Origin of the sequence: Haemophilus sp. HN_Hi10, from assembly GCF_049821985.1 — a bacterium.
GTDB lineage: Bacteria > Pseudomonadota > Gammaproteobacteria > Enterobacterales > Pasteurellaceae > Haemophilus > Haemophilus influenzae_D.
In genome coordinates, this window is record NZ_CP187495.1 from 1,265,930 (window position 1) to 1,323,600 (window position 57,671).

Genomic DNA, 57,671 nt, shown 5'->3' on the forward strand with positions numbered 1-57,671 from the left:
TCTATAATATTCTTGTTATTTTTTAATTTTATTAGTGGTAAATAAAGTTTATTTTAAAGTTTTTAATAAACGTTATTATAGAAAATATTAAATTAATTTCTATTTAAATTATAAATAATATACTAAAGTAGTGGGAATATGATGGTAAATGATGATTTTCAAGAATATGTGAAGCAACTGGTAACAAAACATCGAGATGAACGAATTTATCCTTTTCAATATGAAGGAAAAAAATATTGGTTGAAGCAACCTGAAAAATTGAAAGGTATTTGGCTATTATTAAAACCCCATCCTAAAAAATCTTTTAAAAATGAATTATATACTTTATTGAAGCTTGCTGAACAAAATGCGCCAGTGCCAAAAGTCTCTTATTATAGTGATCATTTTTTTGTTTTAGAGAATGTGGGACTTACCGTATCACAATGGCTATGTAATAAAAATATAGATGAACAACAGAAATTTTTAATTATTTATGATGCTTGTCTCGCTTTGATTGATTTGCATGCTAAAAATTTGGTGCATGGTCGTCCTGCTATTCGAGATATTACTTGGGATAAAGGGAAAGTTACTTTTCTTGATTTTGAATCTCGTTCAAATAGCCGAAATCAAAATTGGGTAGTTATTCGGGATATGTTATTTTTCTTTGATAGTTTATGTCGAGAAGAAGATATTTCGGACACTTTTATTCAAAAAGTAGCGTTGTATTATCAAACACATTGTGAAGCGAAAAATTGGCAAAATATGATCGTATTTTTGCAACGTTTTAGCTGGGTTTATTATCTTTTATTGCCTTTTAAACCTATTGCAAAGACAGATTTAATTTCGATTTATCGCTTATTTGAAATTTTCTTGATAAAGAAAAAATGATGAAGAAAATATTTTTTATTTTTGCATTATCAGGCATATTAGCTGCTTGTACTGTGGGTGGTGGTGTTAGTGCTGGTGGTGGAAGTAATGGTGTAGGATTAGGTGTGGGGATTGGATCTGGTATTCGCTTCTAATAATGAAAAGTGTGGTAACTTTAATCTTTATCTTGCATTTGAACTTATTCATCGTTAGAATGCGATTTCCTTGTCATCGCTGAGTTAGAGATCGGCGAATGATGTATTAACAACACTACCTTTTAGGAGTAAAAAATGTCTCTAAGTACTGAAAAAAAAGCAGCAATCGTTGCTGAATTTGGTCGTGATGCGAAAGATACCGGTTCTTCTGAAGTTCAAATCGCATTATTAACTGCACAAATCAACCACTTACAAACTCACTTTGCAGAGCACAAAAAAGACCACCATGGTCGTCGTGGTTTATTACGTATGGTTTCTCGTCGTCGTAAACTTTTAGACTACTTAAAACGTACTGATCTTGCTTTATACCAAAGCACTATCGCTCGTTTAGGTTTACGTCGCTAATTTTTATTACGATAGTAAAAAATCAAGCCCTCGAATATCGAGGGCTTTTTTATGGGGCTGTACTAGATCACTAGACCAAACTCCCCTTAACTAATTGTTTTAAAATGGAAATTTGAGATTTTATTTCACTGTTGTTAAAACGCCATTCACATTCTTTTAAATACAGCTCAAAATGCTCTTTGGGAATGCCATTAAACTTCTGTAAATGGCGTTTTGCGTGATTCCAAAAATTCCCAATTCCGTTTATGTAGTTGTGATTTTCAGCAAAATGCGTGCTGTGATTGATGCGAAAATGGCTAAATTCACTGACATCAAGCACATCATAACCACGAAAGGTATCCGTATACACAATGCTATCAGGCTTAACTTTCTCTCGGATAATTGGCAATAATGTCTCTGATTGCGCATTAGGGACAACGACGGTATAAACCTTGCCATTTCATTTGAGAAGCCCGAATACCGCGACTTTCCCTGCAACACTGCGCCCACGTTTGCCTTTTCGAGTACTACCGAAATAGCTTTCATCGGCTTCAATTTCGCCTTCAAACATTTCCAAATGTGGGCTTGTTTGATAAATGAGTAAGCGTAATCGATGAAAGTAATAAGTGGCTGTATTTTTGTTTACATTAACCAATTTACTGGCTGTTCTTGCTGTGACACCTACGGCAAACAGTTCAATGAGTTTATTTTATTTATGCTGGCTTAAGTGACTTTTTCTCATTGGTTTATTCTAACCTAAATAGGATTTTTAGTTGTTATCTACTACAGCACCTTAATATTTATAGAGTTCGTTATATAAATTACGCTCGAATTGTACTAATGGGGCACGTTTTGTTTTGCTTTCCAAATCGCCAGTTGAGTAGCCATTAATAAATTGTACAAATGCCACTTTTTCCCCTCGCGCATTTGTCATAAAGCCAGCTAGGTTATAAACGCCTTTCAAAGAACCAGTTTTAGCAATCACGTTTTTCACTAATGGCGGGCTAATTAATCCACCTCGCCCACTGATCGTGCCATCTACACCTGCGATGGGGAAAGTTTCCATTAAATGTAGTTTATCTTCGTTTTTGGCGATGTATTCTAAAACGGATAGCATCGTTTTAGGTGCCACAAGATTATGGCGAGATAGACCCGAACCATCGGCTAAAATGCTATTACCAAAACGAATTCCTTGTTTTTGCAATATGGATTTAACCGCTAATGTGCCTAATTGAAAGGAGGCGGGGCGTTTATAGTAATTGAATGCCACCGCTCGGAATAATGAATCGGCAATTTGGTTATCGGATTTTTTCATCATTTTTTTCAATAAATCTGGTAATGGTTTTGATAAATGTTTCGCTAATAGCTGACCTTGTTGTGGTTTTTGGGGTAACAAGACTTTGCCATTGAACTCAATACCTAATTGTCTTAATTGACGTTGAATAATCGCGGCAGCATAAGCATCCGTATTTTGCACGGCAAAACTTAAGCCAAAAGGTTTATATTGACGGGCTAAACATCCTTTTACTTGATAGCGATTATTGTCGTGTACAACAACATCGAGCTGACAATAAGGTGCTTCATTGCTATCCGCTACATAAACTTGTCCGAACACTTGAATTGGAAATTGTGCAGGCACATTAATTTTTACTATTTCACCTGGATTTTTATTCGCATCTAGTTCCGCATAAAAACAGTTGTTATCAATATTTGCAGCTGCTGGTGGAGAGTTGAAACACATTGTGAGATCGTTCCAAATCCAACCTAATCCTCGGTCGTGACTAGAAAAAACAGAGGTATCTAATACTAAATCGCCATTAATTTTTTTGATGCCTTGTTTTTTTAATTCGGCAAGTAAGCTATAAAGCTGACCTCTTGTGAGATCAGGATCGCCTGTGAAACGCACGATTAAGTGACCATCTAAATTCCCACTTTGAATTTTCCCATTACTCAAAAGTGCGGTCTCAAATTGGAATTGATCGCCTAATGCAAGTTTAGCGGCAACGGCTGTAAAAACTTTTTGTGTGCTTGCAGAAAGCATAAAGGTTGAGCCATTATAATCAGCAATAATTTGGTTTTGATTTATATTTTTGGCGATGAAACCTACGTTAGAGCCTTCAGGCAGTTTTTGTGTTAAATCTGAAACATTAATATTGGCGAAGGTTGGAAGGCTAAAACTCACTGAAAGTAAAAAGGAACCAAGTGCGGTAGAAATTGAAGATAATTTTTTCATATTAGGTTTGTTATGGTTGCTATTTTTTTTTAGACGAACAATAATAAGCCCCGAATGAAATTGAGTAAATCATTTTCTCATTTCAAGTTTATTTTTGATAATACTGCAGTAAGATTTTAGAATTTTACTGTGGTTTTTGTTTTATTTAGTAAAAGGAAAAACAATGCAACAAATTCCAATGACTGTGCGTGGCGCAGAACAATTACGAGAAGAATTGGATTTCTTAAAAAATGTACGTCGTCCAGAAATTATTAAAGCCATAGCAGAAGCCCGCGAGCACGGAGATTTAAAAGAAAATGCAGAATATCACGCAGCGCGTGAGCAACAAGGTTTTTGTGAGGGTCGTATTCAAGAGATTGAAGGTAAACTTGGTAATGCTCAAATTATTGATGTCACAAAAATGCCAAATAATGGTAAAGTGATTTTTGGTGCAACAGTTGTACTTGTAAATACAAATACAGACGAAGAAGTCACTTATCGCATTGTAGGCGATGATGAGGCTGATATTAAATCTGGTTTAATTTCGGTTAATTCACCAATTGCGCGAGGTTTAATTGGTAAAGAATTAGATGATACCGTTAATATTACAACGCCTGGCGGTGTCGTTGAATTTGATATTATTGAAGTGAATTATATTTAAATAAAAAAGTGCGGTTGAAAATGACCGCACTTTTGTTGTTATTTGCGTGGAAGCTGAATTTTTGCTTCTTCGCTTGGGCGATAAAGCACCAAAATATGCCCGATAGTTTGTACTTGTGCTGCTTTAGTTTCACGCACAATCGCATTGATAATAAGTTGTTTTGTTTCACGATCTGCACCAGCAACTTTTACTTTAATGAGTTCGTGATGATTAAGTGCATTTTCAATTTCAGCAAGTACACCTTCGGTTAAGCCATTTCCACCAAGCATAACGACTGGGTTAAGATGGTGCGCAAGACCTTTTAAAAATTGTTTTTGTTTGGTTGATAAGGTTGTCATAAGGATTCCTAATAAAAAAGAGCGGTTGATTTTCTCAATGTTTTTTACTGATTTCAATCAGCTTCGGCTTGAATTTGACAGATTGTACCCAAATATAGGCGAAACGACTACAAAAAATAGAAGATTATGGGAAAGAAAAAACGTTCAGCGAGTTCTTCTCGTTGGCTGAATGAACATTTTAGTGATCAATTTGTGCAAAAAGCACATAAGCAAAAGTTGCGATCACGCGCTTATTTTAAGATTGATGAAATTCAGCAAACGGATAAATTATTTAAACAGGGAATGACAGTGGTCGATCTCGGCGCCGCACCAGGCGGTTGGTCACAATACGTAGTAAGCCAAATTGGTGGCAAAGGTCGTGTGATTGCTTGTGATATTTTGGAAATGGATCCCATTGTAGGCGTTGATTTTCTACAAGGTGATTTCCGTGATGAAAATGTTTTGAATGCTTTATTAGCATGCGTAGGTGAAGATAAAGTTGATGTTGTGATGTCTGATATGGCACCAAATTTTAGTGGAATGCCATCAGTGGATATTCCACGTGCAATGTATTTGGTCGAGCTTGCTTTAGATATGTGTAAACAAGTCTTGGCAAGCAAAGGAAGTTTTGTTGTTAAAGTTTTCCAAGGGGAAGGCTTTGATGAATATTTAAGAGAAATTCGTTCTTTATTTAATGTGGTGAAAGTGCGTAAGCCTGAAGCATCACGTGGACGATCTCGTGAAGTATATATTGTGGCAACAGGCTATAAAGGTTAATTGCTTTGATAGCTTTTCATTGCTAATGATGTGTAGTATCTTGTGACGAAATTTTTTAACTTAGGAAAGGTAGGTTAGACTTTGAACGATATGGTCAAAAATCTAGTGCTTTGGGTGGTAGTGGCAGTCATTATGATGACAGCATACCAAAGTTTCAATTCATCTTCGGTAGAAAATTCTACTGATTATACAACCTTTGTTTACGATGTAAGCAACGGACAAGTGACAGCGGCACGTTTTGATGCCAATGAAATTACGGTAACGAAAACCGATGGTTCTAAATATTCAACCGTAATGCCACCACTTGAAGATAAAAAATTGCTTGATGATTTATTAAGCAAAAAAGTGAAAGTGGAAGGCACGCCATTTGAAAGACGTGGTTTCTTATCCCAAATTTTAATTTCTTGGTTCCCAATGTTATTCCTTGTTGGTGTATGGGTATTCTTTATGCGTCAGATGCAAGGCGGTGGCGGCAAAGCGATGAGCTTTGGTAAAAGCCGAGCCAAAATGTTGAATCAAGATCAGATTAAGGTGACTTTTGCGGATGTGGCTGGTTGCGATGAAGCAAAAGAAGAAGTGGGCGAAATCGTTGATTTCTTGCGTGATCCGAATAAATTCCAAAATTTGGGCGGTAAAATTCCAAAAGGTATTTTGATGGTAGGGCCTCCAGGTACTGGTAAAACTTTACTTGCTCGTGCGATTGCGGGAGAGGCAAAAGTTCCATTCTTCACTATTTCTGGCTCTGATTTCGTAGAAATGTTTGTAGGTGTTGGCGCATCACGTGTACGTGATATGTTTGAACAGGCTAAGAAAAATGCACCTTGCTTAATCTTCATTGATGAAATCGATGCAGTGGGTCGCCAACGTGGTGCGGGCTTAGGCGGCGGACACGATGAGCGTGAACAAACCTTAAACCAAATGCTAGTTGAAATGGATGGCTTTAGCGGTAATGACGGTGTAATTGTTATTGCCGCAACTAACCGTCCAGATGTGCTTGATCCAGCTTTAACTCGTCCAGGCCGTTTTGACCGGCAAGTAGTTGTTGGCTTACCTGATGTGAAAGGTCGTGAGCAAATCTTAAAAGTGCATATGCGTAAAGTGTCTGTTGCGCAAGATGTTGATGCAATGACGTTAGCGCGTGGTACGCCGGGCTATTCTGGTGCAGATTTAGCAAATTTAGTCAATGAGGCGGCTTTGTTTGCTGCTCGAGTGAATAAACGTACGGTAACCATGCTTGAGTTTGAAAAAGCGAAAGATAAAATCAATATGGGGCCAGAGCGTCGCACTATGATTATGACGGATAAGCAAAAAGAATCCACTGCTTATCATGAAGCTGGTCACGCCATTGTGGGTTATTTAGTGCCTGAACACGATCCTGTTCACAAAGTGACCATTATTCCTCGAGGACGTGCCTTGGGTGTGACATTCTTCTTGCCTGAAGGTGATCAAATTAGTATTAGCCAAAAACAATTAGAAAGTAAGCTTTCTACCTTGTATGCGGGTCGTTTGGCAGAAGATTTGATTTACGGTGAAGAAAATATTTCTACCGGTGCGTCTAACGATATTAAAGTCGCTACTAATATTGCGCGCAATATGGTGACGCAATGGGGATTCTCTGACAAATTAGGTCCGATTCTTTATACGGAAGATGAGGGCGAGGTTTTCTTAGGTCGTTCAATGGCGAAAGCAAAACATATGTCAGATGAAACCGCTCATGCAATTGATGAAGAAGTTCGTGCAATTGTAAATCGTAACTATGCGAGAGCAAGACAGATTTTGATCGACAATATGGATATTCTTCATGCGATGAAAGATGCATTAGTCAAATATGAAACCATTGAAGAAGAACAAATCAAACAATTGATGAATCGTGAACCTGTCACTCCACCGTCTGGATGGGAAGAGCACACAGGGCAAGCTGCCTATGCAAATAGCAATAATGCTCAAAGTGCGGGTGAAAATTCGGTAGATTCTAATTCCTAATCAACTCTTTAATCAACAAAGCCTTTCTTTAGAAAGGCTTTATTTTTTCCTAATGATTTTTTTCTTCAGCGTATTCCGTTATAATCGTTCGACTAAAATTAATCTAAAAATCTACCGCACTTTATGAAACTATACGCGAACAATAAATGTCTTGATTTAAGCGTTCCTAAGATTATGGGAATCCTTAATTTTACGCCTGATTCTTTTTCTGATAGCGGACAGTTTTTTAGTTTGGATAAAGCGCTTTTTCAAGTTGAAAAAATGTTGGAAGAAGGGGCGACAATTATTGATATTGGTGGTGAATCTACGCGTCCTAATGATGCGGATGAAGTCTCTGAACAAGAAGAATTGCATCGTGTTGTGCCAGTAGTGGAGGCGGTGCGAAGCCGTTTTGATTGCTGGATTTCTGTCGATTCTTCAAAAGCAGTTGTGATGCGTGAAGCAGCAAGTGTTGGAATGGATTTGATTAATGATATTCGTGCTTTGCAAGAGCCAAATGCGTTAGAAACCGCAGTAAAACTAGCTTTACCTGTTTGTATCATGCATATGCAAGGGCAACCTAGAACGATGCAGGCAAATCCTCATTATGAGAATGTCGTACAAGATGTATTCGCTTTTTTACAGAAACGTACTAATGAATGTCTTTCTGCTGGTGTTAAAAAAGAAAACTTAATTTGGGACATGGGATTTTGTTTTGGTAAGTCTGTACAGCATAATTATCAATTATTACAAAATCTGAATGAATTTTGTCATAGTGGATATCCTGTGTTAGCGGGATTATCTCGCAAATCAATGATTGGCGCTGTGCTTAATAAAGCCGTCGATCAGCGAGTGATAGGTAGTGCGGCAGGTGCGCTTATTGCTGCGCAAAAAGGTGCAAAAATTTTACGCGTACATGATGTTGCAGCAACATCAGATATGCTCAAAGTTTGGCAGGCAACAGAAAATGCCTGATGATTTTATAACGATAAAAAATTAAAGGAATTGTATTATGGCAAATCGTAAATATTTTGGAACAGATGGTGTTCGTGGAAAAGTGGGTACTTATCCAATCACACCAGATTTCGCATTAAAATTAGGTTGGGCAGCAGGAAAAGTATTGGCTTCTCAAGGTTCTAAAATGGTTTTAATAGGTAAAGATACTCGAATTTCTGGATATATGTTGGAATCAGCCCTTGAAGCAGGTTTAGCTGCTGCGGGGTTATCTGCTGCATTTACTGGCCCTATGCCGACACCTGCTATTGCTTATTTAACCAGAACTTTCCGAGCTGAAGCAGGTATCGTGATCTCAGCCTCTCATAATCCTTATTATGATAATGGGATTAAATTCTTTTCAGCAAAAGGCACTAAATTACCTGATGAAATTGAAGAAGCCATTGAAGCAATGTTAGAACAACCTATGGATTGTGTGGAATCTGCCGAATTAGGTAAAGCAAGCCGTATTAATGATGCAGCAGGACGCTATATTGAGTTTTGTAAAGGGACATTCCCAGCACACTTAGGCTTGGAGGGTTATAAAATCGTGGTAGATTGTGCAAATGGTGCAACCTACCATATTGCGCCTAACGTGTTTAGAGAGCTAGGTGCGGAAGTCATTGAAATTGGTACGGATCCAAATGGTTTGAATATTAATGAAAAATGTGGTGCAACTGATGTAACTGCATTGCAAGCTAAAGTTGTTGAAATGAAAGCTGATGTTGGTTTGGCTTATGATGGCGATGGTGATCGCATTATGATGGTCGATCATTTAGGAAATAAAGTCGATGGCGACCAAATTCTCTTTATTATTGCGCGTGAAGCATTGCGCTCAGGTCAATTAAAAGGCGGTGTCGTTGGCACCTTAATGAGTAATATGAGCCTAGAGATTGCGTTGAAAATGCTTGGTGTTCCCTTCTTACGTGCAAATGTAGGCGACCGTTATGTATTGGAAAAAATGGTTGAAAATGATTGGACGCTTGGGGGTGAGAATTCTGGACATATTATCATTGCGGATAAAAATACAACGGGCGATGGCATTGTTGCGTCATTGGCTGTATTGGCAGCGATGGCACAGCATAAATTATCATTAAATGAATTAGCAAGTGCGGTTAAATTATTCCCACAAGTGTTAATCAATGTACGTTTTACGGGTGGGGAAAATCCACTTGAAAGTGATGCTGTAAAATCTGTTGCCGCAGAGGTTGAAAAACGTTTAGAAGGTAAAGGTCGTATTTTATTGCGTAAATCGGGTACGGAACCACTTATTCGCGTTATGGTGGAATGCCAAGATGCTGAACTTGCACAACAATGTGCAGAAGAAATTGCAGAAGCCGTGAAAAAAATTAATTAATTTTTGACCGCACTTAGTAAAGTGCGGCTTATTTTTATAAAGTTTTTAGGAAAGCAAAATGAACATTTTTATTATGCGTCACGGCGAAGCGGAAGTAATGGCTAATAGTGATAAAGCTCGCCATTTGACTGTTTATGGTTCTAAACAGGCTTTTTTACAAGGGCAGTGGCTAAAACAACATTTAAGTACATTATTAATTAATTCACTAGACCGTATTTTAGTAAGCCCTTATACCAGAGCTGAAGAAACCTTTCATCAAGTTAATCAAGCTTTTGATTTTGCGTTAGAAAATAACGTTGAAATTTGGGAGGGGATTACGCCTTATAGATATGCGCATTCCGTAATTGATTATTTAGAAGTACTAAAAGATGAAGGTGTTAAATCTGTATTGATTATTTCTCATTTGCCCTTAGTGGGAGAAATTGTTGCTGAACTGTATGGAAAACGAAATCCAATACCATTTTATCCTGCAACCATTGCTCAATTAATATGGGATGGCAAAAAATCAGAGATATTGATTCATCAAGCATCTCCTATAATTTATTTAAAATAAATTATTCTTTTTTTACAAAAAAATAAAATTTTTATAGATTTTATAAAAATCATTTAAAATCAATATCTTAGGTGTTGTTTTGTGAAGTAATCTTTTTTTAGAAAGGTAAAGTTTTACTATTACTATTTTTCTTTTTATGAAAATTCCCGTAAACTAAACTACATCAAAGTAATAGGGCTTTGTAATAATCAAATTATTCTATGGAGAAAATAATGAAAAAATTAACACTCGCATTAGTTTTAAGTTCAGCTTTAGCCGTGACAGGTTGTTTTGATAAACAAGAAACAAAACAAAAAGTTGAGGAAACAAAACAAACTGTAGCATCAGTTGCATCAGAAACAAAAGATGCTGCTGCAAATAAAATGGCAGAGGTAAAAGAAAAAGCACAAGAGCTTTCTACAGACGTGAAAAATAAAGCTGCAGAGAAAGTGGAAGATGCGAAAGAAGTAATTAAATCAGCAACAGAAGCTGCAGCAGAAAAAGCAACTGAAATGAAAGAAGCTGCATCAGAAAAAGTAAGCGAAATGAAAGAAGCAGCGTCGGAAAAAGTAGGCGAAATGAAAGAAAAAGCAACTGAAATGAAAGAGGCTGCATCAGAAAAAGCAAGTGAAATGAAAGAAGCTGCGTCGGAAAAAGCAACTGAAATGAAAGAAGCAGCGTCAGAAAAAGTAGGCGAAATGAAAGAGGCGGTTTCAGAAAAAGCAACTCAAGCAGTAGATGCTGTTAAAGAAGCGGTAAAATAATAGGTTTAATTTAAATAACAAAATCCCTGTTAAAGAAATTTAACAGGGATTTTTTATAGATTAATTCATTTTAATTTTAAAAATAATATCCCGCCATTGAGCTATATACCGCATTTTCACTTTGCAACACTTGATATTTTGCATTCAAAATTGCAAGTTGTGATGATTTTTCCGTATTAGCTGCAACCAACCATTCACGCAATTCGGATACGCCCGCATTATAGCGATTTCGATAATATTGTGTGATACGCTGATTGTAACTATGGGTTTGCTGTAAATTACTTAATGTACTTTGTGCTTGGGTAAACGCGAAATAGTTGGTATCCACATTATTGAGAGCCGTGGTAATACGTTGTTCGTAATTTAAACGTGCGGTTTCATAGTCAGCTTCAGAAATTTTAACGTTCCATTTTACGCTGTTCCAATTTAAGAATGGCAAGCTAATTCCGACTGTGCCAGCAGCCACAGGATTGTGTAACGCCGTGCCAACAGTACTTGCTGTTGAAGAAAGGCTTGCACCTAAATTAATCTCTGGGAACCAACTTTTTTGAGTTGCTTTCGCATTTTTGAATGCACTGCTTAAACGGAATTGTGCTGCTTTTACATCAGGACGATTTGCAATTACAGACACAGGCACGTTTAAGTTTACGCCTGCCGTTTTCACATTCATAATATGTGGGAAAGTGATATTTAACCCATCGTTTGGTTTTAAGTTCAGCAGATTGCGTAAGGTTTGTTCTGCCGTTTTGCGTTGGGTTTCAAAATTTAATTTGTTATTACGCGCCGTTAATATGGCTTGTTGTGCTTGATCAACGCTGGCTGCATCAGCCACACCTTGGGCTAAACGCGTTTGCATAATATTGCCAATATCCGTGTAATATTTGATTGTTTCATCGGTTGTGCTAATTGCATCATTTAAATAAGCGATTTGATAATAAGTTGTTATCACAGAATTGATTAATGATAAACGAGCCGATTCCATATCTTCTGCGCTTGCTTTGTGCGACCATTCTGCTGCATCAGCAGTATTAGCTAAACGTTGCCACAGATCTAATGTATAACTCACATTTAAAGAACCTTTGTGTGAAATAGCTGAGTTTGCACTTGTGTCAACTCGGCGTTGTGCCGCAGATGAAGTTGAACCATTAAATGCAGGCACTAAATTTGCACCCACTAAATTTGCACTATAAAGCGCACGGTTTACCGCTACAGCAGCTTTAGCTAAATCTTTATTGTTTGTTAAAGCCTGTTCTATAACACGATTTAATTGCGCATCATCATATAATGACCACCAATTTTCTTTTACATTATATTGCTTGGTAATTTCTTCATATTGCTTGTAATCTTCAAGGCTTGCTTGATAAGAATCGCCAATATTGGCACATCCCACTAATGCACCAGACATCAACAAAGCAAGCGTGATATTTTTCATTTTAAACATTGAATTTTCCTTTCTACGAACTAAAAAGTGCGGATGATTTTAACCGCACTTTTTTATTTATAAAATAAATATTGTGACCATTATTTATAATGAACGTTTGTTCAGTGGCAGGTATTTTAAAGTTAAATAGTAGAATTTGCACGAAAAAAATTGTATTTCCTTTACATATCAATCTATTTAGCGTAAAGTCGCGCTTCTATTTATTTTAATGCTAGGAGTATATAAAATGTTTTATTGTAATTCTGCAAGCAAGCATAATCTTTTCTTTTCATCTGTCAAACTAACCACGGCAGCCTAACTTATCAGCAGTTTGCTGATATCTTCTCAAGCCTTTGCGGCAAATAACAATTCAATTAGTAGTAATTACGGCATTAAAGAGTTTGGGCATATAGCCTAATTATTGATCATTTAAAGAATAATACAATTAATAGTAAAAAAGCCGAAGAATTTACACTTTCAAGGATCCAGTTAAAAAACAGTAAAATTTCCTATCAAATGGGGGCTGGCTGGGTTTGGTAAGCTAAACTGCCAAAAAACTTACCGCACTTTTTGCATTTATACATCGCCACGATAATTTCGTGGCGGTTTTTTATGGCAAGTTTTTACAATCTTTTATTTAAATCCAGTATTTCTATGGCAAGAACAGGAGATGAACCTTTATTTTCCCTTAGATTTGTATAGAATAGCCAAATATTTTTTTATTTTAACGAGAGAAAATGATGACAGAGACATCTTTGGGTGCTGAAAATACTCGCACTCACAATTTTATTACCCAAATTATTGATGAAGATTTAGCTTCGGGTAAACATAAAAGCGTTCATACCCGTTTTCCGCCAGAGCCGAATGGCTATTTGCATATTGGTCACGCAAAATCTATTTGCTTGAATTTTGGCTTGGCAAAAGAATACCAAGGTTTATGTAACCTACGTTTTGACGATACCAATCCAGTAAAAGAAGACGTGGAATATGTAGATTCTATCAAAGCGGATGTGGAATGGTTAGGCTTTAAATGGGAAGGCGAACCGCGTTATGCGTCCGATTATTTTGATGCACTTTATAGCTATGCCATTGAATTAATTAAAAAAGGTTTGGCTTATGTTGATGAACTTTCGCCAGATGAAATGCGTGAATATCGTGGCACATTAACTGAAGCGGGTAAAAACAGCCCATATCGTGACCGCACTATTGAAGAAAACTTAGCTTTATTTGAAAAAATGAAAAATGGCGAATTTGCCGAGGGTAAAGCAAGTTTACGCGCAAAAATTGATATGGCATCGCCATTTATGGTCATGCGTGATCCTGTAATTTATCGTATTAAATTTGCCAGCCATCATCAAACAGGCGAAAAATGGTGCATTTACCCAATGTACGATTTTACTCACTGTATCTCTGATGCCATTGAGCGTATTACTCACTCGATCTGTACATTAGAATTCCAAGATAACCGTCGTTTATATGATTGGGTGTTGGAAAATATCAGTATTGAACGTCCATTACCGCATCAATATGAATTCTCACGTTTAAATTTAGAGGGTACATTAACTTCTAAACGTAAATTATTGAAATTAGTGAATGATGGCATTGTAGATGGTTGGAACGATCCGCGTATGCCAACCATTTCAGGTTTACGCCGTCGTGGTTATACACCTGCTTCGTTACGTGAATTCTGCCGTCGTATTGGTGTGACAAAACAAGATAACGTCGTAGAGTATTCTGCACTTGAAGCCTGCATTCGTGAGGATTTAAACGAAAATGCACCGCGTTCAATGGCAGTGATTGATCCTGTTCGTGTGGTAATTGAAAACTTTGAAGGCGTGGAAGTTTTAACTGCCCCAAATCATCCAAATCGTCCAGAATTAGGCGAGCGTCAATTGCCGTTTACGAAAGAGCTTTATATTGATCGTGCAGACTTCCGTGAGGAAGCGAACAAACAATATAAACGTTTAGTATTAGGCAAAGAAGTACGTTTACGTAATGCTTACGTGATTAAAGCTGAACGTGTTGAAAAAGATGCAAGTGGCGACATTACCACGATTTTCTGTACTTATGATCCTGAAACCTTAGGTAAAAATCCAGCAGATGGTCGCAAAGTAAAAGGGGTAATTCACTGGGTATCTGCAGTGCATAATCATCCAGCGGAGTTCCGTTTATACGAGCGTCTTTTCACCGTACCAAATCCAGGGGCTGAAGATGATATTGAAAGCGTATTAAATCCAAATTCTTTAGTGATAAAACAAGGTTTTGTAGAGCAAAGCTTGGCTGCTGCAGAAGCAGAGAAAGGTTATCAATTTGAACGTGAAGGTTATTTCTGTGCAGATAGTAAAGATAGCCGTCCTGAACATTTGGTGTTTAATTTAACGGTAAGTCTAAAAGAGGGCTTCTAATTTTAATCAACCAAGTGCGGTCAAAATAAATGTGATTTTGACCGCACTTTTTATTTGTATCAACTATGCAATCCAATATGCAACTTGAACCCAATTTCTGGCAAACAAAATCCCTGCTTGAAATGACTGAATCTGAATGGGAAGCCTTATGCGATGGCTGCGGAAAATGCTGTTATCGCAAATATATTCAAGGGCGAGGCAAACGCCAAAAACTTTATTACACTCGAATTGCTTGCAACCTTTTAGATGTGGAAACTGGAAAGTGCGGTAATTATTTAGAGCGTTTTAAAATTGAAACCGACTGCACCAAACTCACCAAAAAGAATTTACCTGATTTTCATTGGTTGCCTGATACTTGCGCTTATCGTTTGCTTTATGAAGGAAAAACGCTTCCCGAATGGCATCCGCTTATTTCAGGCTCTCCCCATTCTGTAAAAAATGCGGATATTTTGATTAAAAATGGTATCCACGAACGCGATGTGATTGATTGGTTTGAATTTATTATTGACGAAGATCACACTTTTAAATAAAGCCAGTTGTCATCACTTTCAGCTTAGCTATAATCCCTAACAAGAGTTATATAGTTGTGATGTGGTGTCTATGCAAATCTCGGATTCTCTCAAACAAAAAGCGGAAAAATGCGGTATCGCGCTTTCTCATTATGATATTGATGGACATCTTATTTTCGCGAATGAAAAGACGGTTTCAACTTTTGTTGAGCTTTTGCAGCCTCCGCCAAAAACGAAAGGACAGTTTGACGATGTACTGGCTGCATTTGAAAATGAACCGATTGATTATCGACTAAATCGTCTAGATTTGCCACCATCTGTGGAATATCGTTATCAGCTGATTGATGAATCTAATGCTATTCTGTTGGAAAAAACACTTTCAAATTTATCCGCACTTTCCCTGCCTCCACTTCCTTTTGGCTATTATCAATTATCTATTTTTTCTGATACTGAACAGTACAGCGTTCGTTTACTTATTTCCCCTAAAACAGCGTTTCAACCACCCGTATTAAAAAATAAAAAAGTATGGGGCGTGAATGTGCAACTTTACAGTTTACGCTCAGAACAAAACTGGGGCATTGGCGATTTTGGCGATTTGGCCTATTTGATTGAACAAAGTGCAAAATTAGGCGCAGATTATGTGGGAATTAATCCATTACATTTGCCGTATCCTGCTGTGCCAAAATGGGCAAGCCCTTATAGTTCATCTTCTCGTCGTTGGTTGAATTTTTTATATTTAGCCATTCCTGATTTACCCGAATTTAAGCGTTGTCGTTCAGTGCAAAATTGGTTTAAGCGTGAGGATATTCAAGAAAAAATTGGTAATTTACGTAAAAGTGATTGCGTCGATTATTCTTCAATTTTGGCTTTAAAATTAACCGCACTTGAGCTTCTATTTGATTTCTTTCAACGTAGTCAATCCGCTGAAATTGTGACACGTCGAAAAATCTTTGCAGATTATTTAAAAAGCAAAGGGGAACCTTTATTGTTACAGGGCTTATTTAATGTCTTGGATTTACAAGAACACGCTGATCATCAAGCAGATGAAAATACCATCGGTTGGCTTGGCTGGCGTAAGGAATGGCAACATTTAAGTGCGGAAAAAAGAAAAGCCTTATTAAAAACACATCAGGATAAAATCCAGTTTTTTGCTTGGTTGCAATGGCTTTCGGAAGAACAACTTTCCGCATTACAAAATCTTTGTAAACAATTTGGTATGACGTTGGGGATTTATGGCGATTTAGCGGTGAATAGTTCTCGTGGTAGTGCTGATGTATGGAGCGATCCTGATTTATATTGTGTAAATGCCTCTACTGGCGCGCCACCCGATCCGTTAGGCCCTGTCGGGCAAAATTGGAATTTGCCACCTTATAATCCAACAGTGCTAAAAGCACGTGGCTTTGCACCATTTATCGATATGCTACGTGCCAATATGCAATATTTCGGTGTGCTACGCATCGATCATGTTATGGGCTTATTCCGTTTGTGGTGGATTCCAGAAGGAAAAACCGCGGCTGATGGCGCTTATGTTCATTATCCTTTTGATGAATTAATGGCGATTCTTGCTATTGAAAGTGTACGCAATGAATGTTTGATTATTGGTGAAGATCTCGGCACCGTGCCTGATGAAGTGCGGTGGAAATTAAACGAGTTTCAAATTTTCTCTTATTTTGTATTGTATTTTGCCCAACGAAATGGCGAATTTCCTCGTATATCTGATTATCCTCGAAATGCTTATGCCACTATTGGTACACATGATGTTCCCTCATTACAAAGTTTTTGGCATTGCCGTGATTTAGAATTATTTAATCAACTTGGTATTCTGAATGGGGAAGTGCTCAAGCAAAAATACGATCAACGTGTTATGGATAAACAAGCCTTATTAAATAGTTTACATCGTGATAATTATTTACCACCGCATTATGAAGGCGATGCGCTTTCTATGGCGATGCACGATCATTTAAACAGAATGATCCATCATTATTTAGCAGAAAGTAACAGCCGATTGATTGGTGTACAATTAGAAAATTTACTTAGCCAAGAAATCAGTTTTAATTTGCCGGGTACTTCAAATGAATATCCAAACTGGTGCAAGAAACTTGCTCAACCGTTAGCGTTTATTTTTAACAATGAAGCTTTAAAAACGTTCTTTGTGCAAATTAACCAAGGGCGAAATGTATAAGGAGTAAATATGACAACCGCAGTAACACAAGCAATTATTGATGGTTTTTTTGATGCGAGCAATGGCGATCCTTTTGCTACGCTTGGTATGCACGAAACAGAGCAAGGAATTGAAATCCGTACGTTGTTGCCAGATGCCAGTCGCGTTGTGGTGATTGAGCGTGAAAGTGGAAAAGAAATAACGGAACTTGATTGTGTCGATGAGCGTGGCTTTTTTGTTGGTGTTATTCCAAATTGTCGTCATTTTTTTGCTTATCAATTACAGGTTTTTTGGGGAAATGAATCGCAAATAGTCGAAGATCCTTATCGTTTTCATCCTATGATTGATGATTTAGAGCAATGGCTACTTTCTGAAGGTTCTATGCTTCGTCCGTATGAAGTGCTTGGTGCGCATTTTATGGAATGTGATGGTGTGAGCGGGGTGAATTTCCGCTTATGGTCGCCTAATGCAAGATGCGTTTCTATTGTGGGCGATTTCAACTATTGGGACGGTCGCCGCCACCCAATGCGTTTCCACCCGAAAAGCGGTGTGTGGGAACTATTCCTACCGAAAGTTTGTCTTGGTCAGCTGTATAAATTTGAATTGATTGATTGCTTTGGAAACTTGCGTTTGAAAGCCGATCCTTATGCGTTTAGTTCGCAGCTTCGCCCAGATACGGCTTCACAAGTCAGTGCCTTGCCAAATGTGGTGGAAATGACCGAAGCACGCAAAAAAGCCAATCAAGGCAACCAACCTATTTCTATTTATGAAGTGCATTTAGGATCTTGGCGTCGTAATTTAGAAAACAATTTTTGGCTAGATTACGATCAAATTGCTGATGAATTAATTCCTTATGTAAAAGAGATGGGCTTTACCCACATTGAATTTTTGCCGCTTTCTGAATTTCCGTTTGATGGTTCTTGGGGTTATCAACCACTTGGACTTTATTCGCCAACCAGTCGCTTTGGTTCGCCTGAGGCATTTCGCCGTTTAGTAAAACGTGCTCACGAAGCAGGCATCAACGTGATTTTAGATTGGGTGCCAGGGCATTTCCCAAGTGATACCCATGGTTTAGTCGCGTTTGATGGTACAGCCTTGTATGAACATGAAGACCCTCGCGAAGGCTATCATCAAGATTGGAATACCTTGATTTATAACTATGGACGTAATGAGGTCAAAAATTTCTTATCCAGTAATGCACTGTATTGGCTTGAACGCTTTGGTGTAGATGGTATTCGCGTGGATGCTGTGGCTTCGATGATTTACCGCGATTACAGCCGTGCGGAAGGGGAGTGGATTCCAAACCAATATGGCGGACGTGAAAATTTAGAAGCCATCGATTTTTTAAAACATACCAACTGGAAAATTCACAGTGAAATGGAGGGGGCAATTTCTATTGCGGAAGAATCAACTTCTTTTGCAGGCGTAACTCACCCAAGCGAAAACGGTGGATTAGGTTTTAATTTCAAATGGAATATGGGCTGGATGAACGATACGCTCGCCTATATGCAGCTTGACCCAATTTACCGCCAATATCATCACAACAAAATGACCTTTGGAATGGTGTATCAATATAGCGAAAATTTTGTGCTGCCACTTTCTCACGATGAAGTGGTTCACGGTAAATATTCACTTCTTGGCAAGATGCCGGGCGATACGTGGCAAAAATTCGCTAACTTACGTGCATATTACGGTTATATGTGGGGCTACCCAGGCAAAAAATTGCTCTTTATGGGTAATGAATTTGCTCAAGGCAGAGAATGGAATTACGAAGAAAGTTTGGACTGGTTCTTGCTTGATGAAAATATTGGCGGAGGCTGGCACAAAGGCGTGTTGAAGCTGGTTAAAGACCTTAATCAAATTTATCAAAAAAATCGACCGCTCTTTGAACTCGACAACTCCCCAGAAGGTTTTGATTGGCTTGTCGTTGATGATGCGGCAAATTCTGTGTTCGCTTTTGAACGTCGCAGTTCAAACGGAGAACGCATTATTGTCGTCAGTAACTTTACCCCTGTGCCTCGCTACGACTACCGCATTGGTGTGAATATTGCGGGCGAATATGAAGAAATTTTGAATACCGATTCAATGTACTATCAAGGCTCTAACGTGGGCAATTTTGGTTGTGTCGCAAGTGAAAACATTGAAAGCCACGGACGAGAAAATTCGATTTCAGTGTCCATTCCGCCGTTAGCAACAGTTTATTTGAGATTGAAGACGAAATAATCCGAATAGATAAATTGTAGGGGCGAATTACATTCGCCCTGATAAACCACCGATGTTTTTGGGCAAATGTAATTTGCCCCTACAAAAGCGATAAAAATATGTTCAAAATCTACAACAACGGCAATCCTATTCCAATGGGATACTCACAAGCGGTCGAAAACAACGTGCAAATTACCAATTTCGCTCTGTTTTCCGCTGCGGCAATAGGCATCGAACTTTGCCTTTTTGACGAACAAAACCAAGAAACCCGTTTGCCAATGGTGCGTACTGGAAATGTGTGGCATTTGGCGGTAACTGGCGTGAAAACTGGTACGGAATATGGCTTTCGTATTCACGGCGAATTTGCCAATCCGCAGAAATTGATACTCGATCCCTATGCGAAAGCCGTGAATGGTAAACCTGATTTAAGTAACGAAGAAAGTCGTTCTTGGTTCTTGCTTTCGGATAATCGCGACAACGCACATCTTGCCCCAAGAGCGGTTGTGATTTCGGAAGATTTTGATTGGGAAAATGATTCCTCCCCCAATACGCCTTGGGCTGAAACTATTGTGTATGAATTACATGTTAAAGGGTTTAGCCAGTTAAACGAGAAAATCCCCGCGGCGTTGCGTGGTACTTATGCGGGATTAGCTCATCCTGTGAACTTGGCGTATTTGAAAGAGTTAGGCATAACTGCAGTGGAGTTGCTGCCTGTCAATTTCCATATCAATGAACCACACTTACAGGCACGAGGCTTACAAAATTATTGGGGATACAATCCCTTAGCTATGTTTGCGGTGGAACCTAAATATGCGGCAACAGATAATCCATTAGCTGAATTTAAAGCGATGGTGAAGGAGTTTCACAAAGCGAGTATTGAAGTTATTTTAGACGTGGTATTTAACCATTCTGCAGAATCAGAGCAAACTTATCCAACATTCTGCCAGCGTGGTATTGATGATCAAACTTACTATTGGCGCAACGACAACGGGCATTACATTAACTGGACAGGCTGCGGCAATATGCTCAATTTATCCTCTGATGTAGGGCGAAAATGGGTGGTGGATTGTTTACGTTATTGGGTGGAGCAATGCCACGTTGATGGTTTTCGTTTTGATTTAGCCTCTGTTTTAGGGCGTGATACGCCTGATTTCAACGCGTCAGCTCAGCTTTTTACAGATATTAAAAATGAGCCAAGTTTACAAAATATTAAATTGATTGCCGAGCCTTGGGATATTGGGCATTACGGTTATCAAGTCGGCAATTTCCCAAGTTATTTTGCCGAATGGAACGACCGCTTCCGTGATGATTTATGTCGTTTCTGGCTGTGGAAAAGTGGCGAAATTGGTGCATTTACTGAACGCTTTGCAGGTTCTAGCGATTTATTTAAGAAAAATGACCGTTTGCCACATACTACACTTAATTTTATTACTGCCCACGATGGTTTTACGCTTAAAGATTTAGTGAGTTACAACCAAAAACATAATGAAGCGAATGGCGAAGAAAATCGTGATGGTCGCAATGAAAATTACAGTTACAACCACGGCATAGAGGGTTCGACTGAAAATCTTGCTGAGCCGCAAAAAAGTGCGGTGGAAAATAACCGCACTTTTGCACAAAGCGGATTATTAATGAGTTTATTGCTTGCAAATGGTACACCTATGTTATTGGCTGGCGATGAGTTCGGTAATACCCAATATGGTAATAACAATGCCTATTGCCAAGATAACGAGATTACTTGGCTTAAATGGGCAGAATTTAACACAGCATTATTTGAACTGACCAAGCAAACGATTGCACTTCGTAAGCAAATTGGCAGTTTAAACCAAGATCAATGGTGGTCGGATGAGAATGTACAATGGCTTAATATTGCAGGAGAACCGATGACAGTTGAAGATTGGCAAAATCAACAAACCAAAGCATTACAGGTAGTTTTAGATAATCGTTGGCTTTTGTTGATTAATGCCAAAGCCGAAGGTCAGGTGTTTCACTTGCCTAATGGGAAATGGAAGCCCCAAATCGGTACACATAATGTAACCCTTGAAGCACAACAAGCCGAAATTTATTCAATGGGCTTTTGTATGCTGAATGACGAATAACAATAAGACTATGGAGATCCTTATGAAATATGGCGACCTTAACAAATATGATTTAGTTAAAAACACTTTGGTGCTTGTTCTCGCAGGTGGACGTGGTTCACGTTTACACGAATTGACAGATAAACGTGCAAAACCAGCTCTTTATTTTGGTGGTAATCGTCGCATTATCGATTTCGCACTTTCTAACTGCATTAACTCAGGTTTAAACCGTATTGGCGTAGTAACCCAATATGCGGCACACTCCTTGCTTCGTCATTTGCAAACAGGCTGGTCTTTTTTGCCACAAGAGAGAGGGGAATTTGTCGATATGTTGCCAGCTCGTCAGCAAATTGACGATTCTACTTGGTATCGTGGCACGGCGGATGCGGTATATCAAAATATGGCTATTATTAAAAATCACTATCGCCCGAAATATATTTTGATCTTAGCAGGCGACCATATTTACAAACAAGATTACAGTGTGATGTTAATGGATCACGTCAATAGTGGGGCGAAATGTACCGTTGGTTGCATTGAAGTGCCACGTTCTGAGGCTCACGAATTTGGTGTGATGGCAGTAAACGAAAACTTGAAAGTGAAAGCCTTTGTGGAAAAACCGAAAGATCCGCCAGTCATGGTGGGCAAACCTGATGTTTCGCTTGCCTCAATGGGGATTTATGTATTTGATGCTGATTATCTTTATAAAATGCTTGAGCAGGAAGTTAATACCCCACAAACTAGCCACGATTTCGGTAAAGATGTGTTGCCAAAATGTTTAGAAGAAGGCACGCTTTATGCTCACCCATTCAGCCGTTCTTGTATGGGACGCAACACCGAAGGCGAAATTTACTGGCGTGATGTAGGGACGCTTGATAGTTTCTGGCAATCCAATATCGATTTAGTCTCTGAAAATCCACAATTAGATATTTATGACCAAAACTGGCCAATTCGTGGTAATCCTATTCAGGCTTATCCATCAAAATTTTTCTACAAACACTCCAATATGCATCCAGTGGATAACTCACTTATCGGCGGCGGTTGTGTGATTACCGATGCTTCGATCAGCAATTCTGTGTTATTCGACCACATTAAAATTGACGCATTTTCAAAAGTGGATCACTGCGTGGTGTTACCACAAGTTAAAATCGGCAAAAATTGTGTGTTGAAAAATTGTATTATCGATCGTGAATGCGAAATTCCTGATGGTATGCAAATTGGTGTGGATATAGAAGAAGATAAAAAACGCTTCCGTATTAGCTCAACAGGCAAAGTCATTCTTGTAACCCCGAAAATGCTAAAGAAACTTGAGGGACACGAGATTGAAGAAGATGGGCATTTAGATTAGTTAGGAAAAATGCGGTCAAAATTGACCGCACTTTCTGAAACCCCTCTTTAGCAAAGAGAGGGGCTGATCGAGCGTTATTCATATTTATAGGGAAAATAAAGAACTCAATGAAAATACTACATGTTTGCTCGGAACTCTATCCGCTATTAAAAACAGGCGGGCTTGCCGATGTTTTAGGGGCGTTACCCCAAGCACAAAACCAAATCGGGTTGGATGCTCGCGTTTTATTGCCTGCTTATCCTGCAATTACAGCAGGTATTCCGAATACCCAAGTGGTTGCCGAATTTGACAACTTCGCTGGGCACGTGGTGTTGCGTTATGGAGAATATAACGGTGTCGGGATCTATTTGATTGACGCACCGCACTTATACGGTCGCGAAGGCAATCCTTACCACAATGCCTATTACAATGACTACGGTGACAATTACAAACGTTTTGCTTTGCTCGGTTGGGTGGGGGCAGAATTAGCCACTGGTTTAGACAGCTGGTGGCGTGCAGAAGTGGTACACGCTCACGATTGGCACGCTGGCTTATGTGCAGCATATCTGTTCAACAAAGGCCGCCCTGCGAAATCGGTGTTCACTATTCATAACTTGGCATATCAAGGGCAATTTTCTTATCATCATTTATACGAAATTGGTTTGCCTGCGGGAATGTTTAATGTGGACGGTTTGGAGTTATTCGGGCAAATTTCTTATTTAAAATCAGGCTTGTTCTATTCTGATGCAAGCACGGCGGTAAGCCCAACTTATGCAGAAGAAATCACGACACCTGAATTTGCCTATGGTTTGCAAGGCTTGCTTTCTGGCTTAAAAGCTCAAGGTCGTTTGGTGGGGATTTTAAACGGCGTGGACGAAAATATTTGGCATCCGAACGTGGATCAATACATTCCGCACCATTACAAACTGAAATATATGGCAGGCAAAAAGAAAAACAAAGCTGAATTGCAAGCGTATTTCAATTTGCCACAAGATAAATCTGCCTTGGCATTTGTGATGGTGACCCGTTTAACCGAGCAAAAAGGTGTCGATTTATTAATCGAAAGTGCAGACGAAATCGTCAAACAAGGCGGACAGTTGATGATTTTAGGCTCTGGTGCACCGCACTTGGAACAAGGCATTCGCGATCTTGCCGCCCAATATCCAGAAAATATTGCGGTAAAAATCGGCTATGATGAAGCCCTTTCACATTTAATGGTCGCAGGTGGCGATGTGATTTTAGTGCCAAGCCGTTTCGAGCCTTGTGGCTTAACCCAACTTTATGGTTTGCAATATGGCACACTTCCACTTGTTCGTAAAACGGGGGGTTTGGCAGATACGGTGGTGGATAGCACTTCAGAAAGTATCAAAGCTCGCACTGCAACAGGTTTTGTGTTTGAAAGTGCAACGCCTGAAGCTCTCCGCCATTGCTTGCAACGCGCCTTTGCCTTATGGCAAAAACTGCGTGCGTGGGCGATGGTTCGCACGGACGCAATGGAACAAGACTTCAGCTGGCGTAAGGCTGCAGAGCAATATAGAACGCTTTATGAACGCTTGTAGTTTTATTCGTAAACTTTCTTAACAATCACACCGCTTGTGTAAGAATCTTTTGCAAGCGGTGTGATTGTGCTTGTTTTTTACAAAGATAAGCATAAAATTCGAACTACTTTTGTAGGCTGTGTGAACAACATTCACGCACTCAAAGAGCGGTCAAATTTTGATTGATTTTTGCAAACGTGCGTAAATTTTGAAAATTCATACACCCTACGTTAATCATTTCTTAGCATTCTAATAGAGGTTTTACCTATGATAATGGATAACTTTGATTCTCCATTCCAATATAATCGTCCTGAAATGACCGTTGAAGCGATTAAAAAATCAATCGTTTACAAACTCATTTTCTTAATCGGTCGCTCTCCACGTGAAGCCAGCCAACGCGATTGGCTAAATGCAACACTCCACGCTGTGCGTGATTTAGTAACAGAGGGTTGGATCACTACTGCTCGCCAAACTCGAGCAGAAGATTCTCGCCGTGTTTACTACCTTTCAATGGAATTTTTAATCGGGCGTACGCTTTCTAATGCAATGATTGCAGAAGGCATTTATGGATTAGCACAGGAAGCACTTTCTGAATTAAATGTGGATTTAGAAGAAGTTTTAGAAAAAGAAGTAGATCCAGGCTTGGGTAATGGCGGTTTAGGTCGTCTAGCGGCGTGCTTTATGGATTCTATTGCAACCCTTGGTTTACCAGGTATGGGCTACGGTATTCGTTATGAATATGGTATGTTCCGCCAAAAAATTGAAAACGGTCAGCAAGTAGAACGCCCAGATGCGTGGCTTGAAAAAGGAGCGCCTTGGGAATTTATTCGTCCATCAAAACGTTTTACTATAGAATTTGGCGGAAACATTCATTTCGAAGGCAAAAAATGTATTTGGCAAGATACCGAAAAAGTGACCGCACTTGCTTACGATCAAATGATTCCAGGTTATCAAAATAATTCTGCTGCGACATTACGTTTATGGTCGGCACACGCAGGGGAAGTGTTTAACCTTGCCGACTTCAACCGTGGCGAACATTTAGCCGCATTAGAAGAACACTCCGCAAATAAAAACTTATCACGCGTGCTTTACCCTGATGATTCTACGTGGAATGGTCGCGAATTGCGTTTACGTCAAGAGTATTTCTTAGTCTCTGCATCACTTCAAGATATTTTACGCCGTCACAAACGCACCCACGATAGCCTTGAAAACTTGGCGGATAAAGTGGCGATTCACTTAAACGATACCCACCCAGCGTTAGCGATTCCTGAATTAATGCGTATTTTAGTGGATGATGAAGGTTTTGAATGGAAAAAAGCGTGGGAGATGACGCGTAACATTTTCTCTTATACTTGCCATACCCTTATGTCAGAAGCATTAGAAACTTGGCCAGTGGAAATGATGGCGAAAATCTTACCGCGTCATTTACAGATGATTTTTGAAATTAACGATCACTTCTTAGAATATGTCCGCACTTATGTGACGACTGACAACGATTTTATCCGCCGTGTTTCTCTTATCGAAGAAGGCTACCAACGCAAAGTGCGTATGGGCTGGCTATCCGTGGTAGGTTCACACAAAATCAACGGGGTTGCTGAAATCCATTCCGATTTAATGGTGACTTCAACCTTTGCAGATTTCGCTCGTATTTTCCCAGAACGCTTTACCAACGTAACAAACGGTATCACACCGCGTCGTTGGTTAGCCGTGGCGAACCCACAATTAGCCGCATTGTTTGATAAATATATCGGCTCAGAATGGCGTTGCGATTTAAGCCAAATCGAAAAACTCAAACCGTTCGCACAAGAAAAAGCATTTAAAGAGGCTGTCGCTGACATTAAATTTGCTAATAAAGTGAAATTGGCGGAATACGTAAAACGCGAGTTAGGGGTAGAGCTTGATCCGCACGCTTTATTTGATGTTCAAGTAAAACGTATTCACGAATACAAACGCCAAATGTTGAACGTGTTGCATATTATCGCTCGCTACAATGAAATGCTTGCCAACCCTGAAAAAGATTGGCAACCTCGCGTATTTATTCTAGCAGGTAAAGCGGCTTCAGCTTATTATGCGGCGAAACAAACCATTCACTTAATCAATGATGTGGCAAATGTAATCAACAACGATGAACGTTTGAAAGGCCGCTTGAAAGTAGTGTTTATTCCAAATTACAGCGTAAGCCTTGCACAGCTTATCATTCCAGCAGCAGATATTTCAGAGCAAATCTCCCTTGCAGGCACAGAGGCTTCTGGAACTAGTAATATGAAATTTGCCTTAAATGGCGCATTGACACTCGGTACACTTGACGGTGCAAACGTGGAGATCTTGGAAAACGTGGGTGAAGATAACATCTTTATTTTCGGTAACACTGTGGAACAAGTGGAACAACTTCGTCGAGAAGGGTATCGATCATTTGAATACTACCAGAATGATGCTCAATTACGCACAGTTGTGGATCAAATTATTGAAGGTAAATTCTCACCAGAAGATCCTCAGCGTTATCATCAACTATTACAAGGCTTGCAATACCACGATTATTATCAAGCTTTTGCTGATTTCCGCAGTTATGTAGAAACTCAAAAAGCCATAGATGAAAAATATAAACAACGCGACCAATGGATTGAAAGCACCATCCAAAATATCGTGAATATGGGCTTCTTCTCGTCTGACCGCACGATTAAAGAGTACTCAGATAGAATTTGGAAAGTTGAGCCTGTTCAATTAGGTGATTAATTTTATATTCATAGCCAATAAATAAATTATCTGCATCAAGCTCGAGTTTGATGCAGATTTTTTTGGAGTGTTAGTTACAAAGAAAATTACATTAAATTTTAAGCCAAAAATTAAAGGGAGCAAGTTGATATTAGCTCGTAAAAAAGCTAGTGTAAACTGTGAAGATGATTTTATTGAGCAAGAATTAAAAAGAAAGTCAGCTAAAACAGATGTTATCCAGTCAGATATCAGCACGTAATATTTCCAGTGGAACTAAAAAAGCTTAGACTAGGGCTTGTAAATATCACACTGTTTTTCAGTATTTTAACAGCTCTTTTTATGTACTAAACTGAAACTTACATTTTCAAGAATAAAGAAAAATATTTTGGTAGATTTCATTATATTTTCGGAGTAATCGCTTAGTTTGATTCTAAAAAATTTCTATTTTATTAATATGATTTTATTTCACGGCAAATAACATAGAATAATTAACTAATTTGTGAATTAAATTCTATTGTATTAAGAGAGTAATAATTACAACCAAATATCATACAACCCCAGCTATCAAGCTTGATTTTCTTTATAATCACGAGAATTAACGTTTCTGATTTTGTATTTTCTACTACGAATGTAAACACTTTCCCCGTTATTTTAGCAAACCACATATGACTACTTTTACAGCATTGCCTATTTTCTATTTTTCTTTTATAGTGACGTTCAAAATAACTCCCATCCATCTTATATCACCGTCAAAAATTTATTCAAGTGCTAAATAGTTCAATAACAAGCCTAATTATATGATAAAACAGATTTGTTGTATCAGGCTGTATACCAAGCAAGTTTGTAGTAGTTACCGTAGTAGTTTCAGCCAAAAAATTAAAATAATTTTTTCTGTAAAAATTTCTTTAATTTATAATGAATTATTTTTATTTCTGCAGTGTATAATTGATTTACAACTTTATTTTATAAAAAATAAAAAAGGCGTGATACTCACGCCTTAAATTTATTCAACTAATGTAATTTTTGTTTTATTCGTACCGGTTAATTCAATTAAACCATTTAAATCATTGATTGTAATATATTTGCCTTGTACGCTAATAACACCGAGTTTTTGAAAGCGACCTAATAAGCGGCTGATGGTTTCTACTGTTAAACCTAGATAATTGCCAATATCGCCACGTGTCATCGTTAAACGAAATTCTTTTGCTGAAAAACCTCGAGCAGAATAGCGTTTAGAAAGATTATGAATAAAAGCAGCCAAACGTTCTTCTGCATTCATTTTAGATAGCAATAAAATCATTTCTTGATCACTTTTGATTTCACTGCTCATCAAACGTAAAATTTGTTGGCGTAATTTTGGCATTTTTCCTGCCAAATCATCTAAAATATCAAAAGGAATTTCACATACCATAGCCGTTTCTAGAGCTTGCGCAAAACTAGGATGTTGCATTTGAGTAATGGCATCAAAACCAATTAGGTCACCGGGCAAATGAAATGAAGTAATTTGTTCTTCGCCAGATTCACTAATCGTATAGCTTTTTATTGTGCCAGAACGAATAGCATAAATTGAATTGAGAGAATCTCCTGCTTTAAACAATACTTGAGACTTTTGAATCGGTTTTTTTCTCTCTATGATATTATCAAGCTGATCTAATTCTTGTTCATTTAAGGTAAAAGGAATACAAAGCTCACTAATACTGCAATCCTGACAATGAATTGCACAACCGCCTGATTGAATTTTGCGCCCTGATTTAGCTTCTGCAACGAAATTTTTCATGTACGCCTCAAATATTGAAAAAATAGTGTAAAATTGATCTAACGCAAATATTCTACCACTAATTAGTCAGATTAAGAAGAGTAAAGCATTATGGCAGCTGAAAAATTAACAAAAAAACGTTTAGCTCAAATTTTAATTATGTTGTGCATTTTAATTATTGCATTTGTTTGGCGATATTTTTAGAAAACAGAAAATTCTTGCTTATTTTTAAAACAAATGGATTATTTTTAATAAATTTTGCTTGTCACATTCTTATATATACGTATAATTCAACCCCATTAAGCCTGGGTGGCGAAATTGGTAGACGCAGCGGATTCAAAATCCGCCGTTGAATAAACGTGTCGGTTCGAGTCCGACCCTAGGCACCATAAAAATAAAACTAGCCGTGTTAATTGCGGTTTTTTTATACATAATTAAAATGTATTAATGCTCGTGTAGAGCTTAATTTTGCAATATTTTTCCTTAATTATTTCTATATTTCTTTATTATTTGCACATCATCTTTGTTCCTCGTAGAATACGAACAATCTTTCCCTTAAAGTGCGGTGAAAATTAACCGCACTTTTCTTACAGTAAACTATCCTGAGAGATAAACGAGTATGTATCAATTATTCCGTCACGGCATTTTCCAAATGGATGCTGAAAAGGCTCATAATTTCACGATTCAATGCTTGAAATTAGCTGGTAATCCTTTATTTCAACCGATCTTAAAATCTCTTATTCATGCTCCCAAAGGCTTTCCGAAAACAGTAATGGGTGTGAATTTTCCTAATCCTATTGGATTGGCGGCTGGGGCGGATAAAAATGGTGATGCGATTGATGGTTTCGGTGTATTGGGTTTCGGTTTTCTCGAAGTAGGAACTGTTACGCCCGTTGCACAAGATGGGAATGTAAAGCCACGTCAGTTTCGTTTAATTGAAGCTGAAGGCATTATTAACCGTAATGGCTTTAATAATAATGGCATAGACTATCTTATAGAAAATGTGAAAAACGCCCGTTATAAAGGCGTGATTGGTATCAATATTGGTAAAAATAAATTCACGCCTTTAGAACAAGGCAAAGATGATTATATTTTCTGTTTGAACAAAGCCTATAACTACGCAGGTTACATTACGGTGAATATTTCATCCCCCAATACACCAGATTTGCGTCAGTTACAATATGGTGATTATTTCGATGACTTATTGCGAAGCATCAAGGATCGTCAGGCTATTTTGGCAAACCAATATAATAAATATGTGCCGATTGCGGTAAAAATTGCACCAGATTTAACAGAAAGCGAATTAGTGCAAATTGCGGATACGTTGCTTCGTCATAAAATGGATGGGGTTATTGCAACGAATACCACGGTTTCTCGTGATACGGTTATGGGGATGAAAAATGCGGAGCAGCAAGGCGGATTAAGTGGAAAGCCGTTACAGCATAAAAGTACAGAGGTTATTAAGCGATTACATCAAGAACTGAAAGGTCAGATTCCCATTATTGGTAGCGGTGGCATTGATGGGTTGCAAAATGCGCAAGAGAAAATTGAGGCTGGTGCCGAGTTGTTGCAAGTTTATTCAGGATTGATTTATCACGGTCCAAAATTAGTAAAAGATTTAGTAAAAAATATTAAATAATGACAAAAAAATACGACTTACATTGTCACAGCACCGCATCAGATGGGGTATTAAGTCCAACTGAATTAGTCCAGCGTGCTTATGCGCAAGGCGTGAACGTGTTGGCATTATGCGATCACGATACGATTGCAGGTATTGATGAAGCACAGATAGCAGCTAAAGAAGTAGGCATTGAATTAATTACTGGAGTAGAAATTTCCACAAATTGGGAAGGGCGAGGGATCCATATTGTAGGATTAAACTTCGATAAAACTCATCCCAAAATGACCGCACTTTTGCAAAGCCAAAAAGCATTACGTGAAAAAAGAGCGGTGGAAATTGGCGATAAATTAGAAAAAGCAGGTATTCCTAATGCTTATGAAGGTGCGAAAGCTTTAGCCAATGGCGAAGTGACGCGTGCTCATTACGCGCGTTATTTGGTGCAGATTGGTAAGGTATCTAATGATGGTCAGGCCTTTAAACGCTATTTAGGGCAAGGAAAACCAGCATTTGTCAAAGCAGAATGGACAGATATTCCCACGGCGATTGATATAATCCATGCCGCAGGCGGTATAGCCGTTATTGCCCATCCGTTACGTTATAACATGACGGGGAAATGGGTGCGTAAGCTGATAACCGATTTTAAGGCTTGGGGCGGTGATGGCATGGAAATGGCGGATTGTGGTCAGACAAAAGATCAACGTCAAATGCTTGCTCGTTGGGCAAAAGAATTTGATCTGCTGGGATCCGTTGGCTCCGATTTTCATTTCCCTTGTGGCTGGATTGAGTTAGGAAAAAATTTAGATTTAGTTGGGGGCGTTATCCCAGTTTGGGAAAAATTTTAACAAGCCATAATGTATAAATACCTGTTTCCTTGATTATAAAATTTATTTGGAAACAGGTATTTTTTACGTTTTAACAGATGGATGAAAGATAAATTTTAGCTTTGAGAGTTTTTTTGACTATCTAATAAATAATGTGGCGGCAACTCAGGCATTGACTCTTGTTCATCAAAGGATTCAATTTCAGGTTTGAGATAAAATTCCGCCGCTTCATGATTGCTTTTCGTTTTGCCTAATAATTGTGGCTGAAGTTTTACAAAAGTGCTATTCGGTGCAAGCCAAATGCCGATAAATGCTTGATTAAATTTAGCATCAAAATCGTGTTCCAAAACAGTATCATTTAATACAAAGTAACCTTTATCGGGTAAGGCAATATAGTTCAAAATATCGTTTGGGGAAAAATCAGGAAAGGTCGCTTGCATTTCTTTTAGCCAGCTTTGAGTATCGCCATCATTAAGTTTTAAGGTTTCAATTTCTTTAATCAGGGTAATCGCAAAATTTTTTCCTTCAATGGGTTTTTCATATTTGAAAGAGAGCATTAATGGACGTTCATTTTCTTGATAAGTGCCAGTTTCAGAAAATAAACCAATGGTATAAACATGGAACGGCCCCCAAGTGTATTCGGCATTTCCGATGGGTTGCCAATGGGCAAAAGGTGCGGCAGAAAAAAACGTTATCATTGCCACAAAAAGGGATTTCATTTTCATAATAAATTGCCGTGAATAAAATTGTGTTGATTATAACAAACCGCATCAAAAAACAAATGAAAAACGAGTAAAAAGGCGAGTAATTTTACTCGCCTTTAATATTACTGATGTTAATTTATGCGGTGAATTATTTTAGGCTACCCACCATATCTTCTGGGCGAACCCATTTATCAAAATCTTCGGCAGAAACTAAGCCTAAATTAATTGCTTCTTCACGCAATGTTGTGCCATTTTTGTGCGCCGTTTTTGCAATTTTAGCTGCGTTTTCATAGCCAATATGCGTATTAAGTGCGGTCACCAACATTAATGAATTTTCAAGTTGTTGTTTAATGCGTGGATAGTTTGGTTCAATACCCACTGCACAGTGTTCATCGAAAGATACGCAAGCATCTCCCAATAATTGAGCGGATTGTAAGAAGTTTGCAATCATCACAGGGTTGAACACATTTAATTGGAAGTGACCTTGCGAACCCACAAATGCGATGGTGGTGTCATTACCAAATACTTGTGCGCAAACCATTGTCATCGCTTCACATTGAGTTGGATTTACTTTACCCGGCATAATTGAAGAACCCGGTTCATTTTCAGGAATTAAAATTTCGCCAATTCCTGAACGAGGGCCTGATGCTAATAGACGAATATCGTTCGCAATTTTAAATAAACTCATTGCTAATTGACGTAATGCACCGTGAGTTTCAACAATCGCATCGTGTGCTGCTAATGCTTCAAATTTATTATCTGCAGTAACAAAAGGGAGGGCAGTGAATTTCGCAATGTAATCTGCCACTTTCACATCATAGCCTTTCGGCGTGTTCAAACCTGTACCAACCGCAGTGCCACCCAACGCTAATTGACTTAAATGTGGAAGAGTATTTTTTAATGCTTTTAAACCGAAATCTAATTGAGCAGCATAAGCTGAAAATTCTTGACCTAATGTGAGTGGCGTTGCATCCATTAAGTGAGTGCGGCCAATTTTTACCACGTTTTTGAAGGCTTCAGATTTTGCCGCAAAAGTTTTTTGTAAACGTTCAACACAAGGAATAGTGTGCTCAACTACTTTTTTATATGCTGCAATGTGCATTGCCGTTGGGAAAGTATCATTTGAAGATTGTGATTTGTTCACATCATCATTTGGGTGAATAATAGATTTTTCACCTAATTTGCCACCGTTTAACACATGCGCACGATTTGCAACCACTTCGTTCACATTCATATTGGATTGTGTACCAGAACCAGTTTGCCAAATAACGAGTGGGAATTGATCATCTAATTTATTTGCTAAAATTTCATCACAAGCCTTTGCAATTAAATCACGTTTTTCAAGAGGTAATACACCTAAATCATGATTAGCAAATGCAGCTGCTTTTTTCAAATAGCCAAAAGCTTCGATAATTTCATGTGGCATTGATGCGGCAGGACCGATTTTAAAGTTATTGCGTGAACGTTCAGTTTGTGCAGCCCAGTATTTATCTGCTGGAACTTGAACTTCACCCATTGTGTCTTTTTCAATACGAAATGCCATTCTATACTCCTATGAATTGAATGAAAATTAAAACTCAAGTGATTTTAACACTTCCGAGTTATTAGTGGAACGTAACAAAAACGTTAAAAATCAGTTTTGTGACATAGATCATAAAAGTGCGGTGGATTTTCAGACGTTTTTAATAATATCTATTTAATTATTTATCTTCCAAGGTTTTTTCGTTAGAATCCTAAACTTTGTATGGGGCTAGATTGAGAAAATAACGGGGCAAAAAATGGCAAAAACTGCACAATTTTATATTCTTACTGAAAATTGTACTTTAACTGTCGAAGAAATAGCCTGTAATCTTGCTGCCTCAATATGGCGTTCAGGGAAAAAAGTACTAATTAGTTGCGAAAGTGAGAGCCAAGCATTAGAAATTGATGAACTTTTGTGGCAACGAGATCCTAATGAATTTGTTCCACATAATTTATCGGGTGAGGCAACGCAATATCCTACACCGATTGAGATATCGTGGCTTGGAAAACGAAATTTACAACGTCGTGATATGTTAATTAATTTGCAACAAGAAATTCCAGATTTTAGCCACAGTTTTACCCAACTTATTGATTTTGTACCGAAAGATGATGCGTTAAAAACACAAGCCCGAGAACGTTATAAACAATTACGTCTGCAAGGTTGGAATCTTTCTACTGAAAACGTGGGTTAATAAATGAATGACATTACCTTTTATCAACGCTTTCAATTTTGAGTATTGAGCAGTAGGTTTTGAATTAATTAAAGAGGATAATTGATGACTGAACGTGAGAAAATTATTCAACAACAGAAACAACTTAAAGCGTTATTTTCAGTTTGGATGAAAGAAAAAATGAATCACGAGGTGGTTACCTTTCAAAAAACTGATGGCAAGATAGTCGAGCATTATCCTGATGGTTCGGAAAAAATTGTGGGTTATGCAAAATAAAGCGATTTTTTATTGTGGAACAAATGGTTCGGGAAAAAGTACTTTACGTTCTTTTAACCAAGATGCTGTGCAAATTGTGATTGATTCTGATCATATTGCAATGCAGATTAATCCTCAGAATCCAAGACTTGCTGATATTGATGCAGGCAGAAAAGCGATAGGGCTATTTCGTTTTGCTATTAAGCAACATATTGATTTTTCCATGGAATCGACACTTTCAGGTAATTCAATTATTCAAAGAATGAAAACGGCGAAAGAAAATGGCTTTTATGTACATTTAAATTATATTGGCGTTAATAGCGTTGAAATAAATCTTGCACGTGTTAAGGCAAGAGTTAAATCTGGCGGTCATTTTATTGCTGAAGATGTTGTAAAAAATCGTTACCAAATTAGTTTAGATAATTTATTTCTTGTTTTGCCATATTGTGATGAAATTTTTATTTATGATAATTCTAGCATTGCGCCTGAATTGATTTTTCAACTAAAAGATAACTGTATTACTCAATTTAGTGAATTTTTACCAAGTTGGTGTGAAAAAATATTGAATAATTTGAGAAATCTAGGATTTGTAAAAACTTTCTAAAACCTAACCGCTCTTTAAGGATCAAAATGCAACCAAACGACATCACTTTTTACCAACGTTTTGAAGCGGATATTCTCGCGGGGCGTAAAACCATCACCATTCGAGATAAATCCGAAAGCCATTTTAAAGCAGGCGATATTTTACGAGTGGGGCGGTTTGAAGATAATCAATATTTCTGCACTATTGAAGTGTTAAGTGTTTCACCGATTACCCTTGATGAACTGACGGAGCAACATGCGAAGCAGGAGAATATGGGTTTGGCTGAATTGCGAGAAGTGATTAAAACAATTTATCCCAATGAAAGTGAGTTTTGGGTGATTGAAATTAGGTTAGTAAACTAAAATAAGTGACGATGAGATTATAATGTATAAATTTGCTATTTTTTTAAGAAAGGATGCACAACCGAATTTTTTTAGAAACATTATTTTATCTACATTGAACAATAGTTATTTTGATAAATATGTCTTATGTAGTGCATTTTTTCAGGAAAATAAATTTAGTACTAGTTCAGAGATAATAAGTACACTTAATTCTACTCGAATAGTTAACATAGATATATATGGTTTATATAGAGGAACATGGAATAAACAATTTAACCAGTTCTGTAGTAATCTGAAAAACTATTATCAGAACTCAAGTTGTTCAACTAATTTTTATAAATTTAAGCCAAATTCCCATGCAAAAATTTTTATAGCAAGAAAACAAAATCTTCCTTTAATTTCAATAATTGGTAGTAGTAATTTAAGTGCTGGAGCATTTGCAGATAGAACTAGCAAGGAAAGATGGAATCAAGAGTGCGATGTTGTAATTTGGGACGATGGTGATTCTTCAAGTAAGAAAATCATAGAAAATATGCTAGAAAATATTCCAAGTGAATTAAAAAGTTTTATTTATATATCTAATTATGATCAAACTTATATTGCATCTGATATATCTTGTTTAGATAAAATTAATGAATTAGAAAATTTAATGAAAAATAATGCTGATATATATCCTGTATAGTTATTACAAATATATAACAGTATAAGTTTTACAAAAAGAGAAAAACAATGACACAAAAATTCGAAATGGCAGACCGTTTTAATCCGTCTGCGGTAGAACAAGCCCTTTATCAACATTGGGAAGAAAGCGGTTATTTTAAACCGTCTGAAAATGAAAATGTGCCGAGCTATTGCATTGCAATTCCGCCACCGAACGTAACAGGCTCCCTACACATGGGGCATGCGTTCCAGCAAACTTTGATGGATACGCTCATTCGTTTTAACCGTATGGAAGGGCATAACACCTTATGGCAAGCGGGGACAGACCATGCCGGTATTGCGACTCAAATGGTGGTGGAACGTAAAATTGCGGCTGAAGAAGGTAAAACACGCCATGATTATGGTCGTGAAGCCTTCATCAACAAAATCTGGGATTGGAAAGCCTATTCTGGTGGCACAATCAGCCAACAAATGCGTCGTTTAGGTAACTCAATCGACTGGGAACGTGAGCGTTTCACTATGGACGATGGTTTATCTAACGCCGTAAAAGAAGTGTTCGTTCGTTTGCACGAAGAAGGTTTGATTTACCGTGGCAAACGCTTAGTAAACTGGGATCCAAAACTTCACACCGCGATTTCTGATTTAGAAGTGGAAAATAAAGAGAGCAAAGGCTCCCTTTGGCATTTCCGCTATCCGTTAGCAAACGGTGCAAAAACGGCAGATGGTAAAGATTATTTAGTGGTCGCAACTACGCGTCCAGAAACCATGTTGGGCGATACGGCAGTGGCGGTGCATCCTGAAGATGAACGCTACAAAGATTTGCAAGGTAAGACGGTAATTCTACCGCTTGCAAACCGTGAAATTCCGATTATTGCGGATGAATATGTGGATCGTGAATTCGGTACTGGTGTGGTGAAAATTACGCCTGCGCACGACTTTAACGACTACGAAGTGGGTAAACGTCACAGCTTGCCGATGGTCAATGTATTAACCTTAAACGCAGATATTCGTGATGAAGCGGAAATTATTGGTACTGATGGCAAACCACTTGCAGGATATGAAGCGACTATTCCTACGGATTACCGTGGTTTAGAGCGTTTTGCTGCACGTAAAAAAATCGTGGCAGATTTTGAAGCACTAGGTTTATTAGACGAAATTAAACCACACGATTTGAAAGTACCTTATGGCGACCGTGGCGGTGTACCGATTGAGCCGATGTTAACCGACCAATGGTATGTGAGCGTGAAACCGCTTGCTGATGTAGCGATTAAAGCGGTAGAAGACGGCGAAATCCAATTCGTGCCAAAACAATATGAAAACCTTTACTTCTCTTGGATGCGTGATATTCAAGATTGGTGCATCTCTCGCCAACTTTGGTGGGGACACCGTATTCCAGCGTGGTATGACGTGGAAGGCAATGTGTATGTCGCGCGTAACGAAGAAGAAGTGCGGTCAAAATACAACTTAGATTCTGCGGTTGAACTTAAACAAGATGAAGACGTGTTAGATACTTGGTTCTCATCAGGCTTATGGACTTTCTCCACTTTAGGTTGGCCTGAGCAAACTAAAGAACTCAAAATGTTCCACCCTACGGATGTGTTAATCACTGGCTTCGATATCATCTTCTTCTGGGTTGCACGTATGATTATGTTTACGATGCATTTCGTAAAAGATGAAAACAGCAAACCACAAGTGCCATTCAAAACGGTGTATGTAACAGGCTTGATCCGTGATGAACAAGGTCAAAAAATGTCGAAATCGAAAGGTAACGTGCTTGATCCAATCGATATGATTGACGGTATCAGCCTTGAAGATTTACTTGAAAAACGCACTGGCAACATGATGCAGCCGCAATTGGCAGAGAAAATTGCCAAAGCAACCCGTAAAGAATTTACGGACGGTATTGCTGCTCACGGTACAGACGCATTGCGTTTCACATTAGCTGCGTTGGCTTCAAACGGTCGTGATATCAACTGGGATATGAAACGTTTAGAAGGCTACCGCAACTTCTGTAATAAATTATGGAATGCAAGCCGTTTCGTATTAACGAATGACAAATTAGATTTAAGCGAAGGCGAGATCGAGTTTTCATTAGCCGATCGTTGGATTCAATCGGAATTCAATCGCACAGTGGAAACTTTCCGTAGCTCATTAAGCCAATATCGTTTTGACCTGTGTGCCAATGCGATTTATGAATTTACCTGGAACCAATTCTGCGACTGGTATTTGGAATTGACTAAACCAGTATTTGCCAACGGCAATGCCGCACAAATCCGTGCAGCAAGCCAAACTTTGGTTCATGTGCTAGAAAAATTATTACGTTTAGCCCATCCACTAATTCCATTTATTACCGAAGAAATTTGGCAAAAAGTGAAAGGCTTTGTCGGCATTACGGCTGACAGCATTATGTTACAACCTTTCCCACAAGTGGAAGAAAACGGCTTTGATCCAGAAGCAGAAGCTGAAATTGAGTGGTTAAAAGAAGTGATCGTTGCGGTACGTAATATCCGTGCAGAAAGCAATATCGCACCAAGCAAAGGCTTAGATCTGTTATTCCGTAATTTAAGTGCAGAGAATGCAAAAATTCTTGAAAAACAGACCGCTCTTTTAAAAGCAATGGCGAAATTAGACAACGTTCAAGTGTTAGCGGCAAATGAAACTGCACCACTTGCGGTAGCAAAACTTGTTGGAAACGCTGAATTGCTTGTGCCAATGGCTGGGTTTATCAATAAAGAAGCTGAGCTTGCACGTTTAACCAAAGAGATTGAAAAATATCAAAACGAAGTTAAACGCATCGAGAATAAACTTAGCAATGAAGCTTTTGTGGCTAAAGCACCTGAAGCAGTGATTGCGAAAGAACGCGAAAAACAAGCGGAATACCAATCTGGATTAGAAAAAATCCAAGAGCAGTATAAAGCGATTGAGGGGTTATAGCTAAATATAAAAAGTAGGCATTATGCCTACTTTTTTATTTCTGATTTAATCCTAAAAAATCTCCAACTTCATGTTCGAGTTGGCTCATTGCGAGCAGAGCCTCTTGGGTTTTCTTAGCTTCATCTTCATCAATAACACTCATTGCAAAGCCCACATGAACAAGCACCCATTTGCCAAGTAAATCGGCTAGATTTCCCGTACAGACTAGTGAAATATTTACTTCACGTTGTACGCCACATACATCCACTGTGGCAAGTTGAAGATAATTTTCATCAATTTTGACAATTTGACCCGGAACGCCTAAACACATAATATTTTTATTCCTATTGGCATTTAAGCTGAAATATAGATTTATTTTACTATTAGGTAGAATAAATTATTACGATCTGGATCAATAGTTGCACATTTCAGATTATTTAGTGATTTCTATGTTATTAAAATTAATAAATATTATTAAAAACTAACCGCACTTTTTCTTGATCTTTGACGCCCGCAGAACTTTCTACTCCAGAATTAATATCCAAGCCTAAGCAATTTTGTTGAATGGCTTGTTCTACGTTATTTGGCGAGATACCGCCAGCTAAAATAATCTTGTGCTTAAGATGTTCGGGAATTAATGACCAATCAAAGGTTTTTCCTGTGCCACCTTGCTGGTTCGCTGTTTGGCTATCAAAAATATAACGATCCACATTCAAATCATCGGTAAAATCGATCGCACTTTGGGTTTCAATATTGACAGAAATCGCTTTCCAGATTTGCGTGTTTTTTGGTAGCTGCTGGCGAAGTGCGGTAATAAATGCTTCAGTTTCTACACCATGTAATTGCACCGCATAAAGCTGTAACTGGTTGGCTATTTTTACGATAAAGTCAATTTCTTGATTCTGAAAAACACCAACAAATCGAAGTGGAGCAGCGGTTACCAATTCTTGCGCTTGGCGTAAACTCACACAACGTTTTGAATGTTCTACGAAGATTAATCCACCGTAAAGCGCACCATTTTCGTAAACGATTTTGACATCTTGCGCGCGTGTTAAACCGCATACTTTATTTTCTCCAAAAATCACTGAGCGAACTGCATTATTCAAATCTTGGTTGCCCATTAAGCTGCTCCCAATTAAGAAACCATGCGCCACTTTTTGTAATTGACGAATTTGCTTGTGATTGTAAATGCCTGATTCGCTAATAATACGTACATCAGCAGGGATTCGGTCGGCGTATTTTTCAGTGAGTTCAACAACACGATTTAAATCCACAGTTAAATCATGCAAATTACGGTTATTGACACCGATAATTTTCGCACCAAGCCTAAGAGCACGTTCAAATTCTTCTTCATTGCTGGTTTCTGTCAATACGCCCATGCCAAGAGAATGTGCAAGATCTGCCAGCACACGATAAGTTTCATCATTTACCACGGAAAGCATTAATAAAATCGCATCAGCTTGATAGTAGCGAGCAAGGTAAACCTGATATTCGCTGATCATAAAATCTTTGCAAAGAACAGGTTGGCTCACGATATCGCGAACTAAAGGCAAGAACTCAAAATTCCCTTGGAAGTATTTTTCATCTGTCAGAACAGATACCGCAGAGGCATAATGTTTATAGACATTGGCGATTTCTTCCAAATTAAATTCAGCACGAATTAACCCCTTAGAAGGAGAGGCTTTTTTACATTCCAAAATATAAGTGGGCTTTTGATGCGTGCCTTTTGCTAATGCATCATAAAAAGAGCGGTCAGATTTTTGAATGTTTTGTTTAAACTGAGAAAGGGGAAATTCCTTTTCTTTTGCTTTAACCCATTGTGCTTTGTCTAAGACGATTTTTTGTAGCACCGTAGCAGAGTCAATAGGTTTTGTGAAATCTTGGGTAATCATAGTTTTCTTCTAGTTGTAGTTATAGCAACATTAATATTTCGTTAAGTTTTGTAGTGTTTCAAACGCTTTACCAGATGCGAGATGAGCTAACACATTTTGCACATTTTGTTTTAAATCATTGTAACCGAATAATTTTAATAATAATGCTGTATTTGCTGCGACAGCATTTGCGTGTTCAGCTTTTCCTTTGCCTTGTAAAAGTGCGGTGAGTATTTGGGCATTTTCTTGTGGTTCGCCGCCGCGAAGGCTTTCTAGGGATTGTGTTTTTAAGCCAAAATCTTCAGGCGTTAAAGTGATATATTCAATTTTGCCATTTTTAATTTCGGCCACTTGTGTTTCGCCGTGCAATGCGACTTCATCTAAGCCAGAACCATGTACAACAAAGGAATGTTGATGTTCTAAGACAACTGCGGTTTCAGCATAGGTTTTTACTAATTCAGGTGCATACACGCCAAGTAAATGATAAGTTGGGCGAGCAGGATTGATAAGCGGCCCTAAAATATTAAAGATAGTGCACGTTTTTAAAGATGCACGGACTGGTGCAACATGGCGGAAACCAGAATGATATTGTTGAGCAAATAAAAAGCAGACACCAATTTCATCTAATGCTTGTCGAGCTTGCTCTGGTGTGACGTTCACATTAACGCCAAGTGCCGTTAATACATCACTGGCACCTGATTTACTTGATACGCTACGATTGCCATGTTTTGCTATCTTTGCTCCCATTGATGCTGCAACAATGGCACTAGCTGTAGAAATATTAATAGTGTTTTGACCATCGCCTCCTGTTCCTACAATATCCGCAAAAGGGTAGTCTGGATATGGAAATGCTTTAGCATTTTGTAAGGATGCTGATACCGTACCACTTAATTCATCAATGCTGACACCACGTACTTTTAACGCAATCAGCATAGCTGCAATTTGTTCGTTATTGAGTTCTCCTTGCATAATGGCGTTAAAAATGACCGCACTTTCTGCTTTATTGAGTGTTTGTCCGTTGTAAAGTTGTTCTAAAAGTTGTTCGTGTTGCATAGTCTATTCCTGTTTTTATTTGTATGTGGATTTGTTAATTTTCTATATTTTATTAAACATAAATATCGTAATCTAAATCGCGCGCTTCATCGCCTGTCATTCCACGGAATCCCCAGCAATGTGCAGGCTGTTCTTTAATCGTAATTTCCACATCGTGAGCTCGAATGCCGAGTTTGTACTCTAGCTCGCTAAACAGCATTTTTATCAAGCGTTTTTTCGTACCTTCCATACGACCAGCCATCAGGTTAATTTCGATGACCGTGTAATCATCGCTGCGGTCAAAAGGGTAGTAAAAATCCTCTTTTTCTAAGCACAAAAAACGAATCGCGTGTTTGCCTTTTGGAATGTCTAAGCCGAGATGAAGACTGTTATAAATTACTTCCGCAAGTTTTTCACGACGTGGTGAAAGTTTGGATTTAAGTCCGAATACAGTGATCATATTTTCTCCTTTAAAGTGCGGTTAAAAATTACCGCACTTTTTTCTGTCTTATCTATTTAACAACCATTCAATTGATTGTTGTAATAATTGTGAACCTTGCACAGTTAAAATACTCTCAGGATGGAATTGAAATGCGCAAATGGGTAAATCACGATGACGAATTGCCATAATAATGCCATTATATTCCGCATTGACGACAAATTCTTGTGGTAAATTTTGTCCCATTAAAGAATGATAACGCGCCACAGGCATTGGATTAGCAAGATCTTTAAACATGGCTTCGTTATCATGAGTGATACGAGAAACTTTACCATGCAATACTTCGCCAGCATGAACAACGTTACCACCAAAGGCTTGAATCAACGCTTGATGCCCTAAACAAATTCCAATAATCGGTACTTGATTTTTTAAACGTTCGATCAATGGCAGTAAAATCCCTGCTTCTGATGGCGTTCCTGGCCCAGGAGAAAGCGCAAGAATGGTATCAGGTGTATTAAGTGCGGTTTCTATCAGTTTTTCTAAGTCGCAGTCATTGCGATAAATTGTGACGTTGTGACATAATACACGAAATTGATCCACAAGATTGTAAGTAAAGGAATCGAAGTTATCTAAAAATAAAATATTAGCCATAATAATTCTTCCTTATTTTGCTTGTATATTAACTTGACGAATTGCTTTTAAGACAGCTGCGGCTTTGTGGCGTGTTTCATCGGCTTCCATTTGTGGATCAGAATCCAATACTTCGCCGCAACCTGCTTGCACATGGGCTACCCCATTTTGTACGAAAGCAGAACGGATCACGATACAGGTATCAAAATGTCCATCGGACGTGAGATAACCCACCGCACCACCGTAACTATGGCGTTTTTGTTGCTCAAATTGATAAATAAGCTGCATTGCTTTGATTTTTGGCGCACCAGTTAATGTGCCCATATTCATACAGGCTTGATAGGCGTGAAGCGCATCTAACTCAGGGCGTAATTTACCCACTACACGAGAGACCAAATGCATGATGTGAGAATAGCGATCCACTTGCATTAATTCAGCCACTTTACGGGTACCACTTTGGCAAACTCGAGCAATGTCGTTACGTGCTAAATCAACCAACATTAAATGTTCCGCTTGTTCTTTGTGATCAAGGCGAAGTTCTAGTTCTAAACGAGCATCCAATTCGGGATCGATATTGCCGTGAGCATCAAAACCACGAGGGCGTGAACCTGCGATGGGGTAAATTTCTAACTGACGATTTTCTGGTTCATATTTCAACGCACTTTCTGGCGATGCACCAAACAAAATAAAGTCTTCATCATTCATATAGAACATATAAGGGCTTGGATTATTTTGTTTGAGTTGAGCATAACTGGCTAATGTATTCGGGCAAGCAAGGGAAAAACGACGAGAGGGCACAATTTGGAAGACATCACCAATGTTAATGTGATATTTTAAGGCTTTTACAATGCCAGTAAATTCAGGATCGTTAAAGTTTGTTTTAACTTCATCACTTGCTGCTTTAATAGAAAGAACGTTATCAATATTTTTTAGTTTTTGCGCGATAGAAAGCGAGGTTTTCGCAATATTGACTTGTTCTTCTTGAGCAAAACAGAAACTTTTGAGTGTCGCTTGTTGATTTTGATGATCGATAGTAATGAGGTATTCGGCAAGATAGAAACTGTAATCAGGGCAGTCGATACCATCATTTTGCAATGTAATACCATCCATTGGAATAAAATTTGCGACGAGATCGTAAGCAAATAATCCGCCTAAGAAAATAGGCGTTTGGCTATGCTGATAAAGAGTAGAAATAACACGCAGTCCGTCAAAAATAGTGGCAGATTGTAATTTGCTATCTTCATCGAGTTGATTATCAAGTGGCGAAAATTGTACAGAAAATTCTTCTTCAAAATTGACCGCACTTATTTTCCCAAGTGCGGTTAATTTTGGATAAATTTCTTTTAAAACTTGTTTTCCATTCTCATTTAATGCTTTAAATGTGACGTTGTGACCTAAGCACGTTATTTTAATCGCAGAATTGACTAAGATAAGGCTTTGTAAACTGTTTTTACTCCCGATTTCGGCAGAATCGAGTAGAAGAGAATTTGAATTTGGTTGGCAAAGTGTATTAAAAATAGCGGTGGTGTCAGCATAATAGGGAATGGGTTGCGCTGTCACTGCAATAAAGGCTTGAGCTTGAATATTCATATTTATTTATCCTTTTGGAAATTTTGTACTATTAAACTAGTGCAAAAGGAATAAGTCAAGCCTGATTTTAATTTTTTATGTTTTTTGATTAAAAAATGTGTTTTTTATTCCTTTGCCCAAGGGCGACCTCCATAATATTCTATATTTTGCTGATTTATCACTTCTAATATTTTTGCAGAAATATTATTGTTATCTTCATCTGACAAAGATAATTGAGGAAAAACACGACGATAAGGTAAGCAATATGTTTTGATAAGATTGGAAATAAAGATTACGCTCTGTAATTATCTAATAGAAAATATTTTTAGAAAATTTGGAATTAAAATAATCTGGCAGACACATTATTTTAAATAAAAGCTCTGCCAGATTTGATGATCTATAATTAGGCTTCGGTAGCGAGATTACCTAAATCCTTATCGATTAAGAACAAGCTTTTGCCATCTTCTCCAAGAAGATTTAATTTATCTAAAATACTACTAAATAATTTTTCTTCTTCATGTTGTTCTTCCACATACCATTGTAAGAAATTAAATGCAGAGTAGTCTTTTTCTTCAAAGGTTTTACCTACTAATTCATTGATTTTACTGGTAATTAATTTTTCATGCTCATAGGTAGTTTCAATTACTTCTTTTAATGATTTATATTCATGTGCAGGTGCTTCAATTGCAGAAATTACAGCACGTGAGCCAGTTTCATTTAAATAAGTAAACAATTTACGCATATGTTGCATTTCTTCAGCTGCATGAACTGATAAGAATTTTGCCGTGCCTTCAAAGCCTTGCTGATCGCACCAAGCACTCATTTGTAAATATAAATTAGAAGAATAAAACTCTAAATTCATTTGATCGTTTAATAGTTTTACTACATTTTCTGATAACATATTATTTTCTCCTATCTATTCCAAAGTTGCGAGTTCACGATCAATAAAGAATAATCCTTTGCCATCTTCGCCAACAAGATTAAATCTATCAATAATTCCACTAAATAATTTTTCTTCTTCATGCTGTTCTGCTACATACCACTGCAAAAAGTTAAAAGCAGAGTAGTCTTTGCTTTCAAAAGTAACTTCAACTAATTCATTGATTTTTGAAGTGACTAATTTTTCATGTTCTAAAGTTATTTCAAAAACTTCTCTTAATGAAGAATAATCATGTTTAGGTGCATCAATTTTTCCTAAAAGAGGCATACCGCTAGTTTCACTTACGTAATTAAACAGTTTTTGCATATGTTCTAATTCTTCATCAGCATGACGAAGTAAGAAGGCAGCAGCACCTTCATAACCGTGTTTTGAACACCATGCACTCATTTGTAAGTAAACATTAGAAGAGTAGAACTCTAAATTAATTTGGTCGTTCAGCTTGTTTATGATTATTTGATTAAGCATAACTAATTCCTTTCCATTTTGATTGATAAAATGCAATAAAGCGTAATTTGCGGCAATCATTTTAAATTCACAAATGATAATTGCAAGTTTTTTATCAAAAAAATTTTATATAACTCATTAATTTTAAAAAGAAAAATAAAAAACAATTATTATCATTTACATAATGATATATAAATTAAATATGACGTTGTCACAATGAAACTAACAAATTTTAAATTAGTATTAGATATGCCTTTATTTTCCTCCTTAGATTTGGATGAAAATTTAGATTATCGAGTAAACATGAAAGAGTTCATACCCATTTTCAGCCTAAGCCCAATAACTATTTGCATATCTGTCACGCAAAGTCCTATTTAGCTTTGGTTTGCAAAATTTATTTCTTATTGCACATACGATCCTGAAACTTTAGGCAAAAATCCAGCAGATTGACACAAAGTAAAAGGCATCATTCATTAAGTTTCGGCTGCGTATAATCATTCTGCTGAGTTTTCAATGTGTCAAATCTGAATGTAGAAAATGACATTGAAAGGTGATAAAACCAAATTCTTTAACGATAAATAATGGCTGCGGTAAACGCCAAAAACTCTATTACATCCGAATTGCTTGTAACTTTTCAGATGTGGAAACAGGAAAGTAAGGTAATTATTCAGGGTATTTTAAAATTGAAACCGACTGAACAAAACTTACCAACTTTTATTAAACCTAAAGATCGTTATCAATTAATTGACAAATGTAATATCATTCTACTAGAAAAACACGGTACAAATTTACCTGTACTTTTCTTATAACTACTTTCTTTTGATTATCCATTTAAAATTTTTCATATTGTCATCAAACTGTCACAATTATTTTCTACACTTCGCTACGCAATCTAAATAACACTCAAGGAGAATTTGTTATGTTTATGCATAAAATGAAAAAAAATCTTATTATCGTTTTAACCTTAGGTACGTTACCTTTCGCTCAAGCTAATAGCATCACTGGTGCTGGAGCGTCTTTCCCTTATCCAATTTATGCGAAGTGGGCATCTTTATATGAGAAAGAAACTGGGAATAAAGTTAATTATCAATCCATCGGTTCGGGCGGCGGACAACAGCAAATTATTGCAAAAACGGTTGATTTTGGTGCCTCTGACGATCCAATGAAATCCGAATTATTACAACAACACCAACTAGTCCAATTCCCTGCGGTTATCGGTGGTATAGTGCCTGTTGTTAATTTGCCTGAAATTAAATCTGGTAAATTAAAGTTATCAGGTAAGCTGTTAGCAGAAATCTTCCTTGGTAAGATTAAAAAATGGAACGATCCTGCCTTAGTTGCATTAAATCCAACGCTTCCTTTACCAAATAAAAACATTATTGTGATTCATCGTTCAGACGGCTCTGGAACAACATTTGGTTTCACTAATTATCTATCTAAAATTTCGAACGATTGGAAAAATCAAGTTGGTGAAGGTAAATCAGTGAAGTGGTTAACAGGTCAAGGTGGAAAGGGGAATGAGGGAATTGCTTCTTATGTTCGCCAAATGAAATACTCCATTGGTTATGTAGAGTATGCCTATGCCAAACAAAATCAGCTTGCTTGGATTTCATTACAAAATCAAGCAGGGCAATTTGTACAGCCTTCTAATGAAAGTTTCATGGCAGCTGCAAGTCACGCAAAATGGCACGAAAAGGCGGGAATGGGTGTTATATTAACCAATGAAACGGGGGAAAAATCTTGGCCAATTACGGCAGCGAGTTTTATTTTATTAAATAAATATTCTGACAATCCTGAAACAACTAAAAATGTATTAGCCTTTTTTGATTGGGCATTCTCAAGAGGGCAAGATGCGGCAACTGAATTAGATTATGTGCCAATTCCTGCTGATGTGGTAGCTACCATTAAAAGTCAATGGAAAACAGAGCTAAAACAATAAAATCTCTTTATTTTATACCGCACTTTATACAAAACCTGGCACTTGACATTAATAAAGTGCGGTTATCTTAAATAATTTTGGAAAATACTTATGCTCACAAAAAGTCGGAAATATTTTAATCAAACATGGATTGAATCATTATTCAAACACACTACGGAATTTTTTGCTTTGCTTGTGTTTATTTTGCTTGCTGCTATTTTAATTTCTTTAGTCATAGGAAGTTGGGAGAGTATTAAACGTTTTGGTGGGAGTTTTCTATTAGAAACATATTGGGACCCTGTACAAGAACAATATGGGGCAATTATTCCTATTTTAGGTACGCTTATTACGGCGAGTATCGCATTATTTATCGCAGTACCCATTTCATTTGGTATTGCGATCTTTTTAACGGAGCTAGCTCCCAATTGGCTAAAACGTCCTATAAGCATTGCAATTGAAATGCTAGCTGCAATTCCTTCTATTATTTACGGAATGTGGGGGTTGTTTGTTTTCGTTCCATTATTTCAAGAACATATTCAGCCTGTACTAATTGACAATTTGGGTAATTTACCTGGATTAGAATTATTTTTTTCTGGCGTACCTTTTGGTGTTGGTTTATTTACGGCAGGATTAGTGCTTGCCATAATGATCATTCCTTTTATTGCATCCGTAATGCGAGATGTCTTTAGTGTAGTACCTCCAATGTTAAAAGAAGGTGCTTATGGATTAGGTGCAACCACTTGGGAAGTGGTTCGACAAGTGATTGTACCACACACTAGAATAGGGCTTGTTGGGAGTGTGATGCTAGGATTGGGAAGAGCATTGGGCGAAACAATGGCTATCACTTTTATTATAGGTAATGCGTTTCAATTGCCTAGTTCCTTATTTTCACCTTCTACCTCAATCGCATCTGCTATTGCTAACGAATTTAATGAAGCAGGTGGATTACAAAAATCTGCATTGATGGAATTAGGACTACTCCTCTTTGTTATCACAACTATGGTATTGATTTTATCAAGATTAATGATTACAAAAATGCAACAAACAAAAGGGAAATAAGATGAAAACTAATCAAAACTTGCGTTTTTATTGGCGTAAAACACACAATAAATTAATGTTAGGGCTTTCCTATATTTCAGTAATTATCGGCTTATTTTGGTTGTGTTGGATATTATTCACTCTAATTACCAAAGGCATTCCAGCTTTATCAATTGATTTATTCACACAATCTACCCCTGCCCCTAATGAAAAAGGGGGATTGTTAAATGCACTGATTGGTTCGTTTTTTATTGTCGGTGCGGGTACATTGATAGGCACTCCTATGGGGGTATTGGCAGGGACGTATTTGGCAGAATATGGTCGTTATAGCCGTTTCGCACAAATTACCCGTTTTCTTAATGATATTCTTCTTTCTGCCCCTTCTATTATTATTGGTTTGTTTGTTTACAGCTTATATGTATCAAAAATCGAGCATTTTTCAGGGTGGGCTGGAGCATTCGCATTAGCTTTATTGCTTATTCCTATCGTGGTACGCACTACGGACAATATGTTATTACTTGTACCAAATAATTTACGTGAAGCAGCGGCAGCTCTTGGTTGCTCTCAATGGCAAGTTATTATGATGATTTGTTATCGAGCAGCTAAATCAGGGATTTTAACTGGCGTGCTATTGGCAGTTGCCCGAATTTCAGGAGAAACTGCACCACTATTATTTACCGCACTGTCTAATCAATTTCTATCTTGGAATATGAATGAACCTATCGCAAATTTACCTGTAGTTATTTATCAATATGCAGCAAGTCCTTTTACAGATTGGAATAATCTAGCTTGGGCAGGTGCAGCTCTAGTAACATTATTTGTGCTTTGCTTAAACATTTTCACTCGACTCTTCTTTCAACATAAAAAATAATGAGGCAATATGATTAGTCTACAAGAAACCAAAATAGCTGTGCAAAATCTAAATTTCTACTATGAGGATTTTCATGCATTAAAAAACATTAATTTACGTATCGCTAAGAATAAAGTGACCGCCTTTATTGGTCCTTCAGGTTGCGGTAAATCTACTTTATTGCGGAGTTTTAATCGGATGTTTGAGCTATATCCAAATCAAAAAGCTACTGGTGAAATTAATTTAGACGGTGAAAATTTACTCACAACAAAGATGGATATTTCTCTGATTCGTGCTAAGGTTGGTATGGTTTTCCAAAAACCAACGCCATTTCCAATGTCGATTTATGATAATATTGCATTCGGTGTTCGTTTGTTTGAAAAATTATCAAAAGAAAAGATGAATGAACGAGTAGAATGGGCATTGACTAAGGCCGCTCTTTGGAATGAAGTGAAAGATAAATTACATAAAAGCGGAGATAGTTTATCTGGCGGACAACAGCAACGCTTGTGCATTGCTCGAGGAATTGCTATTAAACCTAGTGTGTTGTTGCTCGATGAACCTTGTTCGGCATTAGATCCTATTTCGACTATGAAAATTGAAGAACTCATTACGGAGTTAAAACAAGATTATACTGTGGTTATGGTAACTCATAATATGCAACAAGCTACACGTTGCTCCGACTATACGGCATTTATGTATTTGGGTGAATTAGTTGAATTTGGTCAAACACAACAAATTTTTGATAGACCTAAGATACAACGTACAGAAGATTATATTCGCGGTAAAATGGGGTAGTTAAAAAGTAAAAGTTTGGTGAGAATGTATTATTTCTCACTTCACTTTTATGCCATAAATCAAATGAAGGAGTATTATGACAAGAAAAATTCTGATAGTTGAAGATGAATGTGCAATCCGTGAAATGATCGCACTGTTTTTATCTCAAAAATACTATGATGTGATTGAAGCGAGCGATTTCAAAACAGCGATAAACAAGATAAAAGAAAATCCTAAACTAATATTATTGGATTGGATGCTACCTGGTCGTTCAGGTATACAATTTATACAGTATATTAAAAAGCAAGAAAGCTATGCTACGATTCCCATTATTATGCTCACAGCTAAAAGTACAGAAGAAGATTGTATTACCTGTTTAAATGCAGGGGCTGATGACTACATCACTAAACCCTTTTCACCTCAAATTTTATTAGCTCGCATTGAGGCAGTATGGAGGAGAATTTATGAGCAACAAAGTCAATTTATACAAATCGATGAACTTTCCATTGATGAAAATGCTCAGAGAGTGTTTTTCCAACAGCAGGAAATTAATTTAAGTAGTACAGAATTTAAATTGTTACATTTTTTTATGAGGCACCCTGAAAAAGTTTATTCTAGAGAACAATTGTTAAATCGTATTTGGCATAATGATCTAGAAGTTGAATATCGCACTGTTGATAGCTATATTCGCCGTTTACGCCGCAATTTAGCCCCTTTTCAATGTGAACATTACATCCAAACAGTTCGAGGATCCGGTTATCGATTTTCTAGTTATTTACGAGATAAACAATGAAAAAAATATTGAATTTTATTGTTGAAATAAATTTGGCAATCATTATTTCCTTATTTACTTCTGATTTTATTCTTTGGTTTGCAATAATACTTTTATTAATTTTAGCTTGGCATCATATTAATGAATATCGTTTACTCAAATATCTCAATTTAAAGCAAGATAATAAATTCTCTTTATTACAATTAGGAACATTCTCTCAAACTGAAGCCTACCATCGTCATCGAATTTACAAAGAAAAATGTGCAAGTTTACGTTTGTTATCTCAAATAAATAAAAATATTAAGTATTTACCAGATGCAATTATTATCTGTCAGCATAATGGTAATATTTCTTGGTGTAATTCAATTGCGCAACAGATGTTTGATTTTTGTTGGAATAAAAAAGTCCAGAAAAATATTTTTGATGTTATTTTTTATGAACAATTTAAACATTATTTTTTTCAGTCAAAAAAAAGACGACCGTTAGTACTATTAACTTATAATCAACGTTATATTGAGGTGCAGTCGCACGCTTATAATTCTCATATGATTTTAGTGGTCGCTCGAGATATTACAGATATGATTCATTTACTTAATTCACGCCAAAAATTCTTGAGTAACATTAATCACGAGCTACGTACTCCATTAACCGTATTACAAGGTTACTTAGAAATTCTTGCAGATAATAATACTCAGAACCCTCTACAAAAAAAGGCTATTTTTGCAATGCAAGAGCAAAGCCAACGAATGGAACATCTATTACAACAATTTAATTTTTTAGCAAAAATAGAAACAACTTCAGATAAGGATTTTCGTACATTTGATATGTCAGCCATGATAAATTCTTTAAGAAAAGATACAGATATATTAAATACTTATAATCATCACATTGAATTTATTATTCAGCCTAATATCATTATTTTTGGAAATGAATTTCAACTAAGAAGTGCCGTTTCAAATTTAATTTATAATGCTATTAAACATTCTGGTAAACAGTGTCATATTCAAATTCAATGGGAAACTTGTGAACAGGGTATTAAATTTAACGTGATAGATAATGGTGTTGGCATATCACCACAGCATATTCCACATTTAACAGAACGTTTTTATAGAGTTGATGAATCTCGTAGCCATTTAACTGGTGGAAGTGGTTTAGGACTGGCTATTGTGAAGCATACTTTATTACAATATCATTCTCATTTAAATATTGAAAGTACTGAAACGAAGGGTAGTAGTTTTTCGTTTATCATACCTAAACGCTTTGTCATATCAAAAAAAGAATAAAGAAATTCAATGATAATACACGTTGCAAGTATTAGCTGACACGGTAGTAAATAACACATCAGAAAATCGAAAATGGTGGGCTAGTGGAGAACTTAGATACATAAAAAAAACAGCTTGGTAGTTTTTCACCCATCTAAACTTTTACTATGGAGTTTGATTGCTTGATGGAAAACGTATTTTATTTAATAAGTTAAAAGTTCTAAACAGGAAACTTATATTATTTACATTATGTAGCAGTGGCTAAATCACCTAAATCTTTATCAATCAAGCATAAATCTTTAAATGCTGTAGCACTTTCACACCCATGAATGTAAATAAACGTCATAGTATGGCTCTAAATTAATTTACTCGTTCATCTTATCTGTGATGATTTGATTAAGTATAACTAATTAAGAGAGGAGAAATAATCTCTTCATAACCTATAATTAAAGTTACTTTGCATTTTTATAATTTAACATAATATACATTATACGAAATCAGTTATCAGGTTAGCGAAAACTACGAACTAAATAAATCACAGAGTTATGCACAAGTCACGGATACTAGCAAAACAAGACAAAATAAGGCTAGATAACACGTTGTAACGTGTTGTTTTATAGAGTTATTGAATGGATGAATTGAAATGTAAAGACAATGTAAAGGTGAAATAAGCTAAATCTATGCGATTACGCTACGTAAAATCTGAATAATTTTGGGGATAATTCTTCCCAGAAAAAACAACAAAAAAAGCACATTTTTCTTAAAACGTGCTTTTTAACAAAATGTGACAACGTATCGACTAACCTAGTAGTTTTGTACCATATTCATATACTTGTTGTAACAAAGATAGTTTTTCAGGATTATCTGAATGTTCCTCTGCTAAACGTTGTAAACTTGATTCAAAATCTACCGCACTTTTTTCAAGTTTATTCTGTCTATATTTCTGCCATTTAATTTGTTCAGCGCGTGTAAGGGTTTTATAAAAATGGCGAGCCCGATAATGGAACAATAATTCAGGGATACGTTTATCTTCAAAAGCTAAACCATGTTCAGCTAATTTTTCTGCTGGTAAACTACGTAAAATAGACATATTATTTTTATCAGCATTGCTGAAAAAGCCATTGTATAGCTCAGTTTCCACATTATCATTTGATTCAAATTGACGTTCTTCATTAAAAATATCCGTCACTTTTTCACGAATATCAAAAGATGCTCGTAATTTTGCAAGATTATCCAAGCATAATTGACGATCAATACCCAAGCGATTTGCTGTTTCTGGCAACAAGGTTTTGGCTGGCGCTAAAATAGGACATTTATTGATATGCACAAGCTTTAATGGAACAGGTGGAACTCCCCTTTCTTCTAATTCCGATTTTTTGGTATATAAATCTGTCCGCAATTCATCCGCACTTTTGACTAATAAATTATCGATATCGCCAGTTAAATCACAAACAATAAGTGCATTTTGATTTGTCGGATGCCAAGCTAAAGGTGCAACCCAAGTGCAATTTCTACGATAATTCCCTAACATCCCAGAAACATGTACTAAAGGTGCCATTGAGCCTATATCAACCAACTTTTCAATTTCTTTTTTACCACGGTTTTCAAAGAAATATTGGAATAACTTAGGCTGTTTTTCTTTAATTAATTTCGCCATAGCAATAGTTGCATATACATCCGCCATTGCATCATGAGCATTTTCATGCTCAATACCATTTGCTTTAGTGAGTTTTTCTAAGCGGAAACTTGGCATCCCATCATCGTCATAAGCCCAATTAATCCCTTCTGGACGCAAGGCATAACAAGCTCGTACTAAATCTAACAAATCCCAGCGTGAATTCCCGTTTTTCCAGCTATATTCATAGGGATCAATAAAATTACGATAAAATGTATAACGTGTCATTTCATCATCATAGCGAATATTGTTATAGCCCATGACACAAGTATTGGGTTGGGAAAACTCTGCTAAAATGTTTGCGGCAAATTCAGGCTCAGAAAGCCCCTTTTCATTACATTCTTGTGGTGTAATTCCTGTTACCATTACCGCTTCAGGAGCCGGTAAATAATCGTTGGTTTGTTTACAATAAAACATTATTGGTTCGCCAATAATATTAAAATCAGCGTCTGTACGAATACCCGCAAATTGTGCAGGACGATCTGTTGCGGGATTTACACCAAAACTTTCATAATCGTAAATAAAAAAGCTGAAATCTTTTGCCATGACTACTCTCTTTTACGCAATAAGTTTATCTAAATAATATAGGCAGAAAATAGCTGATAAACTAAAAATAATACCTATCCAATTTAGCTTACTGATTTTTTCTTTAAAAACTAATGCGCCAATTATCGTACCCAAGCAAATCACGCCAATATTCATTCCCGCAAAAACAAGCGTTGGATTTCCAGCAAAACTTTGATGGGCTTTTATATAGAATAAAATATTAAAGAAATTCAATACACCTAAAACGATACCGCCAATTACACTTGATGTTGTCCATTGGGCACGTTTTAAGAACAAATAGATAAACATAACGCAAGCTGCAAGCGAGAAGGAAATAAACAATGTAGCAGGAAATGCACCGCCACTTTTCGCAACTTGCTTGAATAAAATATCAATAATGCCATACCCGAACCATACACCGATTAATCCTAAAACACCTTTAAAATTCACCGCACTTTGTCCTTGATTTGGCTTAGTTAATAAACAAAATAAACCAATAAAGGCTAATACAACGCCAATGATTTTAGATTGGCTTAGTGTTTCATGAAAAATTAAAAACGCCGATAAAATGGGAAGAAACAACGAAAGCCGTTGCGCTACATCTGAACGTACAATTCCAGCAAACTCCACCGCTTTTGACATAATAATAAACACGCTAGGTAGCAATAAACCTAGTGCTAAAAAAATGGGTGAGTTTTCGCTTTGTACAATATAATCAGTAAATTCTAAGCCTTTAAAATCAGGTTTGAGTAAGAAATAACTAAAAGTAATGGCTGTGATGTAGTTGAATGCGATAGCTTGTTCAATAATAATATTTTTTTTACGGGCAATTTTTAGTAAAACTGAAACCGCTACGCTACAAAGAATGGCAAGAATAAGATTGTGCATTTATTAATCCTTAATAGCTTGTTTAATTAAACTCATAATGTATTCAAGATATTGGGTACTTTCAATGGTAATTTCATAATCCCCATTCCCCCAGTGACCTGTATTAGATACATTTTTTGCTAAATTTTTAGGATCATCTAACTCTCCATAAGGAAGATTAATCCAAATTTTTAAATTCTTTTGTTGGATACGAATATCTGCAATATTTCGATCTTTTTTGAATGCAATGTAAAGTTTTCTAGTATTAATTTCGATATCAGGATCTAAATTTAAAATGCCTTGTTTAAAATCTTCGTATAGTTCTTGAATAAAATCTGATTTATCACTTAAGTGATCAGATTCTTGATAAACTTTTATTTCTTTTAATGTAGAAAATTCTTCATTTTTTTCAATAGAAACAGCTTTAATATTCGGTGCTGATTTTGATTTATTAATAATATTGAGCGTAATAATATCATTATCAAAGCGATTAACTTCCCATAATTCAATAGGTAAATCTTTAAAATTTGTGGCTTGAATTTGGAAATCATTAAAAGTAGGTGAAACAAAAATCACCTTAGATTGTGACCAATCCACATCATTTCTTTTAAGTGGGGCTTTTTGCTTTTCATTATATTCCACAATAAAATCAGCTTTATATTCAAGCATCAAATTAAGATAAGAAATCCCTTGATCAACCACACTAGAATTTTGTTGTCTTTTATATTCAATAATGACAAAGGCTTGAGTTTCAGGATCAAAAGCTAAGGTATCAATACGCGAATTTTTAATAGAAAATTCTGAGCGAATAAAAATATAGCCACTTAATAAGGTAAGATTTTCTTCAAATAAACGCTGAATATCCTTTTCCAGCTTAAATTTTTGCTGCTTCAGCTGTGATAATTGTCCTTTTTTTGATGTAAAGATTTTCATTATTCCTTCCTTAAAGGCTTAAGTGCGGTCAAAAATCTTAAAATTTTAACCGCACTTCCCTTCTATTTTTTATTCTGTCGCACCGAATCCTCGTAAACCAACAACGTGTACATGCTCTTGGTTGCCTGCGATTTTACGCACGAGTTTATAGGTTGTTCCTTTTTCCGGGCTAATGTTTTCTGGCGCAGCAATAAGCAACTGCATATCTAAACGTTCGCAAAGCTCAAATAAGGTAGAAATAGATTTACCGTCTAAACGCGCTGCTTCATCTAAGAACAACAAGCGACAAGGCACGATATCTTTACCACGAATTCGACGGCTTTCTTCTTCCCAACTTTGAACAACCATTAAGAGAATTGACATACCTGTACCGATAGCTTCACCAGTAGAAAGTGCGCCACTTTCTGCACGTAACCAACCATCAGCACCACGGAATACTTCCACTTCAAGTTCAAGATAATTACGGTAATCTAACAATTCTTCGCCGATTGTTTGTGCTGTACGTTGCCCCATATCAATATGTGGATTGATACGTTGATAGAGCTTCGCCATAGCTTCAGAAAAGGTGATGCGGTTATCGTTGAATAAATCTTGATATTCATCTTGCTGACCAGAAAGTGCGTCCAACAACATGGCATGGGTATCACGAATATTCACTACCAAACGAACAGATTTTACTTGACCAAACGAGATGTTTTGCAAACCTTGATTGAGCATACGAATACGATTTTGTTCACGCTGAATTGTCTTACGCATAATATTCGCCACACTTTCAGAACTGATTGCCAATTTTTTCTCACGACCAGTTAATTCAGCGGTTAAACGAGAAAGCTCAATTTCCATCTGTTCAATGGCATCAATCGGATCATTGGTTTTAATAATGTCTTGACGAATACGTTCACGTAGATGCTGATACACCGCAATAAAGAACCGCACTTTATTTTCAGGTTTGC

At 37.1% G+C, this 57,671-nt stretch carries 52 protein-coding genes, 1 tRNA gene and 3 pseudogenes (1 of these 56 cut by a window edge); 36 read left to right on the plus strand and 20 right to left on the minus strand.

The annotated features are described in order from the left end of the window. Window positions 1–138: 138 nt before the first annotated feature. The 3 genes from ACPT8Q_RS06250 to rpsO all read left to right on the plus strand — a co-directional run bounded on the left by ACPT8Q_RS06250 (window position 139) and on the right by rpsO (window position 1,406). Window positions 139–867, plus strand: a complete 729-nt coding sequence (locus ACPT8Q_RS06250; RefSeq protein WP_005662421.1) for a hypothetical protein — start codon at window positions 139–141, stop codon at window positions 865–867. Beyond that, complete coding sequence (locus ACPT8Q_RS06255; RefSeq protein WP_005657378.1) at window positions 867–1,001, plus strand: hypothetical protein; 135 nt, start codon at window positions 867–869, stop codon at window positions 999–1,001. The genes ACPT8Q_RS06250 and ACPT8Q_RS06255 overlap by 1 nt, the downstream gene beginning before the upstream one ends. 135 nt (window positions 1,002–1,136) lie before the next feature. After that, window positions 1,137–1,406 carry a 30S ribosomal protein S15 gene (gene rpsO / locus ACPT8Q_RS06260; RefSeq protein WP_005652821.1) on the plus strand — a complete coding sequence of 90 codons (270 nt, stop codon included), beginning with the start codon at window positions 1,137–1,139 and terminating at the stop codon, window positions 1,404–1,406. 70 nt (window positions 1,407–1,476) lie between these two features. Here the strand turns inward: rpsO and ACPT8Q_RS06265 are convergent. Both ACPT8Q_RS06265 and dacB read right to left on the minus strand, forming a co-directional pair. Next, window positions 1,477–2,085, minus strand: a pseudogene (locus ACPT8Q_RS06265) (IS1595 family transposase). A gap of 93 nt (window positions 2,086–2,178) precedes the next feature. After that, window positions 2,179–3,618, minus strand: a complete 1,440-nt coding sequence (gene dacB / locus ACPT8Q_RS06270; RefSeq protein WP_005662415.1) for a serine-type D-Ala-D-Ala carboxypeptidase — start codon at window positions 3,616–3,618, stop codon at window positions 2,179–2,181. A gap of 163 nt (window positions 3,619–3,781) precedes the next feature. Here dacB and greA point away from each other — a divergent pair, with 163 nt between their 5' ends. Further along, window positions 3,782–4,258 (plus strand): transcription elongation factor GreA, encoded by a 477-nt coding sequence (gene greA, locus ACPT8Q_RS06275; RefSeq protein ID WP_005650402.1) that lies wholly within the window; start codon window positions 3,782–3,784, stop codon window positions 4,256–4,258. 38 nt (window positions 4,259–4,296) lie between these two features. Here greA and yhbY read toward each other — a convergent pair whose 3' ends face one another. Then, a complete protein-coding gene (yhbY, locus tag ACPT8Q_RS06280; RefSeq protein WP_005650404.1) occupies window positions 4,297–4,596 on the minus strand; it encodes a ribosome assembly RNA-binding protein YhbY in 300 nt (99 codons plus the stop codon). 126 nt (window positions 4,597–4,722) lie between these two features. Between yhbY and rlmE the strand changes: the two genes are divergently transcribed. From rlmE to ACPT8Q_RS06310, 6 genes are all read left to right on the plus strand, one after another. Continuing rightward, entirely contained in the window at window positions 4,723–5,352 is a 630-nt protein-coding gene (gene rlmE, locus ACPT8Q_RS06285; RefSeq protein ID WP_013525847.1) for a 23S rRNA (uridine(2552)-2'-O)-methyltransferase RlmE, read from the plus strand. Window positions 5,353–5,442: 90 nt separating this feature from the next. Continuing rightward, window positions 5,443–7,335 (plus strand): ATP-dependent zinc metalloprotease FtsH, encoded by a 1,893-nt coding sequence (ftsH, locus tag ACPT8Q_RS06290; protein ID WP_425627510.1) that lies wholly within the window; start codon window positions 5,443–5,445, stop codon window positions 7,333–7,335. A gap of 123 nt (window positions 7,336–7,458) precedes the next feature. Beyond that, on the plus strand, window positions 7,459–8,289 hold the full coding sequence (gene folP, locus ACPT8Q_RS06295) for a dihydropteroate synthase (RefSeq protein ID WP_105197868.1): 831 nt from the start codon (window positions 7,459–7,461) through the stop codon (window positions 8,287–8,289). Between the two features lie 37 nt (window positions 8,290–8,326). Next, entirely contained in the window at window positions 8,327–9,664 is a 1,338-nt protein-coding gene (gene glmM / locus ACPT8Q_RS06300) for a phosphoglucosamine mutase (protein ID WP_425627511.1), read from the plus strand. Between the two features lie 58 nt (window positions 9,665–9,722). Then, window positions 9,723–10,217: a phosphohistidine phosphatase SixA gene (sixA, locus tag ACPT8Q_RS06305; RefSeq protein ID WP_050847627.1), complete on the plus strand. Its 495-nt coding sequence runs from the start codon at window positions 9,723–9,725 to the stop codon at window positions 10,215–10,217. A 212-nt stretch (window positions 10,218–10,429) separates the two neighbouring features. Next, window positions 10,430–10,960: a histone gene (locus ACPT8Q_RS06310; protein ID WP_050949169.1), complete on the plus strand. Its 531-nt coding sequence runs from the start codon at window positions 10,430–10,432 to the stop codon at window positions 10,958–10,960. Between the two features lie 76 nt (window positions 10,961–11,036). On the opposite strand, the gene tdeA is transcribed toward ACPT8Q_RS06310, so the two are convergent. Continuing rightward, window positions 11,037–12,401 (minus strand): toxin/drug exporter TdeA, encoded by a 1,365-nt coding sequence (gene tdeA, locus ACPT8Q_RS06315; RefSeq protein WP_050949170.1) that lies wholly within the window; start codon window positions 12,399–12,401, stop codon window positions 11,037–11,039. 716 nt (window positions 12,402–13,117) lie between these two features. On the opposite strand from tdeA, the gene glnS reads away from it, so the two are divergent. The 9 genes from glnS to ACPT8Q_RS06360 all read left to right on the plus strand — a co-directional run bounded on the left by glnS (window position 13,118) and on the right by ACPT8Q_RS06360 (window position 27,568). Beyond that, entirely contained in the window at window positions 13,118–14,785 is a 1,668-nt protein-coding gene (gene glnS / locus ACPT8Q_RS06320) for a glutamine--tRNA ligase (protein WP_050949171.1), read from the plus strand. A 77-nt stretch (window positions 14,786–14,862) separates the two neighbouring features. After that, complete coding sequence (locus tag ACPT8Q_RS06325) at window positions 14,863–15,315, plus strand: YcgN family cysteine cluster protein (protein ID WP_050949172.1); 453 nt, start codon at window positions 14,863–14,865, stop codon at window positions 15,313–15,315. 70 nt (window positions 15,316–15,385) lie between these two features. After that, window positions 15,386–17,476, plus strand: coding sequence for a 4-alpha-glucanotransferase (gene malQ, locus ACPT8Q_RS06330; RefSeq protein WP_050949173.1), 2,091 nt, complete (start codon window positions 15,386–15,388; stop codon window positions 17,474–17,476). A gap of 9 nt (window positions 17,477–17,485) precedes the next feature. Then, window positions 17,486–19,678 carry a 1,4-alpha-glucan branching protein GlgB gene (gene glgB / locus ACPT8Q_RS06335; RefSeq protein WP_061671207.1) on the plus strand — a complete coding sequence of 731 codons (2,193 nt, stop codon included), beginning with the start codon at window positions 17,486–17,488 and terminating at the stop codon, window positions 19,676–19,678. Window positions 19,679–19,776: 98 nt separating this feature from the next. Then, a complete protein-coding gene (gene glgX / locus ACPT8Q_RS06340) occupies window positions 19,777–21,756 on the plus strand; it encodes a glycogen debranching protein GlgX (protein ID WP_061671206.1) in 1,980 nt (659 codons plus the stop codon). Between the two features lie 22 nt (window positions 21,757–21,778). Beyond that, entirely contained in the window at window positions 21,779–23,080 is a 1,302-nt protein-coding gene (gene glgC, locus ACPT8Q_RS06345; RefSeq protein ID WP_050949176.1) for a glucose-1-phosphate adenylyltransferase, read from the plus strand. 107 nt (window positions 23,081–23,187) lie between these two features. Then, window positions 23,188–24,618, plus strand: coding sequence for a glycogen synthase GlgA (glgA, locus tag ACPT8Q_RS06350; protein ID WP_050949177.1), 1,431 nt, complete (start codon window positions 23,188–23,190; stop codon window positions 24,616–24,618). Between the two features lie 246 nt (window positions 24,619–24,864). Continuing rightward, window positions 24,865–27,330 (plus strand): glycogen/starch/alpha-glucan phosphorylase, encoded by a 2,466-nt coding sequence (locus tag ACPT8Q_RS06355; RefSeq protein ID WP_050949178.1) that lies wholly within the window; start codon window positions 24,865–24,867, stop codon window positions 27,328–27,330. Window positions 27,331–27,397: 67 nt separating this feature from the next. Continuing rightward, window positions 27,398–27,568 carry a DUF5384 family protein gene (locus ACPT8Q_RS06360; protein WP_154685861.1) on the plus strand — a complete coding sequence of 57 codons (171 nt, stop codon included), beginning with the start codon at window positions 27,398–27,400 and terminating at the stop codon, window positions 27,566–27,568. Between the two features lie 78 nt (window positions 27,569–27,646). Here ACPT8Q_RS06360 and ACPT8Q_RS06365 read toward each other — a convergent pair. After that, a pseudogene (locus ACPT8Q_RS06365) lies at window positions 27,647–28,239 on the minus strand (IS1595 family transposase). A gap of 73 nt (window positions 28,240–28,312) precedes the next feature. After that, on the minus strand, window positions 28,313–29,086 hold the full coding sequence (fnr, locus tag ACPT8Q_RS06370) for a fumarate/nitrate reduction transcriptional regulator Fnr (RefSeq protein WP_050949179.1): 774 nt from the start codon (window positions 29,084–29,086) through the stop codon (window positions 28,313–28,315). 282 nt (window positions 29,087–29,368) lie between these two features. Here fnr and ACPT8Q_RS06375 point away from each other — a divergent pair. The 3 genes from ACPT8Q_RS06375 (at window position 29,369) to rnm (ending at window position 31,528) form a co-directional block, all read left to right on the plus strand. Continuing rightward, a tRNA-Leu gene (locus tag ACPT8Q_RS06375) sits at window positions 29,369–29,454 on the plus strand. 230 nt (window positions 29,455–29,684) lie between these two features. Next, window positions 29,685–30,704: a quinone-dependent dihydroorotate dehydrogenase gene (gene pyrD / locus ACPT8Q_RS06380; RefSeq protein ID WP_050949180.1), complete on the plus strand. Its 1,020-nt coding sequence runs from the start codon at window positions 29,685–29,687 to the stop codon at window positions 30,702–30,704. After that, a complete protein-coding gene (gene rnm / locus ACPT8Q_RS06385) occupies window positions 30,704–31,528 on the plus strand; it encodes an RNase RNM (protein ID WP_050949181.1) in 825 nt (274 codons plus the stop codon). Before pyrD ends, rnm begins: the two co-directional genes overlap by 1 nt. A gap of 95 nt (window positions 31,529–31,623) precedes the next feature. On the opposite strand, the gene ACPT8Q_RS06390 is transcribed toward rnm, so the two are convergent. Together ACPT8Q_RS06390 and fumC are read right to left on the minus strand one after the other, a co-directional pair. Continuing rightward, window positions 31,624–32,232, minus strand: coding sequence for a chalcone isomerase family protein (locus tag ACPT8Q_RS06390; RefSeq protein ID WP_050847104.1), 609 nt, complete (start codon window positions 32,230–32,232; stop codon window positions 31,624–31,626). Window positions 32,233–32,359: 127 nt separating this feature from the next. After that, window positions 32,360–33,754 carry a class II fumarate hydratase gene (gene fumC / locus ACPT8Q_RS06395; RefSeq protein ID WP_050949182.1) on the minus strand — a complete coding sequence of 465 codons (1,395 nt, stop codon included), beginning with the start codon at window positions 33,752–33,754 and terminating at the stop codon, window positions 32,360–32,362. Between the two features lie 235 nt (window positions 33,755–33,989). On the opposite strand from fumC, the gene ACPT8Q_RS06400 reads away from it, so the two are divergent. From ACPT8Q_RS06400 to valS, 6 genes are all read left to right on the plus strand, one after another. Next, the gene (locus ACPT8Q_RS06400; RefSeq protein ID WP_050949183.1) at window positions 33,990–34,424 is read left to right on the plus strand and encodes a DNA polymerase III subunit chi; all 435 of its coding nucleotides are present in this window, start codon (window positions 33,990–33,992) and stop codon (window positions 34,422–34,424) included. Between the two features lie 84 nt (window positions 34,425–34,508). Further along, complete coding sequence (locus tag ACPT8Q_RS06405) at window positions 34,509–34,679, plus strand: hypothetical protein (RefSeq protein ID WP_011961939.1); 171 nt, start codon at window positions 34,509–34,511, stop codon at window positions 34,677–34,679. After that, window positions 34,669–35,262: a zeta toxin family protein gene (locus tag ACPT8Q_RS06410; RefSeq protein WP_050949184.1), complete on the plus strand. Its 594-nt coding sequence runs from the start codon at window positions 34,669–34,671 to the stop codon at window positions 35,260–35,262. The genes ACPT8Q_RS06405 and ACPT8Q_RS06410 overlap by 11 nt, the downstream gene beginning before the upstream one ends. A 26-nt stretch (window positions 35,263–35,288) precedes the next feature. After that, on the plus strand, window positions 35,289–35,603 hold the full coding sequence (gene yqfB / locus ACPT8Q_RS06415) for a N(4)-acetylcytidine aminohydrolase (protein WP_050949185.1): 315 nt from the start codon (window positions 35,289–35,291) through the stop codon (window positions 35,601–35,603). Between the two features lie 22 nt (window positions 35,604–35,625). Continuing rightward, a complete protein-coding gene (locus tag ACPT8Q_RS06420; RefSeq protein WP_050949186.1) occupies window positions 35,626–36,264 on the plus strand; it encodes a phospholipase D-like domain-containing protein in 639 nt (212 codons plus the stop codon). A gap of 47 nt (window positions 36,265–36,311) precedes the next feature. After that, the gene (valS, locus tag ACPT8Q_RS06425; protein ID WP_050949187.1) at window positions 36,312–39,176 is read left to right on the plus strand and encodes a valine--tRNA ligase; all 2,865 of its coding nucleotides are present in this window, start codon (window positions 36,312–36,314) and stop codon (window positions 39,174–39,176) included. 34 nt (window positions 39,177–39,210) lie between these two features. On the opposite strand, the gene hybG is transcribed toward valS, so the two are convergent. From hybG to ftnA (ACPT8Q_RS06465), 8 genes are all read right to left on the minus strand, one after another. Beyond that, on the minus strand, window positions 39,211–39,486 hold the full coding sequence (gene hybG / locus ACPT8Q_RS06430) for a hydrogenase maturation factor HybG (protein ID WP_050949188.1): 276 nt from the start codon (window positions 39,484–39,486) through the stop codon (window positions 39,211–39,213). A gap of 130 nt (window positions 39,487–39,616) precedes the next feature. Then, on the minus strand, window positions 39,617–41,047 hold the full coding sequence (gene trpCF / locus ACPT8Q_RS06435; RefSeq protein ID WP_050949189.1) for a bifunctional indole-3-glycerol-phosphate synthase TrpC/phosphoribosylanthranilate isomerase TrpF: 1,431 nt from the start codon (window positions 41,045–41,047) through the stop codon (window positions 39,617–39,619). 30 nt (window positions 41,048–41,077) lie between these two features. After that, window positions 41,078–42,079 (minus strand): anthranilate phosphoribosyltransferase, encoded by a 1,002-nt coding sequence (gene trpD / locus ACPT8Q_RS06440; protein WP_061671205.1) that lies wholly within the window; start codon window positions 42,077–42,079, stop codon window positions 41,078–41,080. Between the two features lie 52 nt (window positions 42,080–42,131). Further along, the gene (locus tag ACPT8Q_RS06445; protein ID WP_050949191.1) at window positions 42,132–42,518 is read right to left on the minus strand and encodes a tautomerase family protein; all 387 of its coding nucleotides are present in this window, start codon (window positions 42,516–42,518) and stop codon (window positions 42,132–42,134) included. A gap of 48 nt (window positions 42,519–42,566) precedes the next feature. Continuing rightward, window positions 42,567–43,148, minus strand: a complete 582-nt coding sequence (locus tag ACPT8Q_RS06450; protein WP_050949192.1) for an aminodeoxychorismate/anthranilate synthase component II — start codon at window positions 43,146–43,148, stop codon at window positions 42,567–42,569. 12 nt (window positions 43,149–43,160) lie between these two features. Continuing rightward, complete coding sequence (gene trpE / locus ACPT8Q_RS06455; RefSeq protein WP_050949193.1) at window positions 43,161–44,717, minus strand: anthranilate synthase component I; 1,557 nt, start codon at window positions 44,715–44,717, stop codon at window positions 43,161–43,163. 382 nt (window positions 44,718–45,099) lie between these two features. After that, on the minus strand, window positions 45,100–45,597 hold the full coding sequence (ftnA, locus tag ACPT8Q_RS06460; RefSeq protein ID WP_050949194.1) for a non-heme ferritin: 498 nt from the start codon (window positions 45,595–45,597) through the stop codon (window positions 45,100–45,102). A gap of 15 nt (window positions 45,598–45,612) precedes the next feature. After that, window positions 45,613–46,101 (minus strand): non-heme ferritin, encoded by a 489-nt coding sequence (gene ftnA / locus ACPT8Q_RS06465; RefSeq protein WP_041175333.1) that lies wholly within the window; start codon window positions 46,099–46,101, stop codon window positions 45,613–45,615. A gap of 562 nt (window positions 46,102–46,663) precedes the next feature. Between ftnA (ACPT8Q_RS06465) and ACPT8Q_RS06470 the strand changes: the two are divergent. The 8 genes and pseudogenes from ACPT8Q_RS06470 to phoR all read left to right on the plus strand — a co-directional run. Next, window positions 46,664–46,735: pseudogene (locus ACPT8Q_RS06470) on the plus strand (YcgN family cysteine cluster protein); the annotation flags it as partial. Next, window positions 46,719–46,889: a hypothetical protein gene (locus ACPT8Q_RS06475; RefSeq protein WP_154698793.1), complete on the plus strand. Its 171-nt coding sequence runs from the start codon at window positions 46,719–46,721 to the stop codon at window positions 46,887–46,889. The pseudogene ACPT8Q_RS06470 and the gene ACPT8Q_RS06475, both read left to right, overlap by 17 nt. A 125-nt stretch (window positions 46,890–47,014) precedes the next feature. Then, window positions 47,015–48,019: a phosphate ABC transporter substrate-binding protein PstS gene (pstS, locus tag ACPT8Q_RS06480; RefSeq protein ID WP_076773452.1), complete on the plus strand. Its 1,005-nt coding sequence runs from the start codon at window positions 47,015–47,017 to the stop codon at window positions 48,017–48,019. 90 nt (window positions 48,020–48,109) lie between these two features. Next, complete coding sequence (gene pstC / locus ACPT8Q_RS06485; RefSeq protein ID WP_050949197.1) at window positions 48,110–49,057, plus strand: phosphate ABC transporter permease subunit PstC; 948 nt, start codon at window positions 48,110–48,112, stop codon at window positions 49,055–49,057. 1 nt (window position 49,058) lies between these two features. After that, window positions 49,059–49,907 (plus strand): phosphate ABC transporter permease PstA, encoded by an 849-nt coding sequence (gene pstA, locus ACPT8Q_RS06490; RefSeq protein WP_021035193.1) that lies wholly within the window; start codon window positions 49,059–49,061, stop codon window positions 49,905–49,907. 9 nt (window positions 49,908–49,916) lie between these two features. After that, entirely contained in the window at window positions 49,917–50,684 is a 768-nt protein-coding gene (gene pstB, locus ACPT8Q_RS06495; protein ID WP_021035192.1) for a phosphate ABC transporter ATP-binding protein PstB, read from the plus strand. 76 nt (window positions 50,685–50,760) lie between these two features. Beyond that, window positions 50,761–51,456: a phosphate regulon transcriptional regulator PhoB gene (phoB, locus tag ACPT8Q_RS06500; RefSeq protein WP_425627512.1), complete on the plus strand. Its 696-nt coding sequence runs from the start codon at window positions 50,761–50,763 to the stop codon at window positions 51,454–51,456. Continuing rightward, window positions 51,453–52,718 (plus strand): phosphate regulon sensor histidine kinase PhoR, encoded by a 1,266-nt coding sequence (phoR, locus tag ACPT8Q_RS06505; protein ID WP_050949198.1) that lies wholly within the window; start codon window positions 51,453–51,455, stop codon window positions 52,716–52,718. The genes phoB and phoR overlap by 4 nt, the downstream gene beginning before the upstream one ends. 778 nt (window positions 52,719–53,496) lie before the next feature. On the opposite strand, the gene sbcB is transcribed toward phoR, so the two are convergent. The 4 genes from sbcB to mukB form a co-directional block, all read right to left on the minus strand. Further along, on the minus strand, window positions 53,497–54,918 hold the full coding sequence (gene sbcB / locus ACPT8Q_RS06510) for an exodeoxyribonuclease I (RefSeq protein ID WP_050949199.1): 1,422 nt from the start codon (window positions 54,916–54,918) through the stop codon (window positions 53,497–53,499). Between the two features lie 12 nt (window positions 54,919–54,930). Next, on the minus strand, window positions 54,931–55,806 hold the full coding sequence (locus tag ACPT8Q_RS06515) for a DMT family transporter (RefSeq protein WP_050949200.1): 876 nt from the start codon (window positions 55,804–55,806) through the stop codon (window positions 54,931–54,933). 3 nt (window positions 55,807–55,809) lie between these two features. After that, window positions 55,810–56,718 (minus strand): DUF5655 domain-containing protein, encoded by a 909-nt coding sequence (locus ACPT8Q_RS06520; RefSeq protein WP_021035187.1) that lies wholly within the window; start codon window positions 56,716–56,718, stop codon window positions 55,810–55,812. A 69-nt stretch (window positions 56,719–56,787) separates the two neighbouring features. Next, window positions 56,788–57,671: the 3' portion of a chromosome partition protein MukB gene (gene mukB, locus ACPT8Q_RS06525; RefSeq protein ID WP_050949201.1), read on the minus strand. The gene runs 3,649 nt beyond the window's last position; 884 of the gene's 4,533 nt are visible here — the last part of the coding sequence; its start codon lies off the right edge, out of view; the stop codon is at window positions 56,788–56,790.

Excerpts from the sequence above, each read along its gene's own strand:
- ACPT8Q_RS06250 (WP_005662421.1), top strand. The coding sequence starts at position 139 with ATGATGGTAAATGATGATTTTCAAGAATATGTGAAGCAACTGGTAACA.
- ACPT8Q_RS06255 (WP_005657378.1), top strand. The coding sequence starts at position 867 with ATGAAGAAAATATTTTTTATTTTTGCATTATCAGGCATATTAGCTGCT.
- rpsO (WP_005652821.1), top strand. The coding sequence starts at position 1,137 with ATGTCTCTAAGTACTGAAAAAAAAGCAGCAATCGTTGCTGAATTTGGT.
- dacB (WP_005662415.1), bottom strand. The coding sequence starts at position 3,618 with ATGAAAAAATTATCTTCAATTTCTACCGCACTTGGTTCCTTTTTACTT.
- greA (WP_005650402.1), top strand. The coding sequence starts at position 3,782 with ATGCAACAAATTCCAATGACTGTGCGTGGCGCAGAACAATTACGAGAA.
- yhbY (WP_005650404.1), bottom strand. The coding sequence starts at position 4,596 with ATGACAACCTTATCAACCAAACAAAAACAATTTTTAAAAGGTCTTGCG.
- rlmE (WP_013525847.1), top strand. The coding sequence starts at position 4,723 with ATGGGAAAGAAAAAACGTTCAGCGAGTTCTTCTCGTTGGCTGAATGAA.
- ftsH (WP_425627510.1), top strand. The coding sequence starts at position 5,443 with ATGGTCAAAAATCTAGTGCTTTGGGTGGTAGTGGCAGTCATTATGATG.
- folP (WP_105197868.1), top strand. The coding sequence starts at position 7,459 with ATGAAACTATACGCGAACAATAAATGTCTTGATTTAAGCGTTCCTAAG.
- glmM (WP_425627511.1), top strand. The coding sequence starts at position 8,327 with ATGGCAAATCGTAAATATTTTGGAACAGATGGTGTTCGTGGAAAAGTG.
- sixA (WP_050847627.1), top strand. The coding sequence starts at position 9,723 with ATGAACATTTTTATTATGCGTCACGGCGAAGCGGAAGTAATGGCTAAT.
- ACPT8Q_RS06310 (WP_050949169.1), top strand. The coding sequence starts at position 10,430 with ATGAAAAAATTAACACTCGCATTAGTTTTAAGTTCAGCTTTAGCCGTG.
- tdeA (WP_050949170.1), bottom strand. The coding sequence starts at position 12,401 with ATGTTTAAAATGAAAAATATCACGCTTGCTTTGTTGATGTCTGGTGCA.
- glnS (WP_050949171.1), top strand. The coding sequence starts at position 13,118 with ATGATGACAGAGACATCTTTGGGTGCTGAAAATACTCGCACTCACAAT.
- ACPT8Q_RS06325 (WP_050949172.1), top strand. The coding sequence starts at position 14,863 with ATGCAACTTGAACCCAATTTCTGGCAAACAAAATCCCTGCTTGAAATG.
- malQ (WP_050949173.1), top strand. The coding sequence starts at position 15,386 with ATGCAAATCTCGGATTCTCTCAAACAAAAAGCGGAAAAATGCGGTATC.
- glgB (WP_061671207.1), top strand. The coding sequence starts at position 17,486 with ATGACAACCGCAGTAACACAAGCAATTATTGATGGTTTTTTTGATGCG.
- glgX (WP_061671206.1), top strand. The coding sequence starts at position 19,777 with ATGTTCAAAATCTACAACAACGGCAATCCTATTCCAATGGGATACTCA.
- glgC (WP_050949176.1), top strand. The coding sequence starts at position 21,779 with ATGAAATATGGCGACCTTAACAAATATGATTTAGTTAAAAACACTTTG.
- glgA (WP_050949177.1), top strand. The coding sequence starts at position 23,188 with ATGAAAATACTACATGTTTGCTCGGAACTCTATCCGCTATTAAAAACA.
- ACPT8Q_RS06355 (WP_050949178.1), top strand. The coding sequence starts at position 24,865 with ATGATAATGGATAACTTTGATTCTCCATTCCAATATAATCGTCCTGAA.
- fnr (WP_050949179.1), bottom strand. The coding sequence starts at position 29,086 with ATGAAAAATTTCGTTGCAGAAGCTAAATCAGGGCGCAAAATTCAATCA.
- pyrD (WP_050949180.1), top strand. The coding sequence starts at position 29,685 with ATGTATCAATTATTCCGTCACGGCATTTTCCAAATGGATGCTGAAAAG.
- rnm (WP_050949181.1), top strand. The coding sequence starts at position 30,704 with ATGACAAAAAAATACGACTTACATTGTCACAGCACCGCATCAGATGGG.
- ACPT8Q_RS06390 (WP_050847104.1), bottom strand. The coding sequence starts at position 32,232 with ATGAAAATGAAATCCCTTTTTGTGGCAATGATAACGTTTTTTTCTGCC.
- fumC (WP_050949182.1), bottom strand. The coding sequence starts at position 33,754 with ATGGCATTTCGTATTGAAAAAGACACAATGGGTGAAGTTCAAGTTCCA.
- ACPT8Q_RS06400 (WP_050949183.1), top strand. The coding sequence starts at position 33,990 with ATGGCAAAAACTGCACAATTTTATATTCTTACTGAAAATTGTACTTTA.
- ACPT8Q_RS06405 (WP_011961939.1), top strand. The coding sequence starts at position 34,509 with ATGACTGAACGTGAGAAAATTATTCAACAACAGAAACAACTTAAAGCG.
- ACPT8Q_RS06410 (WP_050949184.1), top strand. The coding sequence starts at position 34,669 with ATGCAAAATAAAGCGATTTTTTATTGTGGAACAAATGGTTCGGGAAAA.
- yqfB (WP_050949185.1), top strand. The coding sequence starts at position 35,289 with ATGCAACCAAACGACATCACTTTTTACCAACGTTTTGAAGCGGATATT.
- ACPT8Q_RS06420 (WP_050949186.1), top strand. The coding sequence starts at position 35,626 with ATGTATAAATTTGCTATTTTTTTAAGAAAGGATGCACAACCGAATTTT.
- valS (WP_050949187.1), top strand. The coding sequence starts at position 36,312 with ATGACACAAAAATTCGAAATGGCAGACCGTTTTAATCCGTCTGCGGTA.
- hybG (WP_050949188.1), bottom strand. The coding sequence starts at position 39,486 with ATGTGTTTAGGCGTTCCGGGTCAAATTGTCAAAATTGATGAAAATTAT.
- trpCF (WP_050949189.1), bottom strand. The coding sequence starts at position 41,047 with ATGATTACCCAAGATTTCACAAAACCTATTGACTCTGCTACGGTGCTA.
- trpD (WP_061671205.1), bottom strand. The coding sequence starts at position 42,079 with ATGCAACACGAACAACTTTTAGAACAACTTTACAACGGACAAACACTC.
- ACPT8Q_RS06445 (WP_050949191.1), bottom strand. The coding sequence starts at position 42,518 with ATGATCACTGTATTCGGACTTAAATCCAAACTTTCACCACGTCGTGAA.
- ACPT8Q_RS06450 (WP_050949192.1), bottom strand. The coding sequence starts at position 43,148 with ATGGCTAATATTTTATTTTTAGATAACTTCGATTCCTTTACTTACAAT.
- trpE (WP_050949193.1), bottom strand. The coding sequence starts at position 44,717 with ATGAATATTCAAGCTCAAGCCTTTATTGCAGTGACAGCGCAACCCATT.
- ftnA (WP_050949194.1), bottom strand. The coding sequence starts at position 45,597 with ATGTTATCAGAAAATGTAGTAAAACTATTAAACGATCAAATGAATTTA.
- ftnA (WP_041175333.1), bottom strand. The coding sequence starts at position 46,101 with ATGCTTAATCAAATAATCATAAACAAGCTGAACGACCAAATTAATTTA.
- ACPT8Q_RS06475 (WP_154698793.1), top strand. The coding sequence starts at position 46,719 with ATGTGGAAACAGGAAAGTAAGGTAATTATTCAGGGTATTTTAAAATTG.
- pstS (WP_076773452.1), top strand. The coding sequence starts at position 47,015 with ATGAAAAAAAATCTTATTATCGTTTTAACCTTAGGTACGTTACCTTTC.
- pstC (WP_050949197.1), top strand. The coding sequence starts at position 48,110 with ATGCTCACAAAAAGTCGGAAATATTTTAATCAAACATGGATTGAATCA.
- pstA (WP_021035193.1), top strand. The coding sequence starts at position 49,059 with ATGAAAACTAATCAAAACTTGCGTTTTTATTGGCGTAAAACACACAAT.
- pstB (WP_021035192.1), top strand. The coding sequence starts at position 49,917 with ATGATTAGTCTACAAGAAACCAAAATAGCTGTGCAAAATCTAAATTTC.
- phoB (WP_425627512.1), top strand. The coding sequence starts at position 50,761 with ATGACAAGAAAAATTCTGATAGTTGAAGATGAATGTGCAATCCGTGAA.
- phoR (WP_050949198.1), top strand. The coding sequence starts at position 51,453 with ATGAAAAAAATATTGAATTTTATTGTTGAAATAAATTTGGCAATCATT.
- sbcB (WP_050949199.1), bottom strand. The coding sequence starts at position 54,918 with ATGGCAAAAGATTTCAGCTTTTTTATTTACGATTATGAAAGTTTTGGT.
- ACPT8Q_RS06515 (WP_050949200.1), bottom strand. The coding sequence starts at position 55,806 with ATGCACAATCTTATTCTTGCCATTCTTTGTAGCGTAGCGGTTTCAGTT.
- ACPT8Q_RS06520 (WP_021035187.1), bottom strand. The coding sequence starts at position 56,718 with ATGAAAATCTTTACATCAAAAAAAGGACAATTATCACAGCTGAAGCAG.